This window comes from Enterocloster lavalensis (assembly GCF_046603895.1).
Lineage (GTDB): Bacteria > Bacillota > Clostridia > Lachnospirales > Lachnospiraceae > Enterocloster > Enterocloster lavalensis.
Genome location: NZ_CP176637.1, coordinates 115,343 through 173,013 on the forward strand (window position 1 = coordinate 115,343; position 57,671 = coordinate 173,013).

47 protein-coding genes, 2 pseudogenes and 1 riboswitch (2 of these 50 running past the window's edge) are annotated in these 57,671 nt (G+C 57.0%); of the genes and pseudogenes, 11 read left to right on the forward strand and 38 right to left on the reverse strand.

Translation table 11 applies throughout. The features are described from left to right. The 8 genes from ACK2JC_RS00610 to ACK2JC_RS00645 form a co-directional block, all read right to left on the reverse strand. On the reverse strand, positions 1-1,319 hold the 5' portion of the coding sequence (locus tag ACK2JC_RS00610) for a putative DNA modification/repair radical SAM protein (RefSeq protein WP_320938532.1). The gene continues 400 nt to the left of window position 1, outside the view; only the first 1,319 of its 1,719 coding nucleotides appear in the window; its start codon is at positions 1,317-1,319; its stop codon lies off the left edge, out of view. A 319-nt stretch (positions 1,320-1,638) separates the two neighbouring features. Next, complete coding sequence (galE, locus tag ACK2JC_RS00615; protein ID WP_092360470.1) at positions 1,639-2,661, reverse strand: UDP-glucose 4-epimerase GalE; 1,023 nt, start codon at positions 2,659-2,661, stop codon at positions 1,639-1,641. A 170-nt stretch (positions 2,662-2,831) separates the two neighbouring features. Beyond that, on the reverse strand, positions 2,832-3,374 hold the full coding sequence (locus ACK2JC_RS00620) for a metallophosphoesterase family protein (protein ID WP_118756623.1): 543 nt from the start codon (positions 3,372-3,374) through the stop codon (positions 2,832-2,834). 203 nt (positions 3,375-3,577) lie between these two features. Further along, on the reverse strand, positions 3,578-4,210 hold the full coding sequence (gene sigK / locus ACK2JC_RS00625; protein WP_092360468.1) for an RNA polymerase sporulation sigma factor SigK: 633 nt from the start codon (positions 4,208-4,210) through the stop codon (positions 3,578-3,580). 134 nt (positions 4,211-4,344) lie between these two features. After that, positions 4,345-6,210 carry a sulfatase-like hydrolase/transferase gene (locus ACK2JC_RS00630; RefSeq protein ID WP_331681332.1) on the reverse strand — a complete coding sequence of 622 codons (1,866 nt, stop codon included), beginning with the start codon at positions 6,208-6,210 and terminating at the stop codon, positions 4,345-4,347. 127 nt (positions 6,211-6,337) lie between these two features. Next, positions 6,338-7,675 (reverse strand): MATE family efflux transporter, encoded by a 1,338-nt coding sequence (locus ACK2JC_RS00635; RefSeq protein WP_320938530.1) that lies wholly within the window; start codon positions 7,673-7,675, stop codon positions 6,338-6,340. Positions 7,676-8,051: 376 nt separating this feature from the next. Further along, entirely contained in the window at positions 8,052-9,230 is a 1,179-nt protein-coding gene (locus ACK2JC_RS00640) for a phosphoribosylaminoimidazolecarboxamide formyltransferase (protein WP_320938529.1), read from the reverse strand. 36 nt (positions 9,231-9,266) lie between these two features. Continuing rightward, positions 9,267-9,980 carry an IMP cyclohydrolase gene (locus ACK2JC_RS00645; protein ID WP_320938528.1) on the reverse strand — a complete coding sequence of 238 codons (714 nt, stop codon included), beginning with the start codon at positions 9,978-9,980 and terminating at the stop codon, positions 9,267-9,269. 136 nt (positions 9,981-10,116) lie between these two features. Next, positions 10,117-10,198, reverse strand: a riboswitch (ZMP/ZTP riboswitch). A gap of 151 nt (positions 10,199-10,349) precedes the next feature. Between ACK2JC_RS00645 and ACK2JC_RS00650 the strand changes: the two genes are divergently transcribed. Then, positions 10,350-11,231: a LysR family transcriptional regulator gene (locus ACK2JC_RS00650; protein ID WP_092360463.1), complete on the forward strand. Its 882-nt coding sequence runs from the start codon at positions 10,350-10,352 to the stop codon at positions 11,229-11,231. Between the two features lie 49 nt (positions 11,232-11,280). Here ACK2JC_RS00650 and ACK2JC_RS00655 read toward each other — a convergent pair whose 3' ends face one another. The 3 genes from ACK2JC_RS00655 to ACK2JC_RS00665 are packed head-to-tail and all read right to left on the reverse strand — an operon-like array spanning position 11,281 to position 15,252. Next, positions 11,281-12,672, reverse strand: coding sequence for an ABC transporter permease (locus ACK2JC_RS00655; protein WP_092360462.1), 1,392 nt, complete (start codon positions 12,670-12,672; stop codon positions 11,281-11,283). Then, complete coding sequence (locus tag ACK2JC_RS00660; protein WP_320938527.1) at positions 12,659-14,503, reverse strand: CARDB domain-containing protein; 1,845 nt, start codon at positions 14,501-14,503, stop codon at positions 12,659-12,661. The genes ACK2JC_RS00655 and ACK2JC_RS00660 overlap by 14 nt, the downstream gene beginning before the upstream one ends. Next, positions 14,500-15,252 (reverse strand): ABC transporter ATP-binding protein, encoded by a 753-nt coding sequence (locus ACK2JC_RS00665; protein WP_092360460.1) that lies wholly within the window; start codon positions 15,250-15,252, stop codon positions 14,500-14,502. Before ACK2JC_RS00665 ends, ACK2JC_RS00660 begins: the two co-directional genes overlap by 4 nt. Before the next feature lie 314 nt (positions 15,253-15,566). Between ACK2JC_RS00665 and pyrB the strand changes: the two genes are divergently transcribed. Together pyrB and ACK2JC_RS00675 are read left to right on the forward strand one after the other, a co-directional pair. Continuing rightward, positions 15,567-16,490 carry an aspartate carbamoyltransferase gene (pyrB, locus tag ACK2JC_RS00670; protein ID WP_368271462.1) on the forward strand — a complete coding sequence of 308 codons (924 nt, stop codon included), beginning with the start codon at positions 15,567-15,569 and terminating at the stop codon, positions 16,488-16,490. After that, on the forward strand, positions 16,484-16,915 hold the full coding sequence (locus ACK2JC_RS00675; RefSeq protein ID WP_007717986.1) for an aspartate carbamoyltransferase regulatory subunit: 432 nt from the start codon (positions 16,484-16,486) through the stop codon (positions 16,913-16,915). Before pyrB ends, ACK2JC_RS00675 begins: the two co-directional genes overlap by 7 nt. Before the next feature lie 78 nt (positions 16,916-16,993). Here ACK2JC_RS00675 and ACK2JC_RS00680 read toward each other — a convergent pair whose 3' ends face one another. Continuing rightward, positions 16,994-17,359 carry a VOC family protein gene (locus ACK2JC_RS00680; RefSeq protein ID WP_320938526.1) on the reverse strand — a complete coding sequence of 122 codons (366 nt, stop codon included), beginning with the start codon at positions 17,357-17,359 and terminating at the stop codon, positions 16,994-16,996. Positions 17,360-17,685: 326 nt separating this feature from the next. Here ACK2JC_RS00680 and ACK2JC_RS00685 point away from each other — a divergent pair, with 326 nt between their 5' ends. From ACK2JC_RS00685 to ACK2JC_RS00700, 4 genes and pseudogenes are all read left to right on the forward strand, one after another. Beyond that, positions 17,686-19,416, forward strand: coding sequence for an IS1634 family transposase (locus ACK2JC_RS00685; RefSeq protein ID WP_411338322.1), 1,731 nt, complete (start codon positions 17,686-17,688; stop codon positions 19,414-19,416). 117 nt (positions 19,417-19,533) lie between these two features. Further along, positions 19,534-19,767 (forward strand): annotated as a pseudogene (locus ACK2JC_RS00690) (transposase zinc-binding domain-containing protein); the annotation flags it as partial. 144 nt (positions 19,768-19,911) lie between these two features. After that, a complete protein-coding gene (locus tag ACK2JC_RS00695; protein WP_368275016.1) occupies positions 19,912-20,664 on the forward strand; it encodes a transposase in 753 nt (250 codons plus the stop codon). Between the two features lie 471 nt (positions 20,665-21,135). Further along, a complete protein-coding gene (locus tag ACK2JC_RS00700; RefSeq protein WP_320937003.1) occupies positions 21,136-23,436 on the forward strand; it encodes a glycosyltransferase family 39 protein in 2,301 nt (766 codons plus the stop codon). Between the two features lie 134 nt (positions 23,437-23,570). Here the strand turns inward: ACK2JC_RS00700 and serS are convergent, their stop codons facing one another. The 14 genes from serS to priA all read right to left on the reverse strand — a co-directional run bounded on the left by serS (position 23,571) and on the right by priA (position 39,032). Further along, the gene (serS, locus tag ACK2JC_RS00705; RefSeq protein WP_227169017.1) at positions 23,571-24,851 is read right to left on the reverse strand and encodes a serine--tRNA ligase; all 1,281 of its coding nucleotides are present in this window, start codon (positions 24,849-24,851) and stop codon (positions 23,571-23,573) included. Positions 24,852-25,038: 187 nt separating this feature from the next. Further along, the gene (locus ACK2JC_RS00710; RefSeq protein WP_092360455.1) at positions 25,039-25,878 is read right to left on the reverse strand and encodes a pyridoxamine kinase; all 840 of its coding nucleotides are present in this window, start codon (positions 25,876-25,878) and stop codon (positions 25,039-25,041) included. Positions 25,879-25,895: 17 nt separating this feature from the next. Next, entirely contained in the window at positions 25,896-26,513 is a 618-nt protein-coding gene (locus ACK2JC_RS00715; RefSeq protein ID WP_092360454.1) for an ECF transporter S component, read from the reverse strand. Positions 26,514-26,838: 325 nt separating this feature from the next. Then, a complete protein-coding gene (locus ACK2JC_RS00720; protein WP_092360453.1) occupies positions 26,839-27,489 on the reverse strand; it encodes a thiamine diphosphokinase in 651 nt (216 codons plus the stop codon). Continuing rightward, positions 27,486-28,148, reverse strand: a complete 663-nt coding sequence (gene rpe / locus ACK2JC_RS00725) for a ribulose-phosphate 3-epimerase (RefSeq protein ID WP_092360452.1) — start codon at positions 28,146-28,148, stop codon at positions 27,486-27,488. The genes ACK2JC_RS00720 and rpe overlap by 4 nt, the downstream gene beginning before the upstream one ends. Before the next feature lie 2 nt (positions 28,149-28,150). Then, positions 28,151-29,029, reverse strand: coding sequence for a ribosome small subunit-dependent GTPase A (rsgA, locus tag ACK2JC_RS00730; protein ID WP_368270975.1), 879 nt, complete (start codon positions 29,027-29,029; stop codon positions 28,151-28,153). A gap of 7 nt (positions 29,030-29,036) precedes the next feature. Then, positions 29,037-31,223, reverse strand: a complete 2,187-nt coding sequence (gene pknB / locus ACK2JC_RS00735; RefSeq protein ID WP_320937004.1) for a Stk1 family PASTA domain-containing Ser/Thr kinase — start codon at positions 31,221-31,223, stop codon at positions 29,037-29,039. Beyond that, complete coding sequence (locus tag ACK2JC_RS00740; RefSeq protein ID WP_092360449.1) at positions 31,220-31,963, reverse strand: Stp1/IreP family PP2C-type Ser/Thr phosphatase; 744 nt, start codon at positions 31,961-31,963, stop codon at positions 31,220-31,222. Before ACK2JC_RS00740 ends, pknB begins: the two co-directional genes overlap by 4 nt. A 2-nt stretch (positions 31,964-31,965) precedes the next feature. Next, the gene (gene rlmN / locus ACK2JC_RS00745; RefSeq protein WP_320937005.1) at positions 31,966-33,072 is read right to left on the reverse strand and encodes a 23S rRNA (adenine(2503)-C(2))-methyltransferase RlmN; all 1,107 of its coding nucleotides are present in this window, start codon (positions 33,070-33,072) and stop codon (positions 31,966-31,968) included. Between the two features lie 42 nt (positions 33,073-33,114). Then, the gene (rsmB, locus tag ACK2JC_RS00750) at positions 33,115-34,488 is read right to left on the reverse strand and encodes a 16S rRNA (cytosine(967)-C(5))-methyltransferase RsmB (RefSeq protein WP_276948014.1); all 1,374 of its coding nucleotides are present in this window, start codon (positions 34,486-34,488) and stop codon (positions 33,115-33,117) included. Positions 34,489-34,559: 71 nt separating this feature from the next. Beyond that, complete coding sequence (locus tag ACK2JC_RS00755) at positions 34,560-35,270, reverse strand: zinc metallopeptidase (RefSeq protein WP_092360446.1); 711 nt, start codon at positions 35,268-35,270, stop codon at positions 34,560-34,562. After that, the gene (gene fmt, locus ACK2JC_RS00760) at positions 35,267-36,217 is read right to left on the reverse strand and encodes a methionyl-tRNA formyltransferase (protein ID WP_320937006.1); all 951 of its coding nucleotides are present in this window, start codon (positions 36,215-36,217) and stop codon (positions 35,267-35,269) included. The genes ACK2JC_RS00755 and fmt overlap by 4 nt, the downstream gene beginning before the upstream one ends. A 33-nt stretch (positions 36,218-36,250) precedes the next feature. Further along, complete coding sequence (gene def / locus ACK2JC_RS00765; RefSeq protein WP_092360444.1) at positions 36,251-36,742, reverse strand: peptide deformylase; 492 nt, start codon at positions 36,740-36,742, stop codon at positions 36,251-36,253. A 19-nt stretch (positions 36,743-36,761) separates the two neighbouring features. Continuing rightward, positions 36,762-39,032: a primosomal protein N' gene (gene priA, locus ACK2JC_RS00770; RefSeq protein ID WP_118756693.1), complete on the reverse strand. Its 2,271-nt coding sequence runs from the start codon at positions 39,030-39,032 to the stop codon at positions 36,762-36,764. A 242-nt stretch (positions 39,033-39,274) separates the two neighbouring features. Between priA and ACK2JC_RS00775 the strand changes: the two genes are divergently transcribed. Both ACK2JC_RS00775 and ACK2JC_RS00780 read left to right on the forward strand, forming a co-directional pair. Then, positions 39,275-40,546, forward strand: a complete 1,272-nt coding sequence (locus tag ACK2JC_RS00775) for a dicarboxylate/amino acid:cation symporter (protein WP_227169011.1) — start codon at positions 39,275-39,277, stop codon at positions 40,544-40,546. 19 nt (positions 40,547-40,565) lie between these two features. Further along, positions 40,566-41,450: an alpha/beta hydrolase family protein gene (locus ACK2JC_RS00780; RefSeq protein WP_368270976.1), complete on the forward strand. Its 885-nt coding sequence runs from the start codon at positions 40,566-40,568 to the stop codon at positions 41,448-41,450. 7 nt (positions 41,451-41,457) lie between these two features. Here ACK2JC_RS00780 and ACK2JC_RS00785 read toward each other — a convergent pair. The 8 genes and pseudogenes from ACK2JC_RS00785 to ACK2JC_RS00820 all read right to left on the reverse strand — a co-directional run. Continuing rightward, positions 41,458-42,573: pseudogene (locus tag ACK2JC_RS00785) on the reverse strand (alpha/beta fold hydrolase); the annotation flags it as partial. An 88-nt stretch (positions 42,574-42,661) separates the two neighbouring features. Beyond that, on the reverse strand, positions 42,662-43,402 hold the full coding sequence (locus tag ACK2JC_RS00790; protein WP_320936460.1) for a TIM44-like domain-containing protein: 741 nt from the start codon (positions 43,400-43,402) through the stop codon (positions 42,662-42,664). 55 nt (positions 43,403-43,457) lie between these two features. Beyond that, the gene (locus ACK2JC_RS00795) at positions 43,458-44,147 is read right to left on the reverse strand and encodes an XRE family transcriptional regulator (protein WP_320936461.1); all 690 of its coding nucleotides are present in this window, start codon (positions 44,145-44,147) and stop codon (positions 43,458-43,460) included. Between the two features lie 167 nt (positions 44,148-44,314). Beyond that, positions 44,315-45,301, reverse strand: coding sequence for a DUF4846 domain-containing protein (locus ACK2JC_RS00800; protein WP_320936462.1), 987 nt, complete (start codon positions 45,299-45,301; stop codon positions 44,315-44,317). Between the two features lie 52 nt (positions 45,302-45,353). After that, positions 45,354-46,151, reverse strand: coding sequence for a hypothetical protein (locus tag ACK2JC_RS00805; protein ID WP_320936463.1), 798 nt, complete (start codon positions 46,149-46,151; stop codon positions 45,354-45,356). Positions 46,152-46,178: 27 nt separating this feature from the next. Continuing rightward, positions 46,179-47,507 (reverse strand): M18 family aminopeptidase, encoded by a 1,329-nt coding sequence (locus ACK2JC_RS00810; RefSeq protein ID WP_092360437.1) that lies wholly within the window; start codon positions 47,505-47,507, stop codon positions 46,179-46,181. 143 nt (positions 47,508-47,650) lie between these two features. After that, positions 47,651-49,060: an APC family permease gene (locus tag ACK2JC_RS00815; protein WP_320936464.1), complete on the reverse strand. Its 1,410-nt coding sequence runs from the start codon at positions 49,058-49,060 to the stop codon at positions 47,651-47,653. 94 nt (positions 49,061-49,154) lie between these two features. After that, positions 49,155-49,991, reverse strand: a complete 837-nt coding sequence (locus ACK2JC_RS00820) for a MerR family transcriptional regulator (protein ID WP_320936465.1) — start codon at positions 49,989-49,991, stop codon at positions 49,155-49,157. 246 nt (positions 49,992-50,237) lie between these two features. Between ACK2JC_RS00820 and ACK2JC_RS00825 the strand changes: the two genes are divergently transcribed. Together ACK2JC_RS00825 and ACK2JC_RS00830 are read left to right on the forward strand one after the other, a co-directional pair. After that, the gene (locus tag ACK2JC_RS00825) at positions 50,238-52,169 is read left to right on the forward strand and encodes an FAD-dependent oxidoreductase (protein WP_368270978.1); all 1,932 of its coding nucleotides are present in this window, start codon (positions 50,238-50,240) and stop codon (positions 52,167-52,169) included. 26 nt (positions 52,170-52,195) lie between these two features. Continuing rightward, complete coding sequence (locus tag ACK2JC_RS00830) at positions 52,196-52,627, forward strand: hypothetical protein (RefSeq protein ID WP_320936467.1); 432 nt, start codon at positions 52,196-52,198, stop codon at positions 52,625-52,627. 123 nt (positions 52,628-52,750) lie between these two features. Here ACK2JC_RS00830 and ACK2JC_RS00835 read toward each other — a convergent pair whose 3' ends face one another. From ACK2JC_RS00835 to ACK2JC_RS00850, 4 genes are all read right to left on the reverse strand, one after another. Next, complete coding sequence (locus ACK2JC_RS00835; RefSeq protein WP_320936468.1) at positions 52,751-54,181, reverse strand: UDP-N-acetylmuramoyl-tripeptide--D-alanyl-D-alanine ligase; 1,431 nt, start codon at positions 54,179-54,181, stop codon at positions 52,751-52,753. Between the two features lie 2 nt (positions 54,182-54,183). Continuing rightward, complete coding sequence (locus ACK2JC_RS00840; RefSeq protein ID WP_368270979.1) at positions 54,184-55,680, reverse strand: UDP-N-acetylmuramoyl-L-alanyl-D-glutamate--2,6-diaminopimelate ligase; 1,497 nt, start codon at positions 55,678-55,680, stop codon at positions 54,184-54,186. A 180-nt stretch (positions 55,681-55,860) separates the two neighbouring features. Next, positions 55,861-57,531: a formate--tetrahydrofolate ligase gene (locus ACK2JC_RS00845; RefSeq protein WP_320936470.1), complete on the reverse strand. Its 1,671-nt coding sequence runs from the start codon at positions 57,529-57,531 to the stop codon at positions 55,861-55,863. Between the two features lie 55 nt (positions 57,532-57,586). Continuing rightward, positions 57,587-57,671: the final stretch of an FtsK/SpoIIIE family DNA translocase gene (locus ACK2JC_RS00850; RefSeq protein WP_320936495.1), read on the reverse strand. 3,029 nt of this gene lie beyond the right edge of the window; the window shows 85 of its 3,114 coding nt (coding positions 3,030-3,114); its start codon lies beyond the right edge, outside the window; it ends in the stop codon at positions 57,587-57,589.

Genomic DNA, 57,671 nt, shown 5'->3' on the forward strand with positions numbered 1-57,671 from the left:
GGGTCCAGGAACACGTTGAAATTGGGCTGCCCCTCGGATAGAAGCTCCTCCGCCGAAAACCCGTAAAACCGCAGCAGCCAGTCCGCCTGATACAGCCTGTGTTCCCGAAGAAGAGGCGGCCCGCCCGGAAGAGCAGGCAGGCTGCTGTCAAGGTTGATCGGGACATAGGCGGAAAAGAACACACGCTTCAGCCCATAGCTGCGGTACAGGGCCTGGGTTACCGTCAACATCTGGAAGTCGTTCTCCGGGGTGGCCCCCACAATCATCTGCGTGCTCTGCCCTGCCGGAACAAAATGCCTGCTGCCATACCGCCCTTCCGGAATCCCCAGATGCTTTTCCTCCTCAAAAACAGGCGGAAAACTCCTGCGGTCCCGGGATGCAAGGCCATCAAAGGCTCCTGCGGATGGGGAAGCGGCGGAGCCGGATGAACGGAATGGGGCGGGTTGGCGGGGAGTTTTCACGGAATACATTGCATTCTCCTCCCGCAGAACCCCAGACCCTTCATCCGGCCCGCTGTCCATACTGTCTGCACCTCCTGCTCCGTCCCCCACTCCGGGATTTTGGGCCCGCTCCGAAGGCGACTCCTTGGTGCACACCCCGCCTGCCCGGGACGGGTCCAGCAGCGCAGCGCCGCCGGCAAAACCGGCCCGCCCGGTGTCATAGGCCTTCTTAAAGCCCCTATCCCCCTCCAGATACAGGCTCTGGGCAGCGATTCCCCGCTGGATCTGCCGCATCGGGCGCAGAATCTTGTCCCGCGTCTTCCCGGGCGCCAGGTCCCGCAGGCCCTGGGCGGTGGGCAGCTCCAGGTTCACGCTCATCCGGTCCGCCAGATAGCCCACCCGGGCGATCAGCTCCTGATCCGCCCCCGGTATCCCTTTCACATGGATATATCCGTTGAACCGGCAGGTGGTCCGCAGCTTCAACAGAGTCTCATAGATCAGCTCCATGGTGTGATCGGCGCTGTAGAGAATGCCGGAGCTCAAAAACAGCCCCTCGATGTAATTGCGCCGGTAAAACTCCATGGTCAGCGTACAGACCTCGTCCGGGGTGAACGCGGTGCGGACCGCATCGTTGGAGCAGCGGTTGACACAGTATTTACAGTCGTAGATACACTGGTTGGTGAGCAGAATCTTCAGAAGGGAGATACAGCGGCCGTCGGCCGCAAAGCTGTGGCATATCCCAATGTCCGTGGCGCTGCCCATGCCATCCGCGCGGCCCTTGCGGTCCACCCCGCTGGACGTGCAGGCCACATCGTACTTGGCTGCATCCGTCAAAATCCTCAGTTTCTGTTCGATGCTCAAATTCTCCTGTATCAGCATAGTGGAATCCATCCGTCGTCTTTATTCTTAAGAACATATGTTCTGTTTCTTTATTCTAGCACAGTCTCCATCTAAACGCAAGGGCTTTTTCGAACATTTGTTCTGTTTATTCTGATATTCTGTTTTTATCTGCCTTCCCACTCCTCAGGCTGAAACCGCCCGAAGCACACTCTTAAAACTCCCGTTACCCAAAATCTCCCCGCCGCCCCCATCACTCCCCTCAACTGCAAAAAACGCCTCCCACAGACGGCCCTCTTCGTTCCATCTGCGGGAAGCGCTCCCAAAATCAGTTTTTAACATTTTATATTTCGAAAAACAATCAGCCCTTCACATATCCGTCGGGGTTCATGGACTGCCATCTCCAGGAATCTGCGCACATCTCCTCGATTCCCTTCTCAGCTACCCAGCCCAGCTCGTTCTTCGCCTTAGTGCAGTCCGCGTAGCAGGTGGCGATATCGCCGTCACGGCGGGGTCTCACCTCGTACTTTAAGGTCTTGCCGCAGGCCTTCTCATAGGCGTGCAGCACGTCCAGCACGCTGTAGCCGCAGCCGGTGCCCAGATTATAGATGGAAACGCCTTCCTTGTCCCGCATCATTTTCTCCACCGCCTTCACATGGCCCTTGGCCAGATCCACCACGTGGATGTAGTCGCGCACTCCGGTGCCATCCGGTGTGTCGTAGTCGTCGCCGAACACGCCCAGGCACTCCAGCTTACCCACGGCCACCTGCGCGATGTAGGGTACCAGGTTGTTGGGGATACCCTTGGGGTCCTCGCCGATTTTGCCGCTCTCGTGCGCGCCGATGGGATTAAAATAGCGCAGCAGCATGACGTTCCACTCCGGGTCGGCTGTGTGCAGGTCCGTGAGAATCTGCTCCAGCATTCCCTTGGTACGTCCGTAGGGGTTGGTGATATCTCCCTTGGGGCACTCCTCGGTGATCGGGATAAAGGCCGGATCGCCGTACACCGTGGCGGAGGAGCTGAACACGATGTTCTTCACATTGTGCTTTCTCATCTCATCGCACAGGATCAGCGTGCCGGTGATGTTGTTATGGTAATACTCCAGAGGCTTATGTACGGACTCTCCCACCGCCTTGAGACCGGCAAAATGGATCACGGACTCGATCTTCTCATTGTCAAATACTTCCTGCACCGCTACCTGGTCCAGCAGGTCCGCCTCGTAAAACTTCACCTTTTTTCCGGTGATCTGTTCCACGCGCTCCAGCGCTTCCTCACAGGAATTGTACAGGTTGTCCAGCACGACCACCTCATATCCGGCGTTCAACAGCTCCACGCAGGTATGGCTTCCGATATAACCGGCGCCTCCAGTAACTAAAATTGCCATAACATTGTCCTCCTTATTAGAACCCTGATTCGATTGGTCCGGAAAAAACGGATCCCCATCCGCCTCCTACCGCACATGGCCCCAAACACCATGTCCCCAACATTATAGCAAAAGGCATGCCGGAAAACAATGCACAATTCTTCGCTCTTTCTATAAAATCTTTTCATCCCTTACGGGAGCTCCCTCCATCTCCGGTTGTTCTCCACCAGCTCCTGAAACCTCACCGGACTGTAATTGTTGATCATACAGCCCGCGTTCAGGGCCCGTTCGCGGCTCTTCATAAACTCGTAAGTTTCATTTCTCTGGTTGTGGATGTGCCCATATACATGCCAGGAATTCCTGTAAAATCCGTGCCACTCCGCAATCGGAAAATGGCAGAGGCACACAGGCCCCTGCTCCTCCTTCACAAACATCATTTTATCAACCGACTCAAAACAGGCCATGGCTCCGGTATCCGCCAGCAGCGTCCGGTCGTGGTTGCCGGTCACCAGGTGTTTTCTGCCCTTCAGCCGTTTCAGATACCACACCGGACCTCTGGCGGACCGGTAACAGAAATCTCCCAGGACGTAAACGTCGTCGCCGTCCCCCACCCGGGCGTTCCAGTTTTCTATCAGAACCCGGTCCATTTCCTCCACATCCCCGAAGGGCCGGCCGTCGAATCGGATCACGTTGCAGTGCCCGAAATGGGTGTCCGCAATGTACCAGTTTCGCATGTTTTTTCTCCTTTGCTGTTTTTCTCACCCTCCAGTATACAAAAAAGCGGGCCGGCCGTCCACTGCGCGGAGGATCAACAATGTCGGGCCGCGCCGCTTTAGAGGCCGGGACCGCAAAAGGCATCCCGTTTTCAGGCTGATTTGTCGGATTTCCCCTTGGAAACGGAGCATTTTTGCGCGCTCCGGGTCAAAACCGGCGTCCGCTAGTTTTCATGTTTCTGAAACTCCCCCCTGAGCTTCTCCAACGCCTTCTTCTCAATCCTACTCACATAGGACCGCGAGATGCCAAGCTGCGCCGCGATCTCCCGCTGAGTGTGTTCCTTTCCTCTAAACAGCCCGTATCGCATGCGGATCACGGTTTTCTCCGTGTCCGACAAGCTGGAGTCAAAGGCTTCATAGAGCTCCTTGACATCCTGCTTGAGAATCATGGTGTCAATGGTCTCCTTGTTCTCCATCTCGATGATGTCCACCAGGCTCACGGCCTCGCCGTCCTTGTCTACCCCGATGGGCTCAAAAAGTGAAACCTCCTTGGACAACTTCTTGCTGGCGCGAAAAAGCATGAGAATCTCATTCTCCACGCATTTCGCCGCATAAGTTGCAAGCCGCGAACCCTTATCCACCTTGAAGGTGTTCACCGCTTTGATCAAACCGATGGTTCCCACACTCAACAGATCCTCAATGTCGTAATCCGGACTCTGGTATTTCTTTACTACATGGGCCACCAGGCGCATATTGCGCTCAATCAGCACATCCCGGGCCAGCTGGTCCCCCTCGTTGCAACGCTCCAGATACTCTTTCTCTTCCCTTGCAGATAATGGTTTTGGAAATGTCTTCAAAGAAAGCCGCCTTAACATTCCTTACCTTCATTCTATGCTGCGGCAGCTTCCCTAGTGCTTTTACAAGTTTTTACAGGCTGGTACTATTTTCGCGGGCTCAGAAGGACTTGCCGCGCTATGTCTGTCCCTTTGGGTCATGTCCCGGGGACTGTGAACATCTTTTCGTAGGTATTCGCGTCGAAGCAGTGGTTGTACACCAGGCACTGATAGTCCGATATGAGCTTGCGGTAAGGGCTCTGCTCCCCCGCCACGGCCTCCCAGGTGTAGTAATTCCCCTGCCGGTCGTAGCAGCCAAGAGGATGGATCACAGGCAGCTGTTCCTCCATCTCCAGCATAAACCGGTTGAACGGGGTCATGGAAAGCCCGGCCCGTTTTAAGACCTCGGAGGACAGATAAACCGCTCCCATTGGCCCCTTATCCTCGGATTTCATCTCATAGTTGGTCCAGATCAGAAACGGCGTCTCATACCACATGATCCTCTGGGAATCCGGCACCTGCTCCGAGGGCTGTCCGGCAATCTCGTCGAAAAATCCGTCCTCAACGCTGGGCTGGTGATCCCCGAACATCACAATCATGGTGGGCTCTCCGCTCTGCTCAAAATAGTCGATCAGGTACTCAAGCGCGTCGTCAGAGGCCTTCATCAGGGACAGAAACTGGTCCGTTTTGGGGTATTTCCCCTCCAAATCCCCGGTCAGCCATATTTCCTGATCGAAATTCTCATAGGCGCTCTCATAGCCGCCGTGGTTCTGCATGGTCACGTTGAACAGAAACAGCCGGTCGAAGGGATTTTCCTTGGCCTCCACCAGTTCGATCAGCTTCTCGTAATTGGCCTGATCGCTGACGTAATTTCTCAGCTCCCCGCTGCCCTCAAAATCCTCGATATCCAGGAAAAAATCAAATCCCATATTGCGGTAGCTCTCGTCCCGGTTCCAGTTTTCCCTTGGGTAGGGGTGAACCGCCACCGGCCGGTAGCCCTGGTCCTTCAAAGTGCTGGTTAGGCCGTAGGTGCCCGGATGGATGTAAAACTGGTAGGCGATGCAGTTGGACGGCAGCAGGGCCATGGAATCCCCGGTGAGAAATTCAAATTCCGTATTGCTGGTCATGGAGCCGAACACCGGCACGCACAGGCTCCCACGGACCGTGTTCTCCTCCAGGCTGTTCAAAAACGGAAAATACTCCCGGTTGGTCTCAAAGTCCCCTGCAGTTTTCAAATCCGCCAGACTCTCATTCATGATGCAAATGATGTTGACCGGCGTTATCTCCCCCTCCGTTTTCATGCCCACGTCCCCGTTGGAGGCCAAAAGCTCCTCGTCCTCCCCGATAATCTCCTCATAAATCTGCCGGATCCTGGCCTGGCTGTAACCCTCCGGCTTTTTCTTCACCGCATAGCGGAAGGACACCGCGGTGGAAAGCACGTAACCGTACTCCCGGTAGGTCTCGTTCACGGCCCACATGTTGATGCCAAGGCCCCAGGCAGGGGCCAGATACCCGAAAAACCACAGGCCAAAGCCCACCACAAGGCCCGCAGAGCCTCCGGCGAACAACAACCGCGGTTTCCGCCCCTTCACCCGCAGGGGCAGGGCCCAGGCCAGCAGGTTGATGGCCAAAAGGCCCAGAAAAGCCAGCTTCATGGCCCTGGTGATCACAAAAGAATAGTTGCCGGACACGCTCATGGCGGTCCTAAGGGCAAACACGTCCCAGAACATAATGGGCCGCCCCCGAAAGGCCACCACAAAGGCCTCCGCCAGAGAGATCAGGTACAGGGATACCGATACCAGAGGCACCGCGATCCGGGTGCGGCCGCAGACGGCAAACGCGGCCAAATACAGGACGTAAATCCAGCCGATATTCAGGGCCGCCATATAAGAGGGAACCGCAGCCAAATTGCCCGTCACAAGCTCAAACAGCACATAGCTTGCGCAGGGCACCAACAAAAGGCATGCGGTTCCGATCCGGCGCGCGGCAGTTTTTCCGCGCTTCCATATTTGTTCTCTGTCCAAAGATTTTCCCCTTTTCGTTCAGATGGAATCATCCTAGCACAAAGATTTTTCGACTTCAAGTGACAACTTTCCCCAACGTGTTCATTTCACAAAATGTTCACAGAATTCAGACTGTTCAGGCGCAGCCTCACAATCGGATCTCAAATTTTCCCGTGACAATCCGGCGGTAAAACAGGATGGTGAGCCCGGAGGCGGCGAACCAGCCGAAGGGCCAGGCCATCCAGATTCCCGTGCTCCCAAAGCGCGGCGTCAGCAGGTAGGCGAAGGCGATCCGCAGAATCAGATCCGGTATGGTGGCCAGCACAAAATAGACCATGGCTCCTGAGCCACGGATCACTCCGTCGGTCATCAGCTTGATGGAGATCATAAAATACAGCGGCGATACGATGCGCAGAAATTCCACCCCGGCCCGGATCGCCTCACCGCTGTCCGAGTTGAGAAACAGCCCCATCATACCGCGGCTGAAGAAAAAGTACAGCACAAAAAACGGAACGGTGGCGATAAGGGATAAGCGGACTCCGGTGCGAAATCCCATGGGAAGCCGTTCCCGCTTTCCGGCTCCCAGATTCTGGGCCGTGTAGCTGGACAGGCAGCCCCCCAGGGCCATAAAACAGTTGATGGCAAAGGTGTTCAGCTTGACGGCCCCGGAGTAACCGGCGATCACCGCAGACCCGTAGCGGTTGACGATCTCCTGCACAAACAGGTTGCCCACGCTGAGAACGCTCTGCTGCATAATGCTGGGCACTGCGATGGCCGCGATCCGCCACAGAAGGGAAGCGTCAAAGAGCCTGGGCCTGGAGCCCTGGTGAAACCTGCGCAGGCGCACGGCCAGGGTGGACAAGGCCAGAACCGCGGAAATCCCCTGGGCGATGAAGGTGGCCCAGGCCACGCCTGCCACGCCCATGTGAAACACCGCCACAAACAGGCAGTCCAGAACAATATTCCCAATGGAGGAACCGATCAGGAAATACAGGGGCGTTTTGGAGTCCCCAAGGGCCGTAAAGATACCGGTACAGACGTTGTAAAACAGCAGGAATGAAAGGCCCATCACATAGATGCGCAGGTACAGCGCTCCGTCCGCCAGAATGTCCTCCGGCGTGTGAATCCAGCGCATCATAGGCGTGCAGAAGGCCAGGCCGTAGGCGGTTAAAAGCAGGCTCATCCCCACGCAGGCGATAAAGGCCGTGGTCACCGCGGTGCGCATCCGCCCGTATTCCTTCGCGCCGAACAGCCGGGACACGATCACCGAGGTTCCCAGGTTGCTGCCCACCGCGAAGGCCATGAAAATCACCGTCACCGGGTAGCTGGCCCCCACCGCCGCCAGGGCCGCCTCCCCGGCAAACTTCCCGGCGATCATGCTGTCCGCCAGATTGTAGAGCTGTTGAAAGATTACGCTGACCATCATGGGCAGCAGAAAACGCCACAGTATTTTATCCGGATGTTCCGTCGTCAAGTCCGTTACCATATACTTCCCTCGCAAAATTCATATTTTTCATGCGAAGCCCGGAGAGCTTGCGCCAGGTGTTTTATGTCTCATGTATCTCAAAAAAGGTTCCGACGTGCGGCCATTTTGCCCTGTGGAAGGTTTGGCTCCGATCAGGGAGGCGCGCAGACGGTGGAATAAAATTACAGACATGCTCTAGTATAGCGCGGCCCGGCGGCGGTTTCAACTGTCTTTTGCGTTTGTGGGAAGCATTTTCCGGGAAACAGACGGGAGCTCCGCCCCTGAAAATAGTTGGGCACGCTCCGAACCCCGGCGCGTTTCGCACAAAAACAGGGAAAGCGGTTTTGCTCCGCTTTCCCTGAAACAATGCGTAATTCTTCTGTTAAAACCCAGCCGGTCAATGGTGGAACAGCCGGATCCCCGTGAAGGCCATAACCATGCCGTACTGGTTGCAGGTCTCGATCACCTGGTCGTCGCGCACGGAGCCGCCGGGCTGCGCCACGTACTTCACGCCGCTCTTGTACGCCCGGTCGATGTTGTCGCCAAAGGGGAAGAAGGCGTCGGAGCCAAGGGCCACGTCCGTCATCTGATCCAGCCAGGCCCGCTTCTCCTCCCGGGTGAACACCGGCGGTCTTTCCTTGAAAATGCGCTCCCAGCGGCCGTCCGCCAGCACGTCCATGCAGTCGTCGCCGATGTACACGTCGATGGCGTTGTCCCGGTCCGCACGCTTGATGGTGTCCACAAAGGGCAGATTCAGGACCTGGGGCGCCTGGCGCAAAAACCAGTTGTCCGCCTTGCTGCCCGCCAGACGGGTGCAGTGCACTCTGGACTGCTGGCCCGCGCCGATGCCGATGGCCTGGCCGTCCTTCACGTAGCACACGGAGTTGGACTGGGTGTATTTCAGGGTGATCAGGGAGATCATCAGATCGATCTTTGCGGAATCGGGCAGCTCCCGGTTCTCCGTCACCACGTTGGAGAGCAGCTCCCGGTCGATCTTTAAGTTGTTGCGGCCCTGCTCAAAGATAACGCCGAATACCTGCTTGCGCTCAATCTCCTCAGGCACATAATCCGGGTCGATCTGAATCACGTTATAGTTGCCGTTTTTCTTGGATTTTAAGAGCTCCAGCGCCTCCGGCTCATATCCGGGCGCGATCACGCCGTCGGATACCTCGCGCTTGATCAGCTTCGCGGTGTCCACGTCGCAGACATCGGACAGGGAGATGAAGTCCCCGAAGGAGGACATGCGGTCCGCACCTCTGGCTCTGGCGTAGGCGCAGGCCAGGGGGGACAGCTCTCCCATATCCTCCACCCAGTAGATCTTCCTCAGGGTGTCGCTCAGGGGCAGACCCACGGCGGCTCCGGCCGGTGAGACATGTTTAAAGGAAGTGGCTGCGGGCAGGCCGGTGGCCTCCTTCAGCTCCTTCACCAGCTGCCAGCCGTTGAGGGCGTCCATAAAGTTGATGTAGCCGGGTCTGCCGCAGAGCACGGTAATGGGCAGCTCCATGCCGCCGCGCATGAAGATTCTGGAAGGCTTCTGGTTGGGGTTACAGCCATATTTCAGTTCTAATTCGTTCATGGTCAATTCTCCTCATCTCTTGGCGTGTGTTTTCGATTACTGATTCTTGTTCACGATGCGGGTCTCATAGGTCCCGGAGGCGATATCTATGTAGCGGACAAACAGGGATACCTTGTTCTCCTCGTTCAGGCTGTCCCAGACCATCTCCGTAAACTGGTCGATATCCCCTTCGATGGCCACCGGTTTGGGCTCGCCTTCAAAGCTTGGCAGCGGGCTGCCGTCGTGTTTGTAGGTGTGGATGAACCGTCCCTCCCCGGCCGCCGGTTTCTCATAGGCGAAGGTGAAGCGCAGGCAGGACGAAGGATCGCCGTTGTTGCTCTTTAAAATGGACATGGCGTAGTTGTAGCCGCCGTTCTCAATGTGCATGATTCCGGAGATCCGCGGGGTGTAATTGGGCCCGTCCGGCTCAAACTCCCTGAAGCGCAGAGACTGCTCAAAGGTCATCTGACGGTCCATACCCTCGTAAATGGTGTCGGTCTGATCCCCGTTGGTGACGATGGTCTTGTTGCCAAGCACCCGCACCGGAGCGTAGATGATCAGGCTGGGGTCCGAGAGCTTTTCCGGGTCAAATGCCTGGGTGCGGATGCCCGCTCCGTCCTCCACGAACACGCGGTTTCGGCTGTTTTCGCTGCGCCCCATGATAAAATAGGCGGCCACGGCCTTGCTGCCGTCTGCAGAGCGCCCCAGCACGATTCCCCGCCCCGGGTAAGCGTTTCCTCTCAGCTCGTCTCTCAGTGATAATCGGTTCATTCCTGATTCCTCCTCTTATTTGGTGGCATTGTAAGGTTTTCATCCAGCCATTGCCGGCGGCCGTTGCATCCGGCAAGCGCCGCAGGCTGCGCCGGCGGCCCATTGTTTCCAATAAAATAGCCTGGGTACGCAAAAAACTGCGTGCCCAGGCGGTCGGCTCTTATCCACGGCGCGCTCCCTGTGGTTGACTCCACGATCCGCCAGTCACACGCCTCTGTCCCTATCATATATGCTTTTTTCTAATATTGCAAGTGTTTTTTAGAAGTTTGACTTATTAATTTTCTTAATAGAAAACCCCATTATTAATATTTATTTTTCGATAAAAATATGTTATGATATTGCCAGAACAAAACAAAGGAGTACCCGGCTATGTTGGATTTCCGCATTGAAACATTTTTATGCGTCTGCAAATATATGAACTTTACCAAGGCCTCCGCGGCATTAAACATCACCCAGCCGGCGGTGAGCCAGCACATCCACTACCTGGAGGACGAGTACAGCGCCAAGCTGTTCGAGTACAAGAACCGCAAGCTCTCCCTGACCCCTGCCGGCGAGGAGCTCTACCGCGCGGCCCTGACCATGAAGCACGACGACCGGATTCTGGCAAAGCGCATGAAACTGGCCGGGCAGCCGGTGCGCAAGCTCTCCTTCGGCGCCACCCTGACCGTGGGGGAATTCCTCTTTCCCGCCAAGGTGGCCTCCTATCTGGAAGCCAATCCCAGGACCGATATCCGCATGACCATCCGCAACACCCATGAGCTTTTGGAGATGATCGACAGCGGCGCCATCGATTTCGCAGTCATCGAGGGGTATTTCCCGATGACCGAATACGGCTACCGCACCTACTCCCTGGAGCCCTACGCCGCGGTATACAAAACCGGCTACCAGTTCAAATGCGGCCACACACCGAATTCCATCCGGGATCTCCTCTGCGAACCGCTTTTGATCCGCGAGGAAGGCTCCGGCACCCGGGAGATATTGGAGCGCTATCTGGCCGGAACCAATTTGAGCCTGGATGATTTTGAGCACACCCTGGAGGTGGACAGCATCCATGTGATTAAACAGCTGGCCCTGGCAGGCTGCGGCATCACCTTCCTGTACCAGATCGCCGTCAAGGACGAGCTGCTGGATGGCCGCCTGGAGCTGGCTCTGCTCCCGGGCCTGGATGCCAAACATGAGTTTTCCTTTGTCTGGCGCAAGGACAGTATCTATAAAGACGAATACGACCGGCTGTTCGAGCTGTTCTCCTAGGAGAAAGGCCCGGCCAGCCGGCCGTTTTTTGATTGTACAATACCTGCCGCTACTCGTTGCGGATTGCCGCCAGCGGACTCAGCTTCATGGCGCGCATGGCCGGCATAAAGCCCGCCGCCATACCCACGAAGATGGCGAAGGCCACCGCCGCTAAGGACAGCCACGGCGGAACACGGGACAGATCCCCGGCCATGCCAGTCAGAGCCTGGGCTCCCACAAATTTGTTGATCAGCAGGGAGACGCCGTAGCTTAAGCCGATGCCCAGCACGCCGCCCATAAATCCGATAAAACCGGACTCGATGAGGAACATGTTGCGGATATTTCCCATATCGCAGCCCAGCACCTTCATCACGCCGATCTCCTTGGTCCGCTCGTAGATGGACATCATCATGGTGTTGGCGATGCCGATGGCCGCCACGAACAGGGATACGGCGCCGATGCCGCCCAGCACCGCCTGAACCATGTCGGACTGCTGCTTGGAACTCTCCAGCCAGTCGATCTGGCTCTGGACCTGGAAGCCCATGTCCGCCAGCTCCTTCTGCACCTTGGTCACATTGTCCACGTCGTCCACGTAAACCTGAGCGCTGTTGTAGATGAAATAGTTGTAGGGTTTTCCCTTCTTGTTGGTGGGCTGTCCAGGGATGGTCTTGCCCTTCTTAAACGCCTTTTTCAGCTGGGACTTCATCCCGTCCACATCCATGTAAATGCGGTAGGAGTAATTGTTCCAGTCGTCCAGACCGCCCTCCTGCACGCCGATGCCGTTCATCATGTATTTCTTGGGCGGTTTGGTCCCGGCGCCGTCCTCCGAGGGGTACTGGGACTGGTAATAGCCGTCCATGTCAAAGGTGACGAAAAAGGGCCGGCCCATCAGATCCACGTCCGGCAGCTCCCCGGTGTCCCAGTAGCCCTTGCCGGTCTTGGCGTTGTAGAAATCCTGGATCACCGTGTTGCCGAAAAACAGCCCGGTGTCGCCCTTCTGCGGATACTCCCCCTCCCCAAGCTTGATCTGCTCGAAGTAGGCGGGGCCCACGCCCTGGATGGTCTCGTACTGCGCCTCATAGGCCCCCTGGCGCAGCAGCACATTGATGCTCAACACCGGCGAGGTGCCCGTCACGTGTTCCAGGCGGGAAAATTTCTCGATCACCTCGTCCGTGATATAGTTGGGCTCGCTCTTGCTGCCGCTGGACATTCCGCTGGAACCGCCTCCTATGCTGACCGCGTAGGACTGGCCGTAGGAGTCGCCTGAGCGCACGTCGATGGTGGTCAGGCTGCCCCAGGAGGCGATCTGCTCCATGGTCAGCTCATTTAAGCCGATTCCCAGGGACACCATGACCACGATGGACGCCGTGCCGATGATGACCCCCAGAACCGTCAGCGCCGTCCTGAGCTTGCGCCGCCTTAGATTGTTCACGCTCATGATCAGAAGATCAGGAAATCTCATCGTCTATATCCTCTTCTTCCTTTGCCGCTTTGCGCTTTTTACGGATCCGGATCACCACCACAACCACAACAGCCACCAGCATCACCACGGCCACGCCGATCAGGATTCCATATTTTTGGAACACGGCCTTCACACCCGTGGACTCAGTTTCCACGGCGCCGTCCATGTCCCCCATCATGGATTCGTCCCACATCATGTCCTGGGACTCCTCCATGACCATCAGAGTCAGCTCCTTCTCCACCGGCTCGGCTATGGTGCCGTTCTCGTCCTCATAGGTGATGGTGACCTTGACGGTGCCGTCGTCCATGGTGGGGCTTATGCCGGTTAACATGGTGTCCACGTTTCCGGTCTCACCTGGCTTGATGTTACCCACATAGGTTTCCACCGGCTTGATGGAATCCGCCGTGAAGGTGGCGGTCACGTTGTAGAGAATCACCTTGCCCGTGTTGTTGATTCCGAACATCACGTTGCTCTCGGCCCCGGTGGTGATGTTGTCCGGCATCACGTCGATATTGCTGGTGCTGAGCCTGGCGTACTGCTTCACCGGAATGTCCACCACAATGGACTCCTCGGCGTTCTTGAACTCCGGGCTGTCGTATTTCTCTTTGATGGTGATGGAGTAGGACCTCTGGTCCACTCCCGCCCTGGCGGTGAATACCGCGCGCACCTCCGTGCTCTGGCCCGGTCCCATGTCGTCCACCACCATGGAGGAGGAACCGGACTCCGTGGTGAATACAGCGCTGTCGGAAACCTTCTCGGACTCCAGGTTGAACAGAATGTTGCTGGCGCCCACGTTCTTGGAGGCGTTCTTCATATTTAAGATCAGCTCGAACTCCTCACCCGCGTAAATCTGCTCGGGCACGGTGTGGTAGCTGTCCACGATCAGACGGGCCCTGGTGCGGTCGTTGGCGTCGAAATCGCCCAGATCATCCTCCTTGTCCTTGGACGTGATGTGGACGTAGAAGGTTCCCTCCTCGGTGTGCAGGTCGCCCTCGCTGCTGAGGCGGAAGGTGACGGTGTATTTGATGGGATAATATCCGGTGTAAGAGTCCTTGCGGATGGCCATGCTGTAGGGCACGGCCACCGTCTCCCCGAACGCAATCCGCTCGTACGTGCGGTCGTAGTTGCCGTCGTTGATCTCAAAGGGGAATTTGGTGTCGTCCTCGGACAGCCCCATGCTGATGGTCACGTCCTGGACCGTAGTCTCCCGCTTGTTGCGGAAATTCACGTTAAAGTTCATGACGTTGGGATAGGTTCCCCTGGGCGTGGGCTGATTCTCTCCGATAATGAAATACTTGCCCTCTTTCTTCTCATCCTCCTCGTCGTCCTCCGCGGTGCTGGAGCTGGTGGAAATCCAGACATTCACATAGTCGATATCGTTTCCGCCGTCCCACTCGATCAGGATAGGGATGCTGTAATAGCCCTGCAGCGCATCCCGGCGCACCCGTGCGGAAATGGAGGCGCTCTTCACATTGCCCTTCTTGATATTACCCACGGACTTGGATACAAAGGTGTTCTCCGTGATCTCAAACGGATAATAGTCCACCGTGTAGTCTCCGCTGCCCCGCTCCTCCCACTGCTGGAAGTCGGTGGTCTCGGCCAGGCTCACGCGAACGTTCTCCATGTCCTCGTCGGTGGCCCGGATGCGGAAGGTGACGGTCATGTTCTTACCCACATTACCCTTGGGCGCTTTGGTGGTAAATATGTAGTCGTTATCGCTGGCATTGGTGTTGTAACCCAGCTTGTAGTCTGCCGCAAATGCCGTGGCCGCAGTGCTCACCACCAGAAACAGCGCAAACGCCCACGCGGTCAAAACTTTACACACTTTCATGCTTTCTCTCCCTTTTCTCCTGTTTCTTCCGTGACGGCGTCCCGGCCGCCCTCCTCAATTCCCACGATTTTTCCGTCCACAATGCGGATTCTGCGGTCCGCATAGGAGGCAAGGTTGTTGTCGTGGGTAACCATCACCAGGGTCTGGTTCTGCTCCCGCACGATCTTCTGCATCAATTTCAGCACCTCCATGGTGGTCCTGGAATCCAGGTTTCCCGTGGGCTCGTCGGCAAATATGATCTGCGGATTCACCACCAGGGCCCTGGCGATGCCCACGCGCTGCTGCTGGCCTCCGGACATCTGGTTGGGCATATGCTTTGCCTGATCTCCCACTCCCACCAGCTCCATGAATTTCTGCGCCGTTTTCATCCGCTCCCGCTTGGAAATCCCGCGGAAGGACAGGGGCAGCGCCACGTTCTCGATGGCGTTCATGGTGTTGAGCAGATTGTAGGCCTGGAAAATGAAGCCCACCCGCTGCCTGCGGAAGGTCACCAACTGCTTTTCCGTCAGCTTCTCTATGTGCCTGCCCGCGATCTCGATCTCGCCCTTACTGGGCTTCTCCAGACCGGCCAGCATGTTGAGCAGCGTGGACTTTCCGGAACCGGAGGTTCCCACGATGGCCACGAACTCCCCTTTATAAATCTCAAAATCCACCCCGTTGAGGGCGTAGACCTTGGTCTCTCCCACGCGATAGACCTTATACAACCTAGACACGCGGATTACCGGCTTTCGCCGGGTCTCTTCTTCCATCCGCTTCCCTCGCTTTCATATACATTTGTCCTGTATTTGTCATTTCTTCGTCAAGTATAACACGGGCCCGTCGCCATGGTCTTTGGGATTTTCCTTAAACTTCCTTAAATATTCCTTACACGGAAAACAGGCCGCCGTTTACCAGTATAACACAAATCGGAAAAAAGTTTAAAAAAATCTTGACTTATAATGCATTCTGTGTAAGAATATGACGAGGCACAAATCAGTGCCATATCTGGCTGGACCGGCTATCGCACTGGTGCGTCTACCATTATTTCCAAAAACCATAAAAATACATAAAGAAGGAGAACCCCATGAGACATTTATTGAACCCTCTTGACTTCTCTGCGGAAGAAATCGACGACCTTCTGGCGCTGGCGCGGGACATCGAGGGAAATCTTCCCGGATATTCCCACGTGTGTGACGGCAAAAAGCTGGCCACACTTTTTTACGAGCCCAGCACCAGAACGCGCCTGAGCTTTGAAGCGGCTATGCTGAATCTGGGCGGCAGCGTGTTAGGCTTTGCCTCCGCCACCTCCAGCTCCGCCGCCAAGGGCGAGAGCGTTGCCGACACCATCCGCATGATCTCCTGCTATGCCGATATCTGCGCCATGCGCCACCCCAAGGAAGGCGCCGCGTACGTGGCAGCGCAGAAGGCCAGTATCCCGGTGATCAACGCGGGCGACGGCGGTCATCAGCACCCCACTCAGACGCTGACCGACTTAATGACAATCTGCTCCTTACAGGGCCGCCTGGACAACCTGACCATCGGACTGTGCGGCGACTTAAAGTTCGGGCGCACCGTTCACTCCTTAATCAACGCCATGGTCCGCTATCCGGGCGTCAAGTTCATCCTGATCTCCCCTGAGGAGCTGCGTATCCCGGACAGCATCCGCGAGGACGTGCTGGAAGCCAACAATATCCCCTTTGAGGAGGTGGGCAGCCTGGACGACGCCATCGGCTCCCTGGACATCCTCTACATGACCCGCGTTCAGAAGGAGCGCTTCTTCAACGAGGAGGACTACATCCGCCTGAAGGACTGCTACATCCTGGACAAGAAGAAAATGAAACTGGCCAAGAAGAACATGTACGTGCTTCATCCCCTTCCCCGTGTCAACGAGATCTCCGTGGAGGTGGACGACGACCCGAGAGCCGCCTACTTTAAACAGGCCCAGTACGGCGTATATGTGCGTATGGCACTGATCATGACATTACTGGAGGTGAAAAAGCCATGTTAAACATCAGCGGACTGAAGGAAGGCATCGTGCTGGACCACATCGAGGCCGGCAAGAGCCTGGATATCTACTATCACCTGGGTTTAGACAAGCTGGAATGCCAGGTGGCCATCATCAAGAATGCCCGCAGCAACAAGATGGGCCGCAAGGACATCATCAAGATCGAGGGCGGGCTGGACGTTGTGGATCTGGACATGCTGGGCTACATTGACCACAACATCACGGTCAACATTATCCGGGACGACCGCATCGTCGAGAAAAAAGCCCTGAAGCTGCCCAAGAAGATCGTCAATGTGATTCACTGCAAGAATCCGCGCTGCATCACCTCCATCGAGCAGGAGCTTCCCCACATCTTCTATCTGGCGGATGAAAAAAGCGAGACTTACCGCTGCCAATACTGTGAAGAAAAGTACAGCGAATACAAATAAATATCTCAATGGGTTAAAAAACACACCGCCGGGACGCGCCCGCGGTGTGTTTTTGTCTGTGAAGCGATTGGTTGCGGCTTATTTGGCGGGCACGATCTCGATCCAGTAGCCGTCCGGATCGGAGATAAAATAGATGCCCATGGAGGGATTCTCAAAGCAGATGCAGCCCATGACCTCATGGTGGCTGTGAACCGCCTCATAGTCGTCCACGTGGAACGCCAGGTGGAACTCGCACTCTCCCAGATTGTAGGGCTCCGTGCGGTCCTTAAGCCAGGTCAGCTCCAGGGTGAAATCGCTGACGCCGTCCCCCAGATAGACCAGCTTGAAGGAGCCGTCGGACGCCGTTTTCTCCCGCACCGGCTCCAGACCCAGGGCCTCCTTATAAAAGGACAGGCTCTTCTCCAGATCCAGCACATTAAAATTGAAATGATTAAATTTTACCATCGCATAAACCTCCTTCTGCGGGCAGCAGACCGCGGGATACCGCCAGTGAACGTTCTCCGCGCCGCCCCTTTTTGATAGTACGGATGAGGGTATTATAAGTACGCGGACCGCAAAAGTCAATCCTTTTTCGCCCGCCTGACAGCGTTTGACAGAGTTCCGGGCAAATAGGCGTGGGACGGATGCAAACGGCACGGGAGTTTGACAGTTAAATTTCCAAAAAAGTCTTACAGGCCGCAAGTAGCCTATATTTTTTTGTCAAAAATATTTTCTTAAATACTGGTAATATTTGGTAATATATGGTATGATAGCATTGGAGGTGCATTTCAATGCGAGTAACTACTTCAAAGTCTAAAAATTCAGAGTCTTTTTATATCACCAGGTCTTATGTGGGCGCTAACGGCAAGACTACCTCTACCACAGTCCGCAAGCTCGGTTCATTAAAATATCTTTCCGATATGTTGGGAACTGATAGAGATGGGGTCATGGTCTGGGCAAAGGAACAGGCCAGGATCGAAACTGAGAATTACAACAAAGAGACGCAAGACCAGGCCGTCCTGATTCCATTTCACTGCAACCAGTTGTTGGATTACGGACAAAAGTCCCTTTTCGAAGGCGGATATCTTTTTCTCCAGTCCGTTTACTACCAGCTTAGACTCGATTATGTCTGCAAAAAAATCCGGGGCAGGCACAGGTTTGATTATGACCTTAATGCCATCCTTTCCGACCTGGTCTATGCCAGGATGCTGGATCCCCAGAGTAAAAGTTCCTCTTTCAAAGCGGTCCAGAATTATCTGGAAGCTCCCTCTTATAAGCTTCACGACGTATACCGCTCCCTTAGTGTGTTGGCTCAGGAGTGCGATTTCATCCAGGCAGAAGCATACAAAAACAGCCACTTTCTTGGTAAACGGAATGACGGTATTCTTTATTACGACTGCACAAACTATTACTTTGAAATCGAGCAGGAAGATGGATTTAAAAAGTATGGAAAAAGCAAGGAGCACCGTCCCAATCCGATTGTCCAGATGGGATTGTTCATGGATGGGAACGGTATCCCCCTGGCATTCTCGTTATTCCCGGGGAATCAGAATGAGCAGACTTCCTTGAAACCTTTAGAACAAAAGATTTTAGATGATTTTGGCTGCGATCAGTTCATCTTCTGCAGCGATGCCGGTCTTGCCTCAGAAACGAACCGGGAGTTCAACCACCGTGGAAAGAGGGCTTTTATCGTCACCCAATCCATAAAAAAACTCCCCGCCGAGGAACGGGAACGGGCATTGGATAAACAGCATTTCCGAAGGCTTTCTGACCACAAACTTGTCGATATCACAAATCTTATGGAAGAAGATGAGGGGGAGCTGTTTTATAAGGAGGAGCCCTATACGACCAAGAAACTACACCAGCGTTTGATTATTACTTACTCCCCTAAATATGCGGCCTATCAAAAATCAATTCGGGAAAAGCAGGAAGAACGGGCCGTCAGGATGATCGTCGATGGAAAATATAAAAAAGAACGCCGCAATCCGAACGACCCTGCCCGTTTCATCAGTAAGACTGCGGTAACGAATTCTGGTGAAAAAGCTGAAGTCTACTATCATCTCGATCAGGAGAAGATAGAGGAAGAAGCACGGTATGATGGTCTCTACGCAGTATGTACGGATCTAATGGATGACGAACCGGGAGACATTATAAAAGTGAGTGAAGGCCGCTGGCAGATCGAAGCATGTTTCCGTATTATGAAGACCGATTTTTCTGCCCGTCCGGTATATGTGCAACGAGAGGACCGCATAAAAGCACACTTTTTGATCTGTTTTCTGTCGCTTTTGATCTACCGCCTACTTGAACAGAAGCTCGGAAATAACTACACTTGCACGAACATCCTGGAGACGCTGAAAAGCATGAACTTTGATAATATCGAGGATCAGGGCTTCAAACCAGTGTATGAGAGGACTAAATTGACAGATGACCTGCATGAGATCAGCGGCTTTCGGACAGACTACCGCTTTATTACCAAAAGTAAGATGAGAGAGATCCAGAAAAAAAGCAAGGGAAGGGAATAAATTACCATACTCCAGGAATTGAACAAAGTGCCTTCGGCACTCTCAACTCCCCTGCCCCTCACTCATGAGGGGTTTTAGGGGATTTCCTTTTTTGCTGCTTTATTGTAAAATGTTCTTATGCATAAGAACATCCTCCAAACTATTTTTTCTGACCACTTTGAATATATCCAATATGTTATTCGACCTGATAAAAATGTTTTGGATAACATCAACCGGATGATCCTCTGCCATGATCCTTCTTATGGCGGAGCTTTCTTTGGCTGTCCTCATTGTGGTAACCTTAAATTTGTTCCCTTTTCCTGTAAAAGCCGGTTCTGTCCCTCATGCGGCAACGTCTATAACCAGAAACGTGCTTTTCGTATGTCTTGTAAACTCGTTTCCTGTATCCACAGACACTGTGTCTTTACCATTCCTGAGGAACTGCGCATCTTCTTTCTTAAGGACCACTCACTCCTTAACTGCCTGTTCCATTCTGTCAGGGATGTCGTCCTACGCATGTTCTTCAAGATGAATAAGTCCGAACTCTTTACTCCTGGTTTTATCTGCGTCCTTCATACCTTCGGTAGAGATTTAAAGTGGAATCCTCACATCCATGCCCTGATTTCGGAAGGCGGTGCTGGCAACATTACTCCCTGGCGACCCAATCCCCATTTTGATTATGATTTCCTGCGCCTGGCTTTTCGGAAAGTCCTTTTGGATCAGCTCTCTCTTAAACTGGGACCGCCTTTTAAGAAGCTTAAAAATCAAATCTACAAAGACCATCCCGAAGGCTTTTATGTGAGAGCCAAACCTAATTTGTGTTCTCCTGATATCACCATTAAATACATCAGCAGATACCTTGGACGGCCTGTCATTGCCACTTCCAGGATGGATGCCTATGACGGGGATTCTGTGACGTTCCATTATCAGCGACATGAGGACCATAAAACGATCACAGAATGCATCCCCGCCATTGACTTTATCAAACGCCTGATCCTGCATATCCCTGACAAGCATTTTAAAATGGTCCGCTACTACGGCATTTATGCAAAGCACCACAAACAGGAAAAAAATCTCCGGAAATGTTTATCCAAGCAGAAGCAGCATTATCTTTCTAAGCTCCTAGATTGGCGGAATTTGATTCTTCTGACCTTTGGCTATGATCCGCTCAGATGCCCGGAGTGTGGCACTTCTATGTTGGTTTTAGAAGTTTACCACAAAAAAACTGCACTATTTGAACGCTATCGAAAGGTTATGGGATATGGATAGTTCCATATGCCCTATTCTTTCTCTACCGTCAGATAGTGCAGCCTAAACCAAAAACAAAAAATACATAGACAACGTCATGGCGAAGTCACACCTTCGCTCTTTTGCTATGCCTTTTTTATTTCCAATCTATTATACACTATCTTCGCTGATTTGAGAAGTTTCCTATAAAGCAAAGAAAGTGCTGTAACCCTAGTATTTCCAAGGACTACAGCACTTTTTTAACTCTTTAACTGTCAAAGATGGGATTATAAGTACGCGGACTGCAAAAGTCAATCCTTTTTCGCCCGCCTGACAGCGTTTGACAGAGTTCCGGGCAAATAGGCGTGGGACGGATGCAAACGGCAAATCATGGTGGAAATATTTCCCGAATAATGTTATAATTAAGGGAATGCAGTGCTTGTCCTTACCGGGTGTCCGGCGGGGCAAATGCTCTGCGTTTTGTAATATGACACTGGAAGGTATCGGATCACTATGACAAGACGGGAAAAGACAGCCGCTCTCGTGGCAGCGGCTCTGACAATCGCGGTAACGCTGTATTCGGCGTGGAAGCTGGTGGGTACGGGCGTGCTGTCCTGGCACGCGGCTCAGCCGGATTTTTACTCCATGGCATTGGAGACCGCGGCGGTCTGGCTGATTCTGTTCCTGTTCTTTTTTTGTGCCAAAAACAGCCTGACGGCCTGGTTTGGTGCGGCGGTTCTCTGCGCGGTGTTCTGCTGGCTCCATGTGATTTTTCTGCCCATGGCCTTTGCCGGAGCGTACACCGTGTACCTGATCCTGGCCGGAAGATGGTTTAACCGGACCGTGCTGAGACAGAACCTCGGCCTGTGCTGGGACTATCTTATGGGCGGCGCCCTGACAATCACCGTCTTCTGCCTGCTGTCCCTGGCGCAGCTCGGCAGCATCCACAACCTGCGCCTCTGGGTGGCGGCCAGCGGACTCTGCCTGCTGATGTGGGCCGGAGTACTCCTGCGCGATTTTCTGACGGCTCCGGCTGCGCCCCCCATGCGCGGATGGCTCTCCGGCGCGGGCGCTCCCCAACCGTCCGACGCTCCCAGCTGCAGCCGCTCCCATCCCAGAAGCTCCGCCATGCTTGCGGCCATTCTGGCCCTGCTTCTGCTCCAGGCAGGCCGGATGAACCTGGCGGTGGATTTCGACAGCATCTGGTACGGCGTCCGCTCCCACGTGATGCTCAACAGCGGCAACGGCATCTATGAAAATCTGGGTACCCTGGGCGTTGTCTACACCTATCCCAAGGGCTGGGAGGTGTTGGGCCTGCCCCTGGCGGGCCTGCCCTCCTACAGCTTTTCCATCTCCATGAACCTGTGGATGGGCGCGCTGACGCTGTTCGCCGCCTATGAGACGGCCCGCCTGTGCCTGAAGCCCAGACTGGCCCTGTGGCTGCCCTTTCTCATGGTCTCCGTTCCGGGCATCATGAACATGGCGGACACGGCCAAGCCGGACATGGTGACGCTGTTCTGCCAGCTGCTGATGATCCAGGGCGTGCTGCGCTTCACAGAGGAGCGCCGGACCGGGTGGCTGGCCGCTGCCCTGGCAGCCGGGGGCGTCAGCCTGATCATGAAGCCCACTGCGGTGGTCTTTTCCACAGCGGTGGCGGGGATCAGCGTTCTGTGGCTGTTGGCCCGCCGCAAACCGTTTGACAAGCCGGGACATCCCAAAGAAATGCGTGTCTGGCTCATTTTGCTCCCCTCTGTCACCGCTCTGATCGGAATCTGGGGGCGCACCATGAAGCTGGTGGGCGTGCCGGTCACCTCTGTTTTTTATGGGCTTTTCCAAAAACTGGGTTTTGAAATCAAATACCCGTTTTACGCCGCCGGCCTCTCTCCGGCCGGTAAGCATATGCCCCAGGGGGAACGACTGCTTTTCCTGGCCAAACGCCTTTACCGCATCCTCCTGAATCCCCAGGGACACGACATGGCCCATGTGCTGATCGCCTGGGGCGCTGTGCTGCCGGTGGTATTTCTGGTCTTAAGGGCCTGCCTGGGAGGAGCCGGAAAAACTTCCCGCAAACCCGGGACGGCACAGGCGCTTCCCCTCTCCTATCTCACCTGGCTCCTGATGGCCATGTCCTTCATCAACCTGGTCAGCCTCTACTCTCTGTCCCAGGTGGACGGGAACTACTACATGCTTTACTACGTCCTGATTCTTCTGACCGGCCTGTGCTGGCTGGACGGAAAGGGCCCCGTCTGCCGGAAGGCCGCCCTGGCCCTTCTGATCCCGGCATGGGGCTATGGAGTCCTGCTCTGCGGCCTGACCAACTGGGCCTGGACCATCGGAAACGGCGGCCTTCATCCGGTCAACAGCGGCTATTACTCCCATATTCAGGAGGCACAGGAAAAGCGGACCGCCCAGGGCAGCGGCACCATCTGGAATATTCTGGCCGCCAACCCCAGCCACCGCGTGATCGCGCTCGGCGATCTCCCGGACGTGCTGACCTTCCCCTGCTGGGTGCAGTCCTACGTGGACGTGTCCGGTTACTGGGGCAATCCCCAGGTGGTGAGCAGCGCCCCGGCCTTCCTGGAATATCTGCAGTTTGCAGACGTGGATTACATCTATATGGAACGGGGTTACGTCTGCTCAGGCGTGCGCATCTACGATATCATTCGCACCCTGATCGAGGAGGGTCATCTGTACAATGTCTGCGAGGAGGGCGGAAACCTGATCATCAGCGTGCAGAAGGGCGATCCGCAGCCTGAGATCACCGCAGAGCACGATTTGGAAGTATTTGACAATCTGTACATTCAACACCCTTAAGCGCGCCCGTTTTTCGGATCAAAAATGCAGCCGGACCGCAGAGTGACCATTCGTCACCTGCAGTCCGGCTGCATTTTATACACTCACGTTTGGATGTAGGCGCGCCGGAAACGGCGCGGCCGCGGGCGCAATACTCAGCGGATCGCCTCCATGCCGCCCATGTAGGGGCGGAGCGCTTCGGGAATTCTCACGCTGCCGTCCGCCTGCAGATTGTTCTCCAGGAACGCAATCAGCATGCGGGGCGGAGCAACCACGGTGTTGTTCAGGGTGTGGGCCAGGTATTTGCCGCCGTCCTCGCCCTGGACGCGTATCTTTAAGCGCCGGGCCTGGGCGTCGCCCAAATTGGAGCAGCTGCCCACCTCAAAATATTTCTTCTGTCTGGGAGACCAGGCCTCCACGTCCACAGACTTCACCTTCAGGTCCGCCAGATCGCCGGAGCAGCACTCCAGGGTGCGCACCGGGATGTCCAGGCTGCGGAACAGGTCCACCGTGTTCTTCCACAGCTTCTCATACCACATGGGGCTCTCTTCCGGCGTGCAGACCACGATCATCTCCTGCTTCTCGAACTGGTGGATGCGGTAAACGCCGCGCTCCTCCAGGCCGTGGGCGCCCTTCTCCTTGCGGAAACAGGGGGAATAGCTGGTCAGAGTCAGCGGCAGCTTGCTCTCCGGCGTGATGGTGTCGATAAACTTGCCGATCATGGAGTGCTCGCTGGTGCCGATCAGGTATAAGTCCTCGCCCTCGATCTTGTACATCATGGCGTCCATCTCAGCGAAGCTCATAACGCCGGTCACCACGTTGCTGCGGATCATAAAGGGAGGCACGCAGTAGGTAAAGCCGCGGTTGATCATAAAGTCGCGGGCGTAGGAAATCACAGCGGAGTGCAGTCTGGCGATATCCCCCATCAGGTAGTAGAAGCCGTTGCCCGCAACCTTTCTGGCGGCGTCCAAGTCGATGCCGTTAAAACGCTCCATAATCTCGGTGTGGTAGGGAATCTCGAAATCCGGAACCACCGGCTCGCCGAAGCGCTCCACCTCCACGTTCTCGCTGTCGTCCTTGCCGATGGGCACGCTGGGATCGATGATATTGGGGATGGTCATCATGATCTTGGTGATCTTCTCGGACAGCTCGCTCTCCAGGGCCTGCAGCTCGCTTAAACGGTCGGAGTTGGCGCTCACCTGCTGCTTCACGGCCTCAGCCTCCTCCTTCTTGCCCTGGCCCATGAGCTGGCCGATCTGCTTGGACAGCTTGTTGCGGCTGGCCCGAAGGTCGTCGGCCTCCTTCTGGGTGGCGCGGCTTTTGGCGTCCAGCTCAATCACCTCGTCCACCAGAGGCAGCTTGCTGTCCTGGAATTTATTTTTAATGTTCTGCTTGACGATATCCGGGTTTTCTCTGACAAACTTTAAATCTAACATGGTTTTCCTCCTGTATTTCACTGGAGACCGCTTCAAACGCGCTCCAATGTTACTTTCATAACACTGTTTATGAGTATATAACATTTTTCCTGGAAAAAAAAGCCCCTTTTACCGATTTTCCCCGGAATTCTGCGATTTTATTCCCATAAAAACAGCGGAGCAGACAGGACCGCGCCGGGCCGCTCGGTCAGCGGATTCTGGTCAGCCGGTCCATCAACTCCTCAAAGCACACTCCGTTCTCCACCGGAATCTCGAGCTCCTCGGACTTGCGGATGCAATCCCGGACAAAGGAGGAGGCCAGGCGCACGGCCCGCTCCAGCGGGAAGCCCCGGACAAAGGCAGCGCTGACCACGGAGGCGAACACATCCCCGGTGCCCGGCCGCTCCCGGCCCACCCGTTTGGTGCGGCAGATCACGGGCTCCCGCCCCTGCTCCGCCACGTAATTGGCCAGATAAACACCCTGGGAGATGCCCGTGATCACCACGGAGCGCGCGCCCAGGCTGCGGATATCCTCCGCCAGAGCATCCAGCTCCCGGATGGTCCAGCCCTCCCTGCGGTAGGGGCGGTCCGTGAGAATACAGGCCTCGGTCAGGTTGGGCGTCACCACGTCGCCCAGCCCCACCAGCCTGCGCATACCCTCGCACATGGGCTCGGTGTAGGTGGCGTACTTTTTGCCGTTGTCCCCCATAATGGGGTCCACCACCACCTTGGTCTCAGGACCCTTGAATCGGCCGATCATATCCTCAACAATGCGGATCTGCTCCACGGAACCGAGAAACCCGCTGACGATACCGTCGAATTCCAGGCCCAGCTCCCCCCATTTTTCCAGGTAAGCGGGAAGCTTGGCCGTGTAATCGTCAAAGAAATAGACCGGGAAGCCGGTGTGGTTGCTCAGAATTGAGGTGGGCACCGGGCAGCACTGGACCTTCATTGCCGATAAAATGGGAACAGCCACTGTCAGAGAACAGCGGCCATATCCCGATAGATCATTGATCATTGCAACTTTTTTCTGGTGAAATTGACTCATAGCTGGGAATCTCCTGCTTATTTCATTTTCGCGAACATGCCGTTTTTGACCAGGGCGCTTCGCAGCGGCATATAGATTACCACGGAGGCCACAGCTGAGGTCACGGCGTTGATGGAGGTGGACGCGATATTCCACTTTAAGATCAGCTCCGCCGCCGGTTTGCCCAGGATCAGCAGCTTGTAGTAGTAGCCCAGCAGCGGATCAAAGATCACATTGAACAGCAGTCCGCTGACCGCCGCGGCAATCACCCAGCGCAATATGCGGGCCCTGTCCGTGATCTGGTTGATCTTTCCCATGTGATGGGCCACAAAGCCGGTGATAAAACCGATGCAGAACTTTAAAATAAAGGTTTTGGGCGCGTACACCACATAGATGGGATCCATCAGGTCGCCGATGGTCATGCCGATGGCGCCGCCCACTCCGCCGTAGGTGCCGCCGATCAGCAGCGCCCCGAGCACACAAACCGCGTTGCCTAAGTGAATGGAGGTGGCGTCCCCGCCCGGCAGGGTGATCTTGATCTGCAGGAAGGTAAACACCACGTAGGACAGGGCCGCGAACAGGCCGGTCAGGGCGATTTTATAGTTGCGGCCCGCGGCCGCCTCATGGTTTGACACATGTACGCTGGTTGCTTTCATAATCTGAACTCTCCTCTTTTTCCGTTCCCGCAGAGAGGGCTTTAAAAGGCTTTTGGCCGCGGTGTAAACCACAGCCGGTCAAACCGCTCTCTGCTGCTGTTCCTTATCCTATCACGGAAGTGGAGTGTTATAAATAACCAGTTTGTGCTTTTTTGACCAGTCCAGCAGCAGGGTAAGAACCTGCCGCCGGGCGGGGCCGCCTGTTTCTGCGCGAGGCTCTGACGCCCCGGTTTCTGCCGCCGGGCTGGGACCGCCTGTTTCTGCGCGACCCCTTGACGCCTCCGCTTCTGCCGCCGGGCCGGACCCGCTATTTCCACCGCCGGTCTCAGTCGTGGGACTCCACGCAGATCAGCACCCCGTCCGTGAATGTGATCCGCCCGGTCTCCCCGGTCAGCTCGTTGCTGATACACAGGCTGGTTCCGATCTCGATATCCTTCTCAAACAGCGGGTACTTGAAGCCCTCCAGGGTGATCCCGTTCACCTGCTCCGTCAGGGGTAAAAAGGAAATGTATTTGCCCCACAGGGCGCTGCGCTTGAACTCGTGCTCCCCGTCGATCAGATAAATCCGGTTCTGGGGATCGGCGAGCCAGGCGTGGATGCCCTTCTGAAGGCATGGAAACAGCAGGTGGATATTGCCCAGCATGTGGTCGATCCGCCCCCCGGTGGCCCCCAGCACGGCGATCTCGCCGCTGCCGATGGCCTGGGCCTTTTGCAGGGCCAGCTCCGTGTCCGTCTCGTCCTTCTCCGGCTGATGCACGTCCCACACAATGTGTTCCATGCGCCGGTATCGCTCCAGAATCTCCGGCTTTACAGTGTCAAAGTCCCCGACGATCAGATCGGGCACCAGCCCAAGGGCCGCGGCCCGCTCCAGACCGGCGTCCACGGCGATCACCTTGTCAAACCGTTCATTTTCTAAAAAAGACCCGGCGAAATCCAGGTCAATGGTTCCGCCGGTGATAATCAGACATCGTCTCATCTCTCATATTCCTTAAAAATATTCATAAATGTCTCCACATTGGCCTTCACGTCGCCGCCGAACACAGCGGAACCCGCCACCAGCACGTTGGCTCCCGCCTCGATGAGCGGGCGGATGGTGTCGCGGTTGACGCCGCCGTCCACCTGGATATCCGTGGATAAGCCCTTGCGGTCAAAGTATTGGCGCAGCGCGCGGACCTTGTCCAGCGTGTAGGGGATAAACTTCTGTCCGCCGAAGCCCGGGTTCACCGACATCACTAACACCATGTCCACCTGGTCCAGCACGCACTCCAGTGTGCTCACCGGCGTGGCCGGGTTTAAGGCGACTCCCGCTTTGGCCCCCGAGGCCTTGATCTGGCCGATCACGCGGTCCAGATGGGTGCAGGCTTCCTGGTGAACCGTGATGATGTCCGCCCCGGCTGCCCGGATGCTCTCCACATAGCGGCCCGGATCCTCCACCATCATATGAACGTCAAACACCAGGTCCGTGTAGCCCCTCAGGGAGGCGATCACCGGCATCCCGAAAGAAATGCTGGGGACAAAGGCCCCGTCCATCACGTCCAGATGAAGGTAAGACGCACCGCCCTCCCGGGCTTTCGCGGTATCCTCTGCAAGTTTTCCAAAGTCTGCGGCCAGCACAGACGGCGCTAAAATGTACATGTCTAGTATCTCCTTTTATTTTTCAGCTCCTGGTACATCAGGAGGTAATTGTCGTAGCGGCTCCTGGCCAGCTTTCCCTGGCTTAAGGCTTCCTTCACACCGCAGACCTTCTCGCCCACGTGGACGCAGCCCAGGAACTTACAGCCCTCCTCGAAGGCGGCGAATTCCGGGAAATATTCCTTGAGCTCCCCGGCCTCCAGATCCTCCACATACATGGAGCTGAACCCCGGGGTGTCCATCATGAAGGTGTCCTCCCCGATGTGAAACAGCTGGGAGTGGCGGGTGGTGTGTTTGCCCCGCTCGATCTTGCGGCTGATATCCCCGGTCTCCATGGCGGCATCCGGGTGCAGCTCGTTGGTCAGGGAGGATTTCCCCACCCCGGAGGGCCCGGCCAGAACCGTGGTTTTGCCCTGCAGCCACTCCCGGACCCGGTCCAGACCCCGCTTGTCGACGGTGCTGATAAATTCCACCTCGTAGCCCGCCTGGCGGTAAATCTGACCGTACTGCTCCATCAGATCCCCTTCGCACAGATCCACCTTGTTAAAACAGATCACCACCGGCACCTGCTGGCGCTCCATCATTACCAGGAAGCGGTCCAGAAGGTTTAAATTGGGCGCCGGATGGGTGATGGAAAACACCACCATAGCCTGGTCCACATTGGCCGCCGCGGGGCGCACCAGAGCGTTTTTCCGCGGCAGAATGCGGTCGATGTTGCCGGTGAGCTCCTCCTCGTCCAGCACGGAGAACTCCACGTCGTCCCCAACCAGGGGCTTTATTTTTTTGTTGCGGAAAACGCCCTTGGCCTTGCACTCATACAGCCGGCTCTTTCCGTCGTGCACATAGTAAAATCCTGCAATTCCTTTGATAATCTTTCCGGTCATATGCGAACTACTCCACTGGGAAAAACGATACGGGGTAGGACTGGATCACAGTGTTGTTCGTCACGTCCACCACCTCCACCTCGCCGGTGTCCACGCCCCAGTATCCCTTGATTCTGGAGATGGAAACGGGAATGGTCTGGCTGCCCGCAATGGTGCGGGCCTCGATCAGTGTCTCGTATTTGTCCTCATTGTTGACGCGCTGCTTTAAGCGGACCGCAACTCTTAAGCTGCTGGTCTGGGACGCCGGGCCGATGTAATTGCTCAGGTTGCAGGTGGTGTCGATGGAGCTGAGGTAGTATTTCCCTCCGTTCTCCTCCACAGACTCCCCTACTGCGCCGCTGCTCACCACAAAATTGACCGGGGAGCCCTTTGGCAGAATCGTGCCGTCCATCTCGGACTGGGTGATCACCACCCCGGGCGGAACCGTATCGCTGGGTTCGGTGGTAACCTCGCCCGGCTGCAATCCCACCGCGGCCAGCATAGCGAGAGCCGCCTCCTGGGGCTGCCCCACCAGATGGGGCACCTGGCCCTCCACGGTTTTTGGGCCCTGGCTGACAAACAGCTCCACGCTGTCGCCCACCTTGGCCTCCTCCGGCTGGTAGCGGATCACCGTGTCTTTGGGCACGGCGTCGTTGTATTCCGGTTTCAGCTCAGCGGTCAGGCCCTTCTCCTCCAACAGCGTTTTCGCCGCGGCGCCGGTCAGACTGGTCAGGTTCAGCGCGGCTAAGTCCACCCGGTCGCTGCCCTTGCTGATGGTGACGCCCACGGTGGCCCACTTTTTGACCACGCTGCCGGAGTCAAACTCCTGGGCCATCACCTGGCCCGGGTCGTAATTGTCCGAATACTCGGAACCGGTTACCCGCATCACCAGGGACTCTTCCTTCAGCCTGGCCTCCGCCATGTCCTGGGGCATGCCAAGCACGCTGGGCACGTAGACCTGGTCGTTGGTGATGGTCACCTCCGGAGCCGGTCCCTCCGTGACCACGGACTCCTTGGTGGGCCGGACGCCGCTGCCCAGGTTGAACAGTCCGCCCAGCCTTGAAAACACGAACACCACCACCGCCACAATGATGATGGCGGCCACGATGCCGAATATGGTCACGATGCGCTCAAACTGGCGGCTGACATCGTCATTTCTGCTCTTTTTATCCGCCTCCGAGGGCTTGCGGTGCCCTTTTACAGGGCGGCTTCTGCGGTGAGGCTCCCGCTTCTCACCCTCTCCCGCCTGTCCGGCCGGTTCCTCCTGGGAATCCGCCTTCTTACTGATCTGGCGGCTGCCCTCCTGGATTTTTGCCATCTCCTCAGGGCTCATGGTCTTGGTCTGACCCATCTCGTCCACCGGCCCGTCTGCGGCGGGCACAAGGTCGCTGTCCGGGTTTAAAATAGCCTTGTGCAGGTCCGAGATCACCTCCGCCACACTGGAATACCGGCGGCCCGGCTCCTTCTGGATGCATTTCAGAATGATCTGCTCCATGGCCCGGCCCGTCTCCGGGTTCAGCTCTCCCGGCGGAGTCACCGGTTCCTGAATGTGCGCCATAGCCACGGCCACGGAGGTGTCGCCCTGGAAGGGAACCTGGCCGGTGACCATCTCGTACATGGTGATTCCGAAGGAATAGATGTCGCTGCGCGCGTCGCAGGCCAGACCCTTGGCCTGCTCCGGCGCGATATAGTGGACCGAGCCCACCGCCAGCGCCCCTGCCGTCTGGGCGGAGACCGCCCGGGCGATGCCAAAGTCCGCCACCTTCACCTTGCCGTCCCGGCTGATGATGATGTTCTGGGGTTTGATATCCCGATGGATGATGTGGTTCTCATGGGCGGCCGCGATGCCCTTGGCCACCTGGAGCGCCACGCCGATGGCTTCCTTGGTCTCCATTCTGCCCTTTTTCTCAATGTACTGCTTGAGGGTGATCCCGTCCACCAGCTCCATCACAATATAGTGCAGCTCCCCCTCGTCCACAACGTCGTAGACGTTGACAATGTTGGGGTTGGACAGGCGGGCCGCTGCCTGGGCCTCCATCTTGAACTTCTTCACAAAGGTGTCGTCGGAGGTGAACTCCTCCTTCAGCACCTTGATGGCCACCAGGCGGTTTAAGGTGTGGCACTGGGCCTTATATACGTCGGACATACCCCCGGACCCGATGCGGTCCAGAATCTCGTAACGGTCCTGCAAAAATGTTCCAATGCTTAAGCTCATGTGGTCACCCCGCTTTCCAGGGGCTTCACCAGCACCACCGCAATGTTGTCATTCCCGCCGCGGCGGTTGGCCTCGGCGATCAGGGCGGAGGCCTTCTCCCTCATGGTGCCCGGCCCGGAAACGATGCGGCAGATGTCCCGGTCCTCCACCATGTTGGTCAGGCCGTCGGAGCAGAGTAAGAAGTAATCCCCCGGCTCCAGGTCCACCTCAAAGAAATCCGTGTCCACGGTCTCGCTGATGCCCATGGCCCGGGTGATGATGTTCTTCTGCCGGTTGTAGGCGCTGCTGTCCCGCTCCATCTGGCCCATGGCCACCATCTCCTCCACATAGGAGTGGTCCCGGGTCACCTGATGGATCAGGCTGCCGTGGATCAGGTACAGGCGGCTGTCCCCCACGTTCGCCACGTAGAGAATGTTGTCCTCCACCACCCCGGCCACCAGGGTGCAGCCCATGCCGTAAAACTCCTCCTGGCTTAAGGACTCCTTGTAAAGGCCGCGGTTCACCTGGTCGATAGCGTTTTTCAGCTGGCCCACCACGCCGGTTCCCCTGTGTTTGTTCAGATAGATCACCAGGTTCTCCACCATGTAGCGGGAAGCGTAGTCCCCCGCCCGGTGGCCGCCCATGCCGTCCGCGACCAAAAAGAGGTTGGGCAGAGTGCCCACCGGTTCCGGGGAGGCGTAAATGTAATCCTGATTCATGGCGCGGACCCTTCCCACGTCGGTCAATGCGTAGCTTTCCATGGTTATTCCCCGCTCCTTTCCGTTATTTCATCCTGCCCGCCGCCCTGCGCCTTCTCCTCATCCAGGAAACCCTTGCGCAGCTGGCCGCAGGCGCCGCCTATGTCGCGGCCCATCTCTCTTCTAATGGTAACATTTATACCGTTTTTTTCAAGCAGATTTTTAAAATCCTGAATCTCCTTCTGGCCCGACTGCACGAAATCCCGCTCCTTGATGGGATTCACCGGGATCAGATTCACGTGGCCGTGTTCATGGCGGATCAGCTTCGACAGCGCGGCCGCCTCCCTCAGGTTGTCGTTGACCCCGTGGACCAGGCTGTACTCAAAGGTCAGCCGGCGTCCCGTCTGCTGGTAGTAATACCGGCAGGCCGCCAGCACATCCTTCAGACAATAGCGGTTGGCGATGGGCATCAGGGTCTTTCGCACATCGTCGTCCGGCGCGTGGAGGGACAGGGCCAGGGTGATCTGAAACCCTTCCTCCGCCAGCCGGCGGATCTCCGGCACCAGGCCGCAGGTGGAGACCGTGAGGTTGCGCTGGCTGATATTGAGCCCTTTCTCGTGGGAGATCAGGCGGATAAACCGCACCAGGTTGTCGTAGTTGTCCATAGGTTCGCCGGACCCCATCACCACCACGTTTGACACCCGTTCTCCGGTGATCCGCTGAATCCGGTAGATCTGGTCCAGCATCTCCGACGGCCGCAGGTTCCTCGCCAGCCCGTCCAGGGTGGAGGCGCAGAAACGGCAGCCCATGCGGCAGCCCGCCTGGGAGGAGATGCACACGGAATTCCCGTGGTGGTACTGCATCCACACGCTCTCGATGATGTTGCCGTCCGCCAGGGCGAAGAGATACTTTCTGGTGCCGTCTATATTTGAAACCTTCTCGTCCACCACCCGCAGGCAGGTGAGGGAGCAGGCTTCATCCAGCTTTCTCTGCAGCTCTTTTGAGATGCTGGTCATCTCCTCAAACCGCTCCGCCAGCTTGACGTGGAGCCAGTCGTAAATCTGTTTGGCCCGGAAAGGCTTCTCGCCCAGCTCCTTTAAAAACGCCTCCAGCTCCTCCGGCGTCATGGACTTGATATCTATTTTACCGTTATGGTCCTTTAAATCCAACATATACACTCCTAATACGCTTCTGTCCCGCGTCCCTTGTCCTGTTTAACCGTTTTTGCGGGTAAATACTGAAATGAAAAATCCGTCCATGGGATGAATTCCCGGGAGGAACTGAATCCAGCCGTCCTTCAGGGATTCCGCCGGAAAACGCGGCTCCAGGGCCGGGCGCAGATCCACCGGCTCAAAGGGGAAGTTCCCGGCAAACCACCGGGCGTTCTCCTCGTTCTCCATGGAATCCACGGTGCAGGTGCTGTAGATGAGCCGCCCGCCGGGCTTCACATAGCGCCACACGACGGACAGAATCTGGCGCTGGAGGTCCGCCAGCTCCTTCATCTTCTCCGGGGTCATATTCTGTTTGATGTCCGGTTTTTTCCCAAGAATTCCCAGGCCAGAGCAGGGAAGGTCCGCGATCAGGATGTCCGCCTTTTCCACGGAATCTTCGTCCTCCCAGAGGGCGTCCATCACCACCGCGCGGATATTCTCAAACCCGCAGCGGCGGATATTCTCCTCGATCAGCTCCGCCTTCTGGAAGGTCAGATCCCTGGCCTCCACCATGCCCGTACCGTCCAGCAGGTCCGCAATATGTAAGCTCTTGCCGCCCGGGGCCGCGCAGACGTCGATGACGTAATCGCCCCGCTTGGGGGCCGCCAGCCGGCCCACCATGGCGGAGGAGGCGTCCTGTACCTGAATCCAGCCCCTGGCAAAGGCGGACAGCTCCTCCAGCCGGTCGTAACCGGACAGATCGAACAGGCCGTCCCCCAGTGGAGACGCCTCCGCCCCCTGCTCCCGCAGGCTCTCAGCCGTCCGCTCCCAGGCTTCCTCCGCGGAAATTCCCGGAAGCTCCCGGCTCAGAGCCTGCAGATTGCAGCGCACCGTGGTCTTTTTGTCTTTTAAGAACGCGCTTCCCATAGCCTGAGCCGTTTCGGCCCCGTACTGCCGCTCCCACATTTCGTACATCCACTGCGGAAGGGAGAGCTTAAGCCAGGGCTCGGAAAAGGCGATGGTCCCCTTCTCCCTGGCGATGGTCCTGAGCACGCCGTTCACAAAGCCCTTAAGGCCCTCAAACCGCCGCTTCGCCGCCAGCTTTACCGCCTCGTTGCACACCGCCGAGTCCGGAACCCGGTCCATGTGCAGGATCTGATAAACGCTAAGCCGCAGAAGATTGCGGATCACCGGCTTCATCTTCTGCGTCTTGGTCTTTGAATATTGATTTATAATCGCATCGATCTGGATCAGATACTCCAGCGTGCCCTCGGTCAGGCGGGTGATGAAGGCGCGGTCAGCCTTATCCAGATACTGATACTTATCCAGTGCCTGGTTTAACACCACGTGCACAAAGCTGCCGCGCTCCAGCACCTCCATCAAAATATCCAGGACAATCTCCCGGTTTTCCAGACCTCTGTCCGTACGCTTTGCCATACTTTAACCTCTCCCTTTTTCTCTGTGGCCCTTATCGCAGGTTCCCGCACAATATGCGGTACGAACCGCTGTTAATCCCTGCGCCGGTTGCCTCCGAACAGGTACAGCAGCCGGAGCAGCTGTAAAATGGAAGCCGCCGCTGCCGCCACATAGGTCAGCGCAGCCGCGCTCAGCACCTGCCTGGTCTGGCCCACCTCCTGGCCCGCAAGGATTCCGGTGCGGTCCAGAAGGTTTACCGCGCGGCTGGAGGCGTTGAACTCCACCGGCAGGGTCACCAGCTGAAACAGCACGGACAGCGAGAACATCAGGATTCCCAGGGTGATCAGCATGGAGCTGGAACCGCTGGAAAACAAAATGCCGATCAGAATCAGGGGCCAGGAAATCTGGGCTCCGAAATTCGCTACCGGCACCAGCGCGCCGCGGACCCGCAGGGGAACGTAACCGCCCGCGTCCTGCATGGCATGGCCGCACTCGTGGGCCGCCACGCCGATGGCCGCGATGGAGGTGGAGCCGTAGACCGACTCCGACAGGTTCACCGTCTTGTTCCTTGGGTCGTAGTGGTCGGTCAGCTTTCCCGGCACCCGGCGCACAGTTACGTCGTAGATGCCCTGGGAGTTTAACAGCCGCTTGGCCGCCTCCGCTCCGGTCATACCGCAGCGGGCTCCCACTCTGGCATACCTGGCGTAGGTGGAATTCACCTTGGCGGAGGCGGCCATGGACAGCAGAAGGCCGATCAGGATCAGCACGTAGCTGGGGTCAAAGTAAAACATCGGATACATCATGAATTCGTCATTCTCCTCTCAAAAACAGCGCCCTCCGGGACCGGGTAGCCCCGCAGAAAGGACTCGATGTCCATGCGCTTCTTGCCCTCCATCTGCAGTTCCCGGACGGACAGCAGGCCGTCCCCTGTCTGCACCAGAAGGCTGTGCTTATCGCTTTTTACCACCTGTCCCGGACGGGCCGCGGCTTCGCCGCCCTCCAGCACGTCCGCCGCCCAGAGCTTAACGGTCTTCCCGTTCCAGGAGGTGTAGGCGCTGGGCCAGGGGTTCAGTCCCCGGATCAGCCGCTCGATGGAAACTGCGGATGCGCTCCAGTCCACATCCCCCAGCTCCTTGGTCAGGCGTTTGGCATAACAGGTGCCCTCCCCGGTCTGAGGCGTGGGGGTGATGGCGCCATCTTCCAGTTTCTGTAAAGTGGACAGGATCAGCTTCCCGCCCGCCAGGCTCAGCTTGTCGTGAAGGCTGCCGCCGGTCTCCTTCTCATCCAGGACAACCACGGTCTTTTCCAGCATATCGCCGGTGTCCAGGCCCTCAGCCATCATCATGGTGGTGATGCCGCTCTCCCGCTCCCCGTCGATCACAGCCCACTGGATGGGAGCCGCTCCGCGGTACTTAGGCAGAAGCGAGGCGTGGATGTTGACGCAGCCGTATTTCGGCATGTCCAGGATGGACTTGGGGATGATTTGGCCGAAGGCCACCACCACGATCACGTCCGCGGCCAGCTGCCGCACGGTCTCAACAAAGGCCGGATCCCGCACCTTTAACGGCTGGTACACCGGGATCCCGTACTCCAGGGCCTGCTCCTTCACCGGGGTCATCTGCACGGCCTTGCCGCGCCCTTTGGGCTTATCCGGCTGGGTCACCACCGCGGCCACCTCATGGCCGGCTTCCACCAGGGATTTAAGCGTGGGCACGGAAAAATCCGGCGTTCCCATAAATATAATCCGCATCGATATACACCTTCCTTCCTGACGTCCCGTCCTTTACGCTTCCTCCGTAATCTCCTCTTCGTCGGCGCCCACGTCCATCAGCTCGCCCTCCACGATATCCACGTAGAGCTCCCCTCTCAGATGGGCGATCTCATGGCAGATGGCCCGGGCCAAAAGCCCGTCGCCCTCCAGCTCGTAGGGCTCCAGATTCTCGTTTAAGGCCTTCACCTTCACATGCATGGGGCGGGTCACCGTTCCGGACTTGCCCGGCACGCTTAAGCAGCCCTCGGAGCCGGTCTGGCTCCCCTCGGTCTCCAGAATCTCGGGATTGATCAGCACGTACTGGTTGCCGTCGTCCACATCGATCACCACCAGCTGTCTTAAGATGCCCACCTGGGGGGCGGCAAGACCCACGCCGTTGGCCTCGTACATGGTCTCAAACATATCCTCAATCAGCTCCGCCGTCCGGGGCGTCATCTCCTTCACCGGCTTGCACTGCTTTCTCAAAATTTCGTCTCCAATGGTTCTGATCTGTCGAATTGCCATCCTCATAGTCTCCTTTTGCTTATGTTAAATCGTACTGGGCGGATATGTTTTTAAGCTCCTCCGCACCCTTTATAAATTCTTCGGAATTTTTCCTAATCTGTATCAGTATATCATAATTTTCGTGCTTTATATATAAAATTTTTCTATAAATATCATTAACTTTGTAGACCGTGGCGTTGACCGGTCCGATGAACTGAACCGGAACCTCTAACGCTCCGGAAACGCCCTCCCCGCACATGGCGCGAATCTGCCCGGCCAGCCGCTCTGCCCCTGATTCAAGAAGCGCCTCGTCCGCCGAGGAGAGCTGGATGATCAAAAGCCCCACGGCGGGCGGATAGCCCAAAAGCCGCCGGAAGGCCATCTCCTGCTCGTAAAACGCGCCGTAGTCCTGCCCGGAGGCCGTGACCACCGCGTAGTGATCTGGCTGGTAGGTCTGGATCACCATGACCCCCTCCTCCCCCGCCCGCCCGGCGCGGCCCGCGGCCTGGGTCAAAAGGGCGAAGGTCTGCTCGCCGCAGCGGTAGTCCGGCGCGTACAGGGATAAGTCCGCCGCCAGCGCGCCCACCAGCGTCACCCTGGGGAAATCGTGGCCCTTGACGATCATCTGGGTGCCGATCAGAATGTCCGCCTCCCCTCGGGCAAAAGAGGAGAGTATTTCCTGGTGTCCCCCCTTTTTGGAGGTGGTGTCCAGGTCCATCCTGAGCACTCTGGCGGCCGGGAACATCTGGCGCGTCATCTCCTCGATCTTCTGGGTGCCTGTGCCGAAGGGGGCGATGTAGGGCGAGCCGCAGGAAGGGCAGATCTTGGGCTGGGGAACCGTGTAGCCGCAGTAGTGGCACATCATCTGCCCGTTGCGGTGCAGGGTCAAAGTCACGTCGCAGTGGGGACAGCGCATGGCCTCCCCGCAGGAACGGCAGGACACAAAATTGGCGTAACCCCGGCGGTTGATAAACAGCATGATCTGCTGCCCCTTCTGCAGCCGGTCCTCCATCAGCTCCTGCAGCCTGCGGCTGAAAATGGACTTGTTGCCCTCCTGCAGCTCCCGGCGCAGGTCCACGATCTCCGCTCTGGCCAGGGCGCTGTCCGCTTTGGCCCGCTGCTTTAACGTAAAAAGTTTATATTCCCCTTTCAGAGCCCGGGTGTAGGACTCCAAGGAGGGCGTGGCCGAACCCAGCACCAGACTGGCCCCGTTCATCCCGGCCCGTTCCAGCGCCACCTCCCTGGCGTGGTAGCGCGGGGACAGCTCGCTCTTGTAGGCGTTTTCGTGCTCCTCGTCGATGATAATGAGGCCCAGGCGCTCAAAGGGGGCAAACAGCGCCGATCTGGGGCCGATCATAATATCAATATTCCCGGTTCTGGCCCGCTCATACTGGTCATAGCGCTCCCCGGCGGATAATCTGGAGTTCATCACCGAAACCCGGTCCCCGAACCGGCGGTAAAAACGCATCACCGTCTGCCAGGTCAGGGAAATCTCCGGGATCAGCACGATCACCTGCCGCCCCTGAGCCAGCACATGGGCGATTAACTCCATATAGACCTCGGTCTTTCCGCTGCCGGTGATGCCGTGGATCAGGTAGGTGCCGCGCACTCCCAGGTCGTACTCGCCGGAGATGGCGTCCACAATCTGCTGCTGCCCCTGATTTAAGGCCACCCGTCCCGGGCTGAAATTCTGGGTGCCCTCCGCCAGCCGCCGCATCTCCTCCAGGGGATTGCGGTAGCGGGCGATTACCTCCACGGCGATCACACCGGCCTCCTCCATGGGCTTTAAGGCGGCCATCGTCAGGTTCAGCTGGTTTACGGCGGCCTCATAGGGGATCACCGGCTCCTCCTTCAGGGCGGACAGCAGCCGGATTCTGGCCTTGAAATGCTTGCGCTCCGCCTCCGCCAGGGCGCGGTCCAGCTCCTCCCCGGCGAGCAGGCAGCGGATCTGGCGCCTGGGCGCCTCCTTCACCTTCTGCTTCACCGGGAGCACGGTTTTGAGCGCCTGGTTCATGGTGGAGCCGTAGCGCTCCTTCATCCACCAGGCAAGCCAAATAAGCTGGGACCCCGCCGAAACGCTCCCCGGCACAACCCCAGCTATCTCCTTCAATTTACTCTCGTCGTATTCCGCCCGGTCGGTCAGCTCCACCACATACCCTTTGCGGCGGGAATTGCCCGCCCCGAAGGGGATGTAGACCTGCTGACCGGCCCGAAGCCTGCCCATAAGCGCCTCCGGCACCCGGTACTGAAAGGTCCGATCCACACTCTCATGGGAGATATCTATGATAATATTGGCAAATCTCTGCCCCACTTGCGTCACCTGTCCGTCTGCTCCGGCATGGCCGGATTTGTTACACGTTTCTATCACGTCCTTGATTATACATGACATCGCCGGAAAATGCAAATGATCCGCTCCGGTATGATTTTGGCAACCTTAAAATATTACAGTGCCAATCCTCTATGCGTTCATTGAAAAGGCATTTTCAAATTTCTATACTGAAGGTAAGTTTAAAGGAACCCACAAACAAAAGTGACATGAAGGAGGAAATTATTATGGCTGCACAAACCACAAAAATCAAGTCGTCCTACCGGGAACCGATCATCCTGATTGCGTTTGTCATTTTGGGAGCGATCATCGGGCTGGTGCTCAGGGAGAAAGCGGTATTTTTGTATCCGATCGGACAGATTTGGCTGAACATGCTGTTCGTTCTTCTGGTTCCGCTGATTTTCTTTTCCATCTCCAGCTCCATCGCAAATATCGGGGACACAAGCCGGGTTGGAAAGATGCTGGGGTTAACCATCGGCATCTTTATCGCGACGGCCGGGCTGGCCGGTATCTATATGTTTATTGTGACCGGCATCTTCGGAGTGGACACCTCCGTACAGATGGGGAACGCCGAGACCGCCATTGAGACGGCGGCCGCCAGCGTAGGCGATCAGATCGTAAGTACGTTCACGGTGGGGGATTTCTCGGAAGTCATTTCCAGAAACCATATCCTGGCGCTGATCGTATTCACAATCTTTTTTGGCATCACGGTTTCCACCTTGGGGGAAAAGGGGCGCGCCGTGGCCGGCTGGCTGAACGACATGTCGCTGGTATTTTACAAAATGGTGGCTCTGTTAATGAAGCTGGCCCCCATCGGACTGATGGCCTACTTTGCCAACCTGACGGGCATCTATGGGCCCGACCTTCTCAAGAGCTATGGGCGGGGACTGCTGATTTATTACCCGGCCGCCATACTTTACTTTTTCGTTTTCCTCGGCCTTTACGCCTTTATCGCCGCCGGCACCTGGGGCGTAAAAAACTTCTTTAAAAATATCCTGACGCCCGCGCTGACCGCCTTGGGCACAAGGTCCTCCGCCGCCTCGCTGCCGCTGCAAATGGACGCCTGCGACAAACTGGGAGTGCCCAGGGACGTCAGCTCCGTCGTAGTCCCCGTGGGGGCCACCTGCCATATGGACGGCGCCTGCATCGCGACCATTTATGAGATTGTCCTCTGCTGCACGCTGTTTGGCCATCCCTTAAACAGCATCGGCGACTATTTCTTTGCGCTCGTCATCGCGGTGTGCGGTTCCGTGGCGGTTTCGTCCGTGCCCGGCGGAGGCGCGGCCATGGAGACGATGATCATCTCTTCCTTTGGTTTTCCATCCATCGCCCTGCCGGTGTTAATGATGATGACCCAGCTGTTCGATGCCGGGTGTACGTTGATCAATTCCTGCGGAGATACCGTGGCCTCCATGCTGGTCACCCGGGCATTGTACGGAAAGGACTGGTATAAAAAGGGCTTAAATCACGAAAATGACAAAGCGGAATCCCACTCTTAGACAGAAAGAGGGCCGTAATATGGACAATCGAATACAATTATTGGAAAAACATTATGGAGCCTGCGCGAAACGGCCGGATCTGTACGGAATTATTATCCCCGGCAAGCGCGGCCGCCTCCTCTCGGTACTCTACACGGCAGAGGGGGACGGCGTTCACCCAACGGTCATCCTTCTTCACGGAATCCCTGGCTGCGAGCAGAATTTCGACCTGGCCCAGGCCCTGCGCAGGGTCGGTTTTCACGTACTAACCTTTCATTACAGCGGAAATTGGGGGAGCGACGGGAACTATTCCCTGAGAAATGATCTGGAGGATGCGCAAACGGTTCTGGACTTTGTCCTGTCAGACGGAACCTATGGTTTTGACAAGAACCGGATTTACGCGGTTGGACACAGCCTGGGCGGATTTGTCTGCGGGCAGCTGACCGCCAGGCCGGAAATCAAAGGAGGCGTGCTGCTCATGCCCTGCGATATCGGGCGGATCCGCCAAATCTCCCTTCAAAGCGAAGAGACGGCTGCGGGCATCCGGGATGTGCTGGAGGACAGCGCCCACTGGCTGAACGGAGTCACTGGGGAAGCGCTTTTACGCGAGGCGGAAGAATACAGCCGGCAGCTTTGCCTGGAAAGCGCAGCCCGGCCGCTGGCTAAGAAACCGCTTCTCTGTATCACGGGAACGCTGGATACCTGCACTCCCGGACGCTATCACTGCAGCCCCCTCATGGATGCAATCCGCGCAGAGGGGGGGAGACTGCTTAAAAGCCTGGAATTCCCTACGGATCACTTTTTTTCGGATTACCGTCTGACGGTTTCTGCGTGCGTGACGGAGTTTCTTGAGGAATTGGCCGGGATCCGGCCTCCTGCACGCGGTTCCGGTACTGAGTCGGCGTGCAGCCATAGTATTTCTTGAATACCTTCATAAAATAGGAGGCCTCCTGGTAGCCTGAAAACCGGGTGATATCCGATATGGGGAGGACGCTGCCCTCTAAGAGCCTCCCCGCCTCCTCCATTCTGAGTTTGAGCACCAGATCGGTAAAACTCCTCCCGGTAATCTGCCGGATCAATTCGCTGACATAGGGAACACTTACCTGAAAATACTCTGCCACATACCCCAGTGTAACGCCGGCCAGATTGCGCCGGATCAGATTGTTTAACTCCTCCTCAAAGGTGGCGTAATTAAAGCGCGAACGGCTGTGCTCGATATTTTCCAGCAGGAAATTGGCAATTTTCATGGAAATCTCCATGCGTATGTTGGAAAAATAATGGTCCGAGGCCACGCGGTGCCACTGAATCTGATGGCCGGGGTAGTTTTTCAGCTTCTGCATAAAGGACAAGGTGCCGGCCTGCTCGGAAACTACCTCGTCCTCGGGGCTGCTGATCCACAGAATCGGCTTCTTCGCCAATTCCTCAATGTAGGGCTCTATGGAAAATGTGTCCAGATGTTCCTTGATTTCCCGGATGAGCGTCTGGCTGTCCGTACCGTTGACATAGGGGATCCCCTCCTCAATGGTACACGCGATGCTCTGGCTGTAGCTTTTTCCGCCTTTCCCGAGCAGGTACATTTTCCCGAAATCGCAGGGCGCCAAAAACACACCGCCCCTCACCTCCGGATAAAGCGCAATCATGCGGGCCGCCGTTATACAGCCCAGGCTGTGGCCGATGAAAAAAATATTTTTTTTATCAAATCCGTGCTGTGTGTCCGTCAGCACAAAGTCCAGCACGGCCTGCGTGTCCTTGATGCTGCCGTTAAAGGAAAACCGGCCTTCGCTGCCCCAGCTCCCCCGATAAAAAAATACAACAGAATGAAAGCCCATCCGTCTGAGGGATTGGGCTAAATCCAGGTTCTTTTCATGTCCGGGGTAACCGTGGGTAAAAATCAACACCGGGTGCATACCTTGTCCGCCAACGGTATAAATCGTACACAAAATACGCCCCTGCTGTCCGGCGACAGCCGTTGAAAATAGAGTCGCCCCCTGTCCGGTCCGGTCCCGGTCGAGATAAAGGGAATCAAGCTTCATCGACAGTCCCCCCATGTGTTTTGCTGACTATAGTATATCAGACTCAACCGGCAAATTCAAATCATTGTTGCCGAAATCAGGAAACACGCGCCATTTAAGCGGGCTATAAAATCTCCGCAATCCTGTTGATGGACCAGACCCGGACGCTGATTTCCCGCAGCCCGGAGCCGCAGTATTCGCAGAATTTGCTGCCGAGCCTGGTCACCGGAGCGCCGCAGTTGGGGCAGGTGACTCCCACCGCGGTGGCTCCGTCCTGCAGCAGGGCCGCATCCTGTATGTACACCAGCTCCGTGTTGTATTTGGTCTGGACCTTGCGCTCCCGGCTTCCGCTCACCAGCTCCCCGGCGGCGTTCTCCGTATAGTGCAGGCAGCCAACCGCGGACTGCACAAGAATCGCACAGGTGCCGCCCTCTTTCTGATAGTGGGCGATCTCCGTTTGGTGTATGGCGATATTCCGGAAATACTCCCGCTGCCCGCTTTCCTTTAACTCCGCCACCCTAAGCGCAATCTGGCGATGCAGCTCCTCAGAGGCGTCCACCAGCAGTGCCTCGTCCCGCGCGTCGATGGCCCGAAGCGCGGACTTCAACATATTTTCCGTTTTCTGCTGGAACTCCTTCCAGTTAAATTCCGGAAAATCCCGCTGAATCTGGGGCAGAAATACCTTGGTCATGCCGGAGACGGACTTGGGCGTCTCCTCCAGGCGATCCGCCTGCTGTTCCAGAGCCTTTCCCAGAACCCGGGCACTGTAGAGAACGGCCCTGATTTTCCGGCGCAGAAAACAGAAGCCCCAGATTCCGAAAACGGCCCCAAGGGCCACAAGGACCAGGGTGATCGAATGTTCCATGTATTACCTCCTACGGATTGTGCTTGCCGCCCTTGATCTCCGGCTGCTGAAACGATCAGGGGCAAAACGGGAATTTACCCGCCCGGCGCAGCTCCTCCTCATAAAGTCGGATGCAGTTTTCGTAAACCGTGCGTCCAAAGGTGTATCCCGTATCTCTCAGCCACCGGATATGCCGCTCATCCTGGAAATAAGGCAGGGTGTAGTTCATCCTGCGCCGGTAGAGCTCCTCGTCCCAGTGCTCTGAGATCCAGGCGCACCAGTCCCGGCTGCGCACCTGCTCCAGGGCATTGTTGTCGCCGTACCGGTCCCAGTCCTCCTGCGTGTACGCCTCCAGGCACAGGATTCCCGAGGCCATTTCCTGTCCGGGATCCCACTCGCTGTGATCCACATATCCGATCCGGTCCCAGAAAACGGTGCCGCCCTGTTTTCGGACCGCCGCCACGATCACAATACAGCTCAGGTCCAGATCGTCCTCGCAGACCAGAATCGGCAGATGGACCGGCTCCTCCCGCCACAGCAGATGATGGATAAAACGGATCTCACCCCGGTTTTGCATCCCAGGTCCCCAGGCCGGGCAGAGGCCCATTAGAGAGCGGAACCGTTTCAGATCGTTGTCCCCGTCCTCCCGGACAAAACGGTCCGTCAACTCTGCCACGGAGATGCCGTCCACCAGGAGATAGTGCTCCTCATAACCATAGGGTGTGGTGACCGGGGACACTGTGATTTCATTGAACCTTACTCCCATGGCCCTACTCCCGCACCTTGGCGGCAAGATCTTCCACGTTGAGGACGAGCACCGCCGGCCGGCCCAGAGCTGCGTTCATGTTCGTTTCTTCGCATATGTACGTTCTCCTTTTGTTTGGCCGGAAACGCGCCGGGCCGTTGGATTGCGGCTCCATTTGATACCGCCCGTCAGCGCGTTTCCGTCCCGCCGCCGTCCAGGTAGTTCATGCGCCGGAAGCTGCCCTCGTCGAAGCGGTACTCCGGCGTCGCAAAGGGATAGGTGACCTCGTCCACGTAGTACCAGGGGTCCTCCCGGTGAAGCGGATTGTTCAGCACGTGGAACTGCTGGGCCGGCATGTAGCTCTGGGCCAGCAGAAACGCCTTGCGCCCCTGTCCGTCCTCGCAGACGTCCGCCACCATCACCACATGGCCAGGGCTTCCGCCCCTCAGAAACACGTCGCCGATCTGAACGTCCCCGATGTCGGCGGGCCTGGATTCCTCCCACATGGACAGGGTGCTGGAATAGGAAAACGCGATAAACAGATAGCGCTCAAATGCCTCATAGGAATCGTCGTAGGAGGCGCTCTGGCTCCAGCTCACCGAATTTCCGTTCACCTTCACTCTCCCGCCGTCCCGGTAGGTGGGGTAATCGAACCAGAAGCCGTTCACAAAATGGAACCCGATCTTTTCCGGCTGTCCGGAGTGCCAAAAATATTCCGCGTACATCCGCATTACCGAGTCCGCGCACTGCTGTACATCCCCGCTCTCCAGAACCGGCATGGCAAACACTGCCGCGGCCGCTTCCTGTTTTCCCTTTAAGCGCCCATCGTAGAGATGGACCGGCTCGCCGTCCGGCCGCAGGGAGAAATTCCGCACAAAGCTCCCGAAGCTCCCTTCCTCCTGGTGAACTCTGGAAAATCCCTCCGGCGCCGGGAAACGGCTCTCCAGCGTGGTCCCGTCCGGGTTGATGGCCCAGGCATGTCCCGGACCTCCGGTCTCCTCCGCCTGCGTCTCAGTGATAAGGGGACGCGCCTCGCGGCTGTTCTCAGTCGAGAGAACGGTCTGCTCCAAGGGGCTGCCGGAAGCTGTACGCTCTCCCCCGCTTTCTCCCCCCGCGCAGCCCGCCGCAGCCAGCGCTGTGCACATAACAAGCATCAAAAAAACACTCCGTCTCATTGCTCACTTCCTTTCCATTTCGCCCCGAAGCCTCTGCCCTGAGTCTGCCGTATCAGCGGACCCGCCAGCGCAGGCTGTAGGCTGAAATCCAGGTGCCCGTCCCGGGCGGAAATTCCTCCACTCCCTCCGTGTCGGCAAAAAACACCTGCGCATCCGCCACGCGGAGGCTGACCCCATACAGATCCGACATGTAGTTGTCCTCTGCCGGTCTCAGATTGAGGGCGGTCACTCCCTCGAATACAAGTTCCACTCCCGGACTCCACTGGCAGTCAAACTCCATGGTCACCCGGCGGACGTCATCCACCGGACACATGGAACCGTCCTCGTTGGCGTGTGCGCCGCTGATATAGGAAAGCTCCCGCAGCACGCTGTCGTGAAACCCGCAGAACTCCCCAAGCAACCGCCCGGCATCCCCGGGAGTTTCCACATAATTCCAGCCCGGCTCGTCGCTGGTATAACATCTGCCCTCAAAGGGGCTTCCTTCTACGGGTATGGACTCTCCCCGCAGCAGGCGGCACAGCAGCTCCCGCTGCTCAAACAGCCAGGGGACGCCTATGTACTCGAAAAATTTCGTCTCTCCCGGCAGTTTCCCCTCAAAGCCCGGCATCTGCACCGAAACCCCATCCGACCTGCGCCATATCCAATCCGGAGAACTCCCCGGCACAATCTTGTTGATCAGAACCGGGTGCCCCTGGGCTTCCCGGTCCAGATAGTCGAAAAACCTCATGCTGCCGCCGTTTTCACCCGGCATCCGCACCAAACGGCGCTCATACCATCCCGTGTTGACCAGGGCGTAGACCTCGGATTTGAAGTAACGCCCCGTCTCCTTGTCCAAAACACGAACCTTCACCGCGATTCCTCCTCCGCTCCCGGCTCTCTACGATACGAACCGGTAGCTCCCGTCCCCGTCCGCCTTCAGGCCCGTGGAGAAAAACTCCTTCGCCGCCCGGATCAGATACTCCGTATCCAAAACTCCCCCTGTCTCATAGGGCGAGTGCATGGCCAGCTCCGGCAGGCCGATATCCACGGTATTCAATGCCACATGAGTATTGGAAATATTTCCCAGTGTCGAGCCGCCGGCCATGTCAGAGCGGTTGGTGAAGGTCTGCACCGGCACGTCCGCCTTCTCGCATACGGAGCGGAACACAGCCGCCGATACCGCGTCCGTGGTGTACTTCTGGTTGGCGTTGAACTTGATCACGATACCGCCGTTTAAGTACGGCCGGTTGGTGGGGTCCGCCTTGTCCGTGTAGTTTGGATGCACGCCGTGGGCGTTGTCCGCGGAGACCATGAAGCTGGAGGCCAGGGCGGTCAGGTACTGCTCCTCCGTCCGGCCCAGCGCCGTGTTCAGCCGCTTTAATGTATCCAACAGGAAGGTGGAGGCCGCGCCCTGCTTTGTGGTGCTGCCCACCTCCTCGTTGTCCAGCACCGCGTGGACGGACACGCTGTGGGCATTGCCGCCCGCCAGGAAGCCTTCCAGGGAACCGAAGGCGCACTGAAGGTCGTCGATGCGGCCGCAGGAGAAGAACTCCTCCCCGGCGCCCCAGACCGAACCCTTCATCCGGTTGTACAGGTACAGGTCATGGCCCAGAATGTCTTCCTCCGCCACGCCCGCGCTCTGCGCGATGGTTTTCATCAGAGTGCCCGCCGCGGCCTCGCCGCCGTACAGGGGCAGCATGTCGGACTGGGCGTTGTAGGCGTAGCCGTCGTTGACCTGCCGGTTCATGTGAATGGCCAGATTGGGGATCATCACCAGGTCGCGGTCAACGTTCACCAGCTTCGTCTGAAGGCCGTCCGCGGTCCGCACCACCAGCCGCCCGGCGATGGACAGAGGGCGGTCGAACCAGGGCGCGCAGAGCATACCGCCGTATTTCTCCACGTTCAGCTTCACATAGTGGCCTTCCACCTTCATTTCCGGGTTCTCCTTGATCTTGAACGTGGGGGAATCGCTGTGGCTGGAAATGATCTGGAATCCGGTAAAATCCTTTCCTGGCACCCGGAATGCGATCAGCGAGGACATGTTGCGGGTGACAAAATAGCGCCCTCCGGCCTCTATGCTCCAGCAATCCGCCTCCTTTAACTCCTCAAATCCCTCGCCGCGAAGGCGCGCCGCCATATTTTCCACCGCGTGGAAGCTGGTGGGGCTGTTCTCCAGGAATGTCAGCAGCTTATCAGTGATATCTCTCGTGTTTACTCTCTCATCCATTTGTCAACTCTCCTTTTATTTCCGCAGCAGCGCGTCAGGGTATGGAGTTCCTGATCCTGACGGCCGCCCGCGGAGTATTCGTCTCTGATCACAGCGGACGGGGCTGTCATGTTTCCGCCCCTGGCCGGTTTCAACGCCTCTCTCTACCCCCGCTGCTCTTTCCCTGCCATGCGGGGAAGAATAAATCCCAGCCCCACTAACAGAAACGGCGTAACGATATTGAGCACAAGCTGGAACGGGTCCTCCGAGTAGATGCCCGTAATGCAGGCAAACGCCGTGAATACAAAACACCAGACCCCGAAAAAGATCCCAAGACCTCTTCCCCGCACAAAGCGGTAGGCGGCCGGAAACCTGTCGCCCGCCCGTTTTAGGGCGATGTAGGCCACAAACACCCACAGATAACGCAGGGGCATGCACACGGAATTCACCTTGATCAGCCAGCGCACCAGCACGTCCACATTCTTGATGCCGAAGGCCGGGACAACGATCAGCACGGCCACGATGGCCATGACCAGCTTATGTCCATTAGTATACGCCCCATTCTCATTTTTCACAAACAGTTTTTCCGGGATATAGTCCCGGTCCGCGCTCTCAAGCAGCATCCGAAGGGGCGCGTCGATGGACAGCACCATGACGGAAAACTGGCCTACCAGGTTGGTCAGGGCGTAGACGATCACAAAGAAATTGCCCATATGGTAGTATTCCCCCAGCCGCTGGAACGCGTAGTAGGCCCCGTTGGTCATCAGATCCTGGGGAATATGGTTGGAATCGAACATCATACCCAGGGCGATGGTGCCCAAAATGGCGGTCAGCGCCACCATCACGGCCAACGCCACCATTCCCTTGGAGAAATCCCGGGACGGATCCTTCATTTTATTGACGTAGGGGGAAATCTTCTCGCAGCCGCCCACCGCAAATACCAGGATGGAGAGACCCATGAAAAATTTGGCGTCAAAGGTTGGCATAAAGGTCCTGACGGACCAGTCGATATCCAGAATCCCCTGGTCGGTGATAAAGGGCGCCCCCAGCATCATAACCACAAACAGCATGGACATGATAAACATGGCGGAACCGGCCAGGGTGGACAGCTGCTTGAGCATGTTCACGCCCTTGCCCGCCAGGTACATGGCGAAGAGGAAAATCACCAGGCAGACCAGCTGCAGCACCGTGGTGTTCATGTCGCTGGCCCGCTTGTCCTGAAACACGGCCCAGCTGGCCGCGATCACCGCAGCCGAGGGCTTCTGGGAAATGTAAGGCATGTGCACCACCCAGTAGGTCCAGCCCGCATAGTAGGCCATCCGCGGGCCGATGGTCTCGTGAATCCAGGAGCTGACGCCGCCCCCGGCATTTTTAAAAGCGCTGCCCAGCTCGCCCACCATCAGGGCGTAGGGCACAAAATAGATCGCAAATATCAGGATCCAGCTGACAATGGCCTTTAAGCCGCCGTACTCCGAGAAGCCGTTGATCACATTTCCGAATCCCCAGACTGTGGAAAAGGCCATGAAGGCCAGGCTGTACCACAGTATTTTCTTTTCACCGTTCTGCTGCTGCATATATCAAGTCTCCTTTGGTTCCAAAGTATGGTCTGTATGGAAACAGTTTACCCCGGATCAGGCCCATGATATACGCGCTGCGGCGAGCTTTCCGTTACATCCTGGGCTCCACCGGAACCCAAACCTCAAAATATCTGGTAAATACCTCATTTTCATGTATGCGCATCAGAAGCCTTCCCAGCGGCGGCTCCCACACCTCGTACCCCATGTCCCAGATGGGTTTCATCACCTGCTCATAAAAGCAGGCGGTGAATGTATTTCTTCCGTATGCCTTAAAAACTGTATACAGGCACTGTCTGGGAGGGCAGTATAACGCATTTTCGTTCACGATTAACGGCAGCTGTCTCACCTTCTTTGTGGAAACCGAGAACCCCCAGATGTATTCGATGTCATCCTGTTTTCGGGAAGCCAGCGAGTCCCCCGGAATCTGGAAGGTGGCCTTGACAAAGGGCATGTTGTCCAGCCACTGGGTGATGTCCGGCACTGCGCTTCCCCCCTTGGCCAAGGCCTTGAAATCGTTATTTTTCCGGTATGGATTGAAAAATACCCCCGGGCTTTTCTCCGGCTTGAAAACTCCCAGATAATCCTGATACCTGCCGATCCGCTCCTTTTCATGATGCACTTCGTCCAGGATATCCTGATAATGCTGAATCAGCTCCAAAAGACTTCGCTCCCGGTTAGCAAACCTCTGATTCAACGCCTGGAAATCGTCCCGGTTGATCATCTCCTCGATTTCCTGGTTGGTAAACTCAAAAGAACGCAGGTAGCGGCTGTCAAGCAAAAAATTCACATCCCACGCATCATAGTAGCGGTAATTGCTTTTACTGTCTTTGCTGGGCGTCACAAAGCCGCATGTCTCAAAATAATGTAACGTCTGTATGGGTATACCCAGCAGTTTGGATATGGTGCCGATCTTATATTTCTCCTCCATTGTTCCCCCTCGTTTCTCCAAAAAACTGCGGACTGCAAGTTTACCGGAATCTCCCAAAACCCGATAGCCGCTGTCGAGTTTGTCCGGCTGAATCTTCACGGTTTAGACTTAGTATACAATAGAATCCAGATTTTGTTAATAAAATCACATGGATTTTTGTTGAATTTTCAGTTCCCGCTATGGGTTGACTTAACAAAAACCATAGGGTTTATAATCCATTCATCAAATCAAGCAGGAGGACTTAAAATGAAAATCCAACAAATTTTTACACCTTTCGCCATCGGAAATTGTGAAATTCCTAACCGGCTCGTGGTGCCGGCCATGGTTGCCAACATGTGCCCGGACGGCGAGGCCACGGAGCAGTATATCCGCTATCACGAAGAGAAAGCCAAGGGCGGATGGGGATTAATTATAACCGAAGATTACCGGGTTAACGAGCATGCCGCCGGTTATCCGGCTGTGGCAGGGCTGTGGAAGGAGGAGCAGATTCCCAGCCACAGACGGCTCACCGATGCCATTCATCAGCACGGCGCCAAAATTTTCTGCCAGATTTACCACGCGGGCCGACAGGCCAACCGCCAGGTTAACGGCGGCATGCAGCCCGTTTCCTGTTCCCCGATCCCCTGTCCATGGAATAAGGAAATCCCACGGGAGCTGACAGTCAGTGAGATCCGGCAGCTGGTAAAGGATTTCGGCGTCACCGCTCTGAACGCGAAAAAAGCCGGTTTTGACGGAGTTGAGATCCATGCGGCTCACGGTTATCTGATTCATGAGTTTTTATCCCCCAACTGTAACCACAGGATCGATGAATACGGCGGAACCTATGACAACCGCATGCGTTTTTTGCGCGAAATTTTCAGTGAAATCCGCGGCCAGGTCGGAGCGGATTACCCGGTAATCATCCGTTTCTCCGCCCAGGAAAATTCTGAAGGAGGGCGCGGCATGTGTGAGAGCCGCCAGATGCTGCGGGATATGGAGGAAATGGGCGCGGATGCCATTCATTTATCCAACGGCATGTACGGCGTGCGCTCCTCCCTTGGCATCGTAGCTTCCTTTTTCCAGCATCACGGTTGGAACGCAGATTTTGCAGCCGAGGCAAAACGTTTCCTGAACATCCCCGTCATTACGGTTGGGCGGGTTTCCGATCCTTGTATGGCGGAGGACATCATTGCCTCAGGCAAAGCCGACTTCGTCGCCATGGGACGCGCCTCCCTTGCGGATCCCCACTGGCCGGAGAAAGCTGCAAACGGGCGCTGTAATGATATCCGCCAATGCATCGGATGTCTCCAGGGCTGCACCGCTTCCACCTACCAGGGCGTTCCCATTTATTGTATAGTCAACCCCGAACTCGGTCACGAATATGAGCTGGATTATTCCAAGGCGCCGGCCCTTAAGAAACTCTATATTGTGGGAGCTGGAATCGCAGGGATGGAAGCGGCAAGAGGGGCCGCCCTCAGAGGGCACCAGGTTGAACTGTTTGAGAAAAGAAACACCGTGGGCGGACAGTTCATTTCCGCCTCCTACCCTCCTTACAAAGGGGAATTTGCCACCTACACGGCCTGGCTTTACCGTGAGATGATGAAGCACGACAACATCCACCTGCACCTGAACACGGAGTTGACCGCTCAGATGGTCCGGGACGGAAAGCCGGATAAGGTTATCCTGGCCACCGGCGCAGCGCCGGTTATCCCCCAGGTTCCCGGAATCGAAAATGAAAACGTGGTCCTGGCGGAGGATGTTCTCCTCGGCAGATCCGACACGGGTATGAACGTCCTGGTGGCGGGGGGCGGAATGGTCGGTTCCGAGACAGCCGCTTACCTAGGAATGCAATGTAAATCCAAGGTAACGGTGATTGAGATGCGGGATGAAATCGCCCTTGACATGGAAGCCGGAATCCGGGACGACTTGAAGGACTGCCTGAACCGCTGTTACGTGGATATTTTGACCAAAACCAGCCTGGCCGGGGTTACGGCGGAGGGCGCTCTGTTAAAACAAGGTGACACCGTCACTCTGTTTCCGTGCGACACCGTTGTGCTGGCCATCGGCACCAGGGCCTTCTGCCCTCTGAAGGAGGAACTGGACGGCATCTGCGAGACGGTGATTGTGGGCGATGCGGTTCAGGCCAGACAGGCGATTCAGGCCTCACGCGAAGGCTTTAACGCCGGATACTACGCCTGAAAACGGCATTCAGAGAGGAGAAACATATGATAGGAAAACAGCATTTTGGCCAAATCATCAACTTTCTGATCAACGTCGCATTGGGCCTGGCCTTGACGGCTGTGGGGCTCTCCATGGCCGGAGCGATACAGCCCCTGGCGTTTGTCCAGAGCTTTGTGGTCAGCATGGCGGTGGGTTATACCATCTGCGATTTGATTCCGGCTCCCGCCTGGAGGAAAATGTTTACCAAATACCTGGGAATTAAGAATAAGCTGGGCTGCCATCTGATCTCCACGGCTGTCGGCGGACTTGTACTGATCACCTGCATCAGCTTCTTCTGCCAGTTCGTGGCAGTGGGAGGGTCCATACTGGCCGTCTGGCCCCGCGCGCTGCCTTATCTCCTGGCGGCCGGTTATCTGGTGCTTATTATCTTTATGCCGCTGTGTGAGCATTTCGCCGTAGTGTTGACATCTAAATAAGTTCTGATCCATCCAGAAAGAGCCGGACATGGTATGAATTGTCCGGCTCTTGTCATTTTTCTTGTCATTTCAAACATAGCGGGGCGCTGGCGCAGCCTGCGGACGCTTACGCGGCATTCACAATCAGTTTTGCCCCATAAATTCCGCCACCGCTTCCCCCAGCTTCATGCTGTTGGAGCCCTTAAAGAGAATGCAGTCCCCGTTTTTTGCCTCCCGCTTCAGCCACTCCTCCACCTGTTCCAGGTTATCGCAGAGCTGGAATGGGGATTGGCCGCCCGCCTCCCGGATACCCTGCCCAATGGCCGCGGCCAGCTCTCCGTAGAGAAGCACCTGGTCCACCGGATGTTCGGCGATATAGCGGCCGATCTCCCGGTGAAATTCCACGGTGTCCGGCCCAAGCTCCTTCATATCCGCCAGGACTGCAATCTTCCTGGCGCCGGGTTTCATGGAGGAAAGCACCTCCAAACCGGCCTTCATGGAGACCGGGCTGGCGTTATAGCTGTCGTCGATGATGGTCATGCCCTGAAACTCGTGGATCTGCTGCCTGCCTTTATAACCTCCGAACTCCCCCAGCTTCCTGGCAGCCGCCTCCATATCCACACCGTACTCTGCGGCCACGGCCAGCGCCGCCATGGCGTTGCCCACCATGTGGGTGCCCATGACCTGAAGCCGGGCGGGCGTGCGTTTCTCCCCATGGACCGCGGTGAACACCGGATAACCCTCGTCCAGCCGCACGTCTTCGGCCCGGTATTCGCACCCGTCGGACATGCCGTAGCGGATGGTACGCCGCCCTCCTTCGGCCTGAATGTCCGCCAGCAGCGGATCGTCCCCGTTGACAAAGAGGATTCCCTCCGGGTTCATGCCGTCCTGGATGTGCAGCTTCTCCCGCAGGATGTTCTCCTGGGAACCCAGCTGCTCAATGTGGGCGATGCCGATATTGGTCACCACCGCGCTGTCCACACAGGCCACCCGGGCGATCTTCTCCATCTCCCCCGGTTCGCTCATGCCCAGCTCGATCACCGCGATCCCGGCCTCCGACGGGATCGAGCTCATGGTAATGGGCACGCCCACCTGGCTGTTGGAATTACCCGGAGTCCGGTAAACCGCGTAGCCTGCGCTGAGGGCCGCGGCGATCATCTCCCGGGTGGTAGTCTTGCCCACGCTGCCTGTGATGCCCACCAGAGGGATGCGAATCCGGTCCCGGCAGTATTTTCCCAGTCTCTGGAGGGCCGCTTTGGTGTCTTCCACGGCGATCCAGGCGGCTTTCCTGGCCGCTGTCCCGTCGTTTCCGCGGCTCTCCCAGTCCGCAATGGCTTCCTCTACCTGGGCCGCGTCCCGATGGGCGCTGGTGAATACCGCCACCGCGCCGTTTCCGATGGCCTGGCAGATGAACCGGTGGGCGTCCACCTTCTCCCCCACAATGGGGACGAACAGGTCCAGCCCGCTCATATTTCTGGAATCCAGGCTGATGTTAGCCAGGGCCTGGTCCTCATTTCCGCAGAGAAGGCGGCCATTTGCCGCCTCCACAACCTGTTTTACCCGTATATGTTCCATGCTCAGGCCCTCTCTCCCAGTTTTTTTACCGTCTCCTCGATCACCTCGCGGTCCAGGAAATGATGGCGCACGCCGCAGATTTCCTGGTAATCCTCGTGTCCCTTTCCGATCACGGCGATCATGTCGCCGGGCAGGGCGTTCTTTATGCTGTACTCGATGGCCTGGCGGCGGTCCGGGATCTCCACGAAGGCCCCGCCGGTTTTCTCGATGCTGGAACGGATATCTGCGATGATGTCCTCCGGCTTCTCATAACGTGAATTGTCCGCCGTCAGAATACACAGATCCGCCATTCTCCCGCCGATCTCTCCCATGGAATACCGGCGGTCCTTGGAGCGGTTTCCGCCGCAGCCGAACACACAGACCAGGCGTTTGGGATGATAGTTGCGCAGGGTGGCAAGCAGGCTTTCCATGCTCACCGCGTTGTGGGCGTAATCCACCAGCACGGTACAGCGCCTGGAGGTGTGCACGATCTCCATACGGCCGTTGATTCGGATGTGCTCCAGGGCGTGGCTCATACGCTGTTTGTCCAGGCCCATGAAGCTGCACAGGCTCATGGCCGCCAGGGCGTTGTCCACGTTGAACAGGCCCGGGATGCCCAGGCGCACGTCCATGGACAGGCGGCCGGTCACGTCGAACTCCGTGCCCACGAAATTCTCCTCCGCAACGTAGCGGATATTCCGGGCCTCGAAATCTGCGGCTGCTCCGTCTTCCACCGCCACCCGGTAGGTATAGAGGCGGCAGGACGCATCCTTCACGATACCCTCATAGTGTTCATCCCCACGGTTTACCAGCCCCACCTTACACATGGTCATCAGCCGGGATTTGTAGTAGAGGTATTCCGCAAAATCCGCGTGCTCGTCAGGTCCGATGTGGTCCGGGGATATGTTGGTAAACAGGCCGTAATCAAAGAACAGGCCGTCGGTCCGGTGCATTTTGATGCCCTGGGAGGACACCTCCATGATCATGTACTCGCAGCCCGCCTCCACCATGTCCGCGAAGGCCTGATGGAGCTGGTAGGACTCGGGCGTGGTATTCAGGTTGGGCGTCACCCGGTTGCCGATCACGGTGCCGTTGGTGCCGATCATGCCCACCTTCTTCCCCGCCGCCTCCAGTATGGCTTTGATCATATGGGTGGTGGTGGTTTTCCCCTTTGTGCCGGTGACGCCCACGGTGATCATCTTTCTCGCAGGATAACCGAACCGGGCGGCTGAGAGCAGCGCCAGAGCCCGGCGGCCATCCTTTACCCTGAGCACCGTCACCTGGGGCGAAACGGCCTTCAGCAGCTCCTTAAGGGGGCGTTCGATCACAATGCCCCTGACCCCCGCCTCCTCCACCTGGGGAATAAACAGGTGGGAGTCCACGCGGGTTCCGGTCATGCACACGAACACGTCGCCCTCTTTTGCCTTTCTGGAGTCATAGGAGACGTCCGATACCTGTACCTCCAGGCTGCCCTGCAGCAGCTCGTAATCCAGTCCTTCCAGCCAATCGCTCAATACCATACGGAATGTCCTCTTTTCTTAGAAATCATCGGGGATTCGGCCAGTTCTAAAGCGGCCTGCGCTCCCCCGGGGCGCGTGTTGCGGGGGGATGACAGGGGTGAGCCACCCGTGGCAGGACGGCCGGTCAAACTTCCGGCGGCCCTTCCGTGGCGGGTCCGGGACGGCACACCCATGTCCGGATTAAAACAGCCCGGTAATCTTTCCGCTCTCGTCCACATCGATCCCCTCGGCCGCCGGTTTCTTGGGAAGCCCGGGCATGGTCATAATGGAGCCGGTGAGGGCCACCACAAAGCCTGCGCCCGCGGACACGTAGGCGTCGCGCACGTTGATCTTAAACCCGGTGGGCCTGCCCAGCTTGGTCTGGTCGTCGGACAGGGAATACTGGGTTTTGGCCATGCAGACCGGAAGGTTTCCGTAGCCCATCTCGGTGATGCGCTTTAACGCCTTCTCAGCCGCCGGCGCGTAGGTCACGCCGTCCGCGCCGTAAACCTCGGCGGCGATGGTGCCGATCTTCTCCTTCAGACTCATCTCGTCGGGATAGAGCACCTTAAAGTTGCTCTGCTTCTTCTCCAGGGTCTCGAGAACCTTCCCGGCCAGGGCGATTCCGCCCTCTCCGCCCTTGGCCCAGACCTCGCTGAGTGCGAAATCACAGCCCCTCTGCTCGCAGAAATGCTTAATATATTCATATTCCGCCTCCGTGTCGGAGGTGAAGGAATTTAAGGTCACGACCACCGGAACGCCGAACTTCTGGATGTTCTCGATGTGCTTCTCCAGGTTCACAATGCCCCGCTTTAAGGCGTCCAGGTTCTCGGTTGAGAGCTGGTCCTTGGGCACGCCGCCGTTGTATTTGAGGGCGCGCACCGTGGCCACCAGCACCACCGCGTCGGGCTTCAGCCCGGCCATGCGGCACTTGATGTCCAGGAACTTCTCAGCGCCCAGGTCCGCGCCGAAGCCCGCCTCGGTCACCACGATGTCCGCCAGCTTCAGCGCCGTGCGGGTGGCTCTGACGCTGTTGCAGCCGTGGGCGATATTGGCGAAGGGGCCGCCGTGTACCAGCACGCCGGTGTGCTCCAGGGTCTGAATCAGGTTGGGCTTTAACGCGTCCTTTAACAGGGCGGCCATGGAGCCCACCGCGCGTAAGTCCGCCGCGGTCACCGGCTCGCCGGCAAAGTTGTAAGCCACGATAATCCGGCCAAGGCGCTCCTTTAAGTCCTTCATATCCGCTGCCAGGCAGAGAATCGCCATGATCTCGGAGGCCACGGTGATCACAAAATGGTCCTCGCGCACCATTCCGTCCGCCTTTGCGCCAAGGCCGATGACCACGTTTCGCAGCGCACGGTCGTTCATGTCCTCACAGCGCTTCCACTGCACCTGGCGGGGATCGATGCCCAGGGCGTTGCCCTGCTGGATGTGATTGTCCAGCAGCGCCGCCAGCAGGTTGTTGGCGGAGGTGATGGCGTGGAAATCGCCGGTAAAGTGCAGATTTAAGTCCTCCATGGGAACCACCTGGGCGTACCCGCCCCCGGCCGCTCCGCCCTTGATGCCAAAGCACGGCCCTAAAGATGGCTCCCGCAGCGCGATAATTGCGCTCTTTTTCATCACACCGAACGCTTCTCCCAGACCCACGGTGGTGGTGGTCTTACCCTCGCCCGCCGGGGTGGGGTTGATGGCGGTCACCAGCACCAGTTTTCCGTCCGGGCGGTCCTTCACCTGCTCCCACAGATCGTCTGTGAGCTTGGCCTTGTACTTGCCGTAGAGCTCCAGATCGTCCTCCCCGATTCCATAGGACTTAGCCACCTCTTTGATGGGAAGCATCCGCGCCTCCTGTGCGATCTCAATATCTGACTTCATGCCGCTTTTCCTCCTTAATGTTAGTGTTGACCATGGATTGATCCGTGAACATCATCTATCTGCCCTGCTCCAGGAATTCCTGGAACTGTTCAGGACTCATCAATACTTTTCTGGGCTTGGTGCCTTCCTCCTCGCCCACC

What these genes read in the sequence shown, in the direction of transcription:
- rlmN (WP_320937005.1), bottom strand. Translation starts at nt 33,072, where the DNA reads ATGTTGGATTTAAAGGACCATAACGGTAAAATAGATATCAAGTCCATG.
- rpe (WP_092360452.1), bottom strand. Translation starts at nt 28,148, where the DNA reads ATGTACATTTTAGCGCCGTCTGTGCTGGCCGCAGACTTTGGAAAACTT.
- galE (WP_092360470.1), bottom strand. Translation starts at nt 2,661, where the DNA reads ATGGCAATTTTAGTTACTGGAGGCGCCGGTTATATCGGAAGCCATACC.
- ACK2JC_RS00695 (WP_368275016.1), top strand. Translation starts at nt 19,912, where the DNA reads ATGTTCTTCAAGATGAATAAGTCCGAACTCTTTACTCCTGGTTTTATC.
- ACK2JC_RS00675 (WP_007717986.1), top strand. Translation starts at nt 16,484, where the DNA reads ATGTTAAACATCAGCGGACTGAAGGAAGGCATCGTGCTGGACCACATC.
- ACK2JC_RS00800 (WP_320936462.1), bottom strand. Translation starts at nt 45,301, where the DNA reads ATGAGACGGAGTGTTTTTTTGATGCTTGTTATGTGCACAGCGCTGGCT.
- ACK2JC_RS00665 (WP_092360460.1), bottom strand. Translation starts at nt 15,252, where the DNA reads ATGGAAGAAGAGACCCGGCGAAAGCCGGTAATCCGCGTGTCTAGGTTG.
- pknB (WP_320937004.1), bottom strand. Translation starts at nt 31,223, where the DNA reads ATGAGCTTAAGCATTGGAACATTTTTGCAGGACCGTTACGAGATTCTG.
- ACK2JC_RS00775 (WP_227169011.1), top strand. Translation starts at nt 39,275, where the DNA reads ATGGCTGCACAAACCACAAAAATCAAGTCGTCCTACCGGGAACCGATC.
- ACK2JC_RS00660 (WP_320938527.1), bottom strand. Translation starts at nt 14,503, where the DNA reads ATGAAAGTGTGTAAAGTTTTGACCGCGTGGGCGTTTGCGCTGTTTCTG.
- ACK2JC_RS00845 (WP_320936470.1), bottom strand. Translation starts at nt 57,531, where the DNA reads ATGAAGTCAGATATTGAGATCGCACAGGAGGCGCGGATGCTTCCCATC.
- ACK2JC_RS00835 (WP_320936468.1), bottom strand. Translation starts at nt 54,181, where the DNA reads ATGGAACATATACGGGTAAAACAGGTTGTGGAGGCGGCAAATGGCCGC.
- ACK2JC_RS00840 (WP_368270979.1), bottom strand. Translation starts at nt 55,680, where the DNA reads ATGGTATTGAGCGATTGGCTGGAAGGACTGGATTACGAGCTGCTGCAG.
- ACK2JC_RS00720 (WP_092360453.1), bottom strand. Translation starts at nt 27,489, where the DNA reads ATGAGACGATGTCTGATTATCACCGGCGGAACCATTGACCTGGATTTC.
- ACK2JC_RS00685 (WP_411338322.1), top strand. Translation starts at nt 17,686, where the DNA reads ATGCGAGTAACTACTTCAAAGTCTAAAAATTCAGAGTCTTTTTATATC.
- pyrB (WP_368271462.1), top strand. Translation starts at nt 15,567, where the DNA reads ATGAGACATTTATTGAACCCTCTTGACTTCTCTGCGGAAGAAATCGAC.
- ACK2JC_RS00755 (WP_092360446.1), bottom strand. Translation starts at nt 35,270, where the DNA reads ATGATGTATCCGATGTTTTACTTTGACCCCAGCTACGTGCTGATCCTG.
- ACK2JC_RS00635 (WP_320938530.1), bottom strand. Translation starts at nt 7,675, where the DNA reads ATGGTAACGGACTTGACGACGGAACATCCGGATAAAATACTGTGGCGT.
- ACK2JC_RS00655 (WP_092360462.1), bottom strand. Translation starts at nt 12,672, where the DNA reads ATGAGATTTCCTGATCTTCTGATCATGAGCGTGAACAATCTAAGGCGG.
- ACK2JC_RS00645 (WP_320938528.1), bottom strand. Translation starts at nt 9,980, where the DNA reads ATGAACCGATTATCACTGAGAGACGAGCTGAGAGGAAACGCTTACCCG.
- ACK2JC_RS00650 (WP_092360463.1), top strand. Translation starts at nt 10,350, where the DNA reads ATGTTGGATTTCCGCATTGAAACATTTTTATGCGTCTGCAAATATATG.
- ACK2JC_RS00680 (WP_320938526.1), bottom strand. Translation starts at nt 17,359, where the DNA reads ATGGTAAAATTTAATCATTTCAATTTTAATGTGCTGGATCTGGAGAAG.
- ACK2JC_RS00790 (WP_320936460.1), bottom strand. Translation starts at nt 43,402, where the DNA reads ATGGAACATTCGATCACCCTGGTCCTTGTGGCCCTTGGGGCCGTTTTC.
- ACK2JC_RS00780 (WP_368270976.1), top strand. Translation starts at nt 40,566, where the DNA reads ATGGACAATCGAATACAATTATTGGAAAAACATTATGGAGCCTGCGCG.
- ACK2JC_RS00700 (WP_320937003.1), top strand. Translation starts at nt 21,136, where the DNA reads ATGACAAGACGGGAAAAGACAGCCGCTCTCGTGGCAGCGGCTCTGACA.
- ACK2JC_RS00825 (WP_368270978.1), top strand. Translation starts at nt 50,238, where the DNA reads ATGAAAATCCAACAAATTTTTACACCTTTCGCCATCGGAAATTGTGAA.
- ACK2JC_RS00795 (WP_320936461.1), bottom strand. Translation starts at nt 44,147, where the DNA reads ATGGGAGTAAGGTTCAATGAAATCACAGTGTCCCCGGTCACCACACCC.
- rsgA (WP_368270975.1), bottom strand. Translation starts at nt 29,029, where the DNA reads ATGACCGGAAAGATTATCAAAGGAATTGCAGGATTTTACTATGTGCAC.
- ACK2JC_RS00710 (WP_092360455.1), bottom strand. Translation starts at nt 25,878, where the DNA reads ATGAGTCAATTTCACCAGAAAAAAGTTGCAATGATCAATGATCTATCG.
- rsmB (WP_276948014.1), bottom strand. Translation starts at nt 34,488, where the DNA reads ATGGCAAAGCGTACGGACAGAGGTCTGGAAAACCGGGAGATTGTCCTG.
- ACK2JC_RS00640 (WP_320938529.1), bottom strand. Translation starts at nt 9,230, where the DNA reads ATGAACGAATTAGAACTGAAATATGGCTGTAACCCCAACCAGAAGCCT.
- fmt (WP_320937006.1), bottom strand. Translation starts at nt 36,217, where the DNA reads ATGCGGATTATATTTATGGGAACGCCGGATTTTTCCGTGCCCACGCTT.
- ACK2JC_RS00715 (WP_092360454.1), bottom strand. Translation starts at nt 26,513, where the DNA reads ATGAAAGCAACCAGCGTACATGTGTCAAACCATGAGGCGGCCGCGGGC.
- ACK2JC_RS00830 (WP_320936467.1), top strand. Translation starts at nt 52,196, where the DNA reads ATGATAGGAAAACAGCATTTTGGCCAAATCATCAACTTTCTGATCAAC.
- ACK2JC_RS00620 (WP_118756623.1), bottom strand. Translation starts at nt 3,374, where the DNA reads ATGCGAAACTGGTACATTGCGGACACCCATTTCGGGCACTGCAACGTG.
- ACK2JC_RS00740 (WP_092360449.1), bottom strand. Translation starts at nt 31,963, where the DNA reads ATGGAAAGCTACGCATTGACCGACGTGGGAAGGGTCCGCGCCATGAAT.
- serS (WP_227169017.1), bottom strand. Translation starts at nt 24,851, where the DNA reads ATGTTAGATTTAAAGTTTGTCAGAGAAAACCCGGATATCGTCAAGCAG.
- ACK2JC_RS00820 (WP_320936465.1), bottom strand. Translation starts at nt 49,991, where the DNA reads ATGGAGGAGAAATATAAGATCGGCACCATATCCAAACTGCTGGGTATA.
- ACK2JC_RS00810 (WP_092360437.1), bottom strand. Translation starts at nt 47,507, where the DNA reads ATGGATGAGAGAGTAAACACGAGAGATATCACTGATAAGCTGCTGACA.
- ACK2JC_RS00815 (WP_320936464.1), bottom strand. Translation starts at nt 49,060, where the DNA reads ATGCAGCAGCAGAACGGTGAAAAGAAAATACTGTGGTACAGCCTGGCC.
- def (WP_092360444.1), bottom strand. Translation starts at nt 36,742, where the DNA reads ATGGCAATTCGACAGATCAGAACCATTGGAGACGAAATTTTGAGAAAG.